A 50,315-nucleotide genomic window follows, 5' to 3' on the forward strand; every position below is an offset into this window, starting at 1 on the left:
GCTCGTACGAGCACCGCCCCCTCGGTGTTGCCGGGTCAGGCCCTTACGGGGTGACCTTGTCGATCTGCACGCTGCCGGTGCCGGCGGCGGAGCCGCGGCCGTTGAGCAGCTGGACCTGGCCGAAGAACTGACGGCCCTCGGGGGCCGCGGCGGAGACCAGGACGTTCGCCGAGACCTGCGCGGAGGCGCCGTTGGCGAGGTTGACCGCGGCGGCCTCGTCGACCTGGACGGTGCCCAGGGCGGACGAGAAGTAGACGTCGCGGTAGTCGTACGTGGTGGAGCCGGACGGGACCGCGTAGCCGATCACCTTGATGGTGTAGGTGCCGGCGGCGGGCTTGTCGATGCTCACGGACTCGTCCGAGTCGCCGTCGGCCGAGGAGGCGACCTTCACGCCGTCCTTGTAGACCTCGAGGTCGAGGTCGGCGGCGGCGTCGGAGGTGTGGTTGATGCCCACGTCCAGACGGGAGACGCCCTCACCGACGGTGACCTCGGTGGTCTTGGTCTCGCCGGCGGCGATGGTCGGCTTGTCGACCTTCGCGGAGCCGAGCGGGCCGCCCTGGAGCTTGCCGCCGGTGATGGCCGCGCCGGTGTTCTTCACGGTCCACTGGACCGGGGCCGGGGTGCCCTGCTTGACCTCGGGCAGGACCTTGACCGCCGGGTCGAAGCCCGCGCCGAGGACGGAGACGTCCAGCTTGAACGGGTTGTCCAGCAGCGGCGACGTACGGCGCGACTCGACCTCGATCTCCCAGACGCCCGGCTGCGGGTTGTCGTAGGAGCGCAGGTCGGGGCGGCACTTGTTGGCCGGGTTGTCGTAGTTCGGGTAGCACTGGGTGGTGGCGCTGTCCTCGACGCCCGTGCCGTACGGGTGGATCGAGATGAAGCGCGTCTGGCTGCCCGCGGCGAGACCGCCGAGCGCGACCTCGAGGGTCTTGGCGCCCTGCGGGACCGTCACGAAGTACGACTTGTGGCTGTTGCGCTGCACCGAGGAGGTGTCCGACAGCGAGAACGACGGCTGCGCCAGCGGGGTGGAGGCGACGACCGTGGCCAGGATCTGCTTGTCGATGCCCTCGGTGGTCGGGTCGTCGAGCTGCAGGATGCCGCTGTGGACGCCGGCCGACTTGACGTTGGCCTCGACCTTGATGGTGACGGGCTTGTTCAGCGGCAGGGTGACGTAGTCGTAGCCGCCACCGCCGACGACCTTGAAGGTGCCGTCGTTGTTGCGCCAGCTCAGGTTGTGGCGGGTGCCGTACTTCGGGCCGGTGGTGCGGGTGACGACGACGTCGTAGACCTTCTTCTGGCCGACCTTCAGGCCGCCCTCGCGGTCGTAGAGGCCGGTGCCGAAGCCCGGGGTCTTCAGGAACTGGTCGAGCGCGGTGTCGACCGGGGCCTTGACCGTGAACTCGTTGGCCTTGGCGCCGCGCTGGATCGACTCCCAGGCCTTGTTGATGTCGATGAGACCCGAGCCCTGGGCGTGCGCCGGGACGTCGTCGATCTTCTTCGCGGTGCTGGTCAGCGCCACGCGCAGGTTGGCCGGGGGCAGGGCGATCTTCGCCTGCTTGGCGGCCGAGATCAGCAGGGCGCTGGCGCCCGCCGCCTGCGGCGAGGACATCGAGGTGCCCTGGAGCATCGAGTAGCCGGCCGGCAGGTTGTAGCCCGCCTCCTTGACCGGGCCGCCGGGCAGCCAGGTCTGGGTGGTGTTGATGGCCGCGCCGGGGGCGGTGATGGTCGGCGTGAACCCGCCGTCCTCACGCGGACCGCGCGAGGAGAAGGGGAACATGTTGTACTTCTTGGTCACGCCGGAGCCGTAGTTGGCGGCCCAGGTCTCCTTGGAGACCGCGGCACCCACCGAGATGACCTTGTCGGCCAGACCGGGGTCGCCGATGGTGTTGACGCCGGGGCCCTCGTTGCCCGCCGAGATGACGAGCTGGACGCCGTAGGTGTCGATGAGGTTCTTGTACAGCTCGGAACGGGCGTTGTTGCCGTCGTTCAGCGCCGGGAGACCACCGATCGACATGTTGACGATGTCGACGCCGCGGTTGACGACGAGGTCGATCATGCCCTCGGTCAGCGCGATGTTGGTGCAGCCGCCGGACCAGGAGCAGGCGCGCGAGGAGACGATCTTCGCGCCGGGCGCCTCGCCGTTCATCTTGCCGCCGAAGAGGCTGTTGGCGGCGGTGATGCCGGCGACGTGCGTGCCGTGCTCGGACTCGATGATGCCGATGTTGACGAAGTCGGCCTTCTTGCCGACCCAGTCCCCGCCGAACGGGTCCATCGGGACGTCCTTGCGGATCTGGATCACGAAGGGGATCCGCTCGGCGACGTCGGTCGCCGGGTTGTCCGTGCCGAAGTAGCCGACCTGGTAGCCGTCCTTGTACGGCTTCATCGGCTCGTTGTTGGTGAAGTCGCCGTCCTGGTCGGTGTCCACGCGGACGGTGCCGGCGACCGGGTCGTACAGCATGCCGAACTTGTCGGTGGTGTCGCCGTCCCGGTTGACGTCGCCCTTCATGTCACCGGTGGCGGTGATCGACTCGCTGAAGCGGCTCCACTGGTAGGTGCCCTCGGGCGCCTTCCAGCTCTGGCCGCCCGCGGTGAAGGTGCCGCCGGTGGCGGTGACCGGGGTGACCTGGGGGCGCCAGGTGGCGTCGTTGTCCAGGATCGGGTCGGTCGCGGTGACCCAGTCGACGATCTTGCGCTCGCCGGTGGTGGTCTTCTGCAGCGCCGGGTGGGCGATGTCGACGCCCGAGTCCAGGATGCCGATGGTGACGCCGCGGCCGTCGGCCTGCGGGTTCTTCTGGACGAAGTCCACCGCGCCGGTCTCGAAGGACGGGTTGTACGGGTTCTTCGCCGGGGTGTTCTTGTCCGGACCGGGGTAGGTCTCGGCGGCGGTCTTCTTGCCCGAACCGTCCTTGCCCGAGTCCGGGCGCGGGTCCGGCAGCTGGATCTCCTGCTTGAGGTCCATGCCGTGCACCGACTCCAGCTTGGCGGCCGCCTTCAGCGCCGCCTCCGCCTTGTCGGTCGGGAGGGTGGCGCGGACGTAGCCGAGCTTGTCGTACGTCTGGCCCACCGAAGCACCCTGGACGGCGTGCAGCTGGTCGGAGACCTGCTTGGTCTGGCCCGGCGCGGTCGCGACCATGACGGTGACGGTCGCGTCACCCTTGGCCTTGGCCTCCTGGAGCAGTTCGGCGTCCGCCGAACCGAGCTTCTGGTCGGCCGACTTGGCCGGCGCCGGCGCCGACGGGTTGGTGTCGCCGGTCGCCGCGAAGACGGGTACGGCGCCGGTGGCGCAGAGCGCGGCCACCAGGCCCGCGGCCGCCGCGACGCGGGCCGCGCGCCGGGCGCCGGGTATGGCCCCGGTGGTGCTGGGGGATTCGAGGGTCATCAGCATCCCTGGCTAGAGATCGATACGGTCCGGATTTCGGTGCCGGATGACCGGTCAGCTTTGCGCAAGTGACAGCTGTTTGGGGAGGGTTGTCATTGACCGAGACCTGACATGGCGGACACCCGCCAGGGTGGAGTTTCCGCCATCGGGAACATGTCTGGGCAAGCCGGGGCGACTCGCACCGGTCAGGGAGTGGATTTATCGACTTACAGGCCTTGTAACGGGCGTGTGTCGGGGTCTGTTCTCGCCCCGGGTGTGACAGATTCCGTCCGTTCAGCGCTCGCGCGTGCGCGCGTAATGCCGCGAGGCCTTGGCGCGGTTGCCGCAGGCGGCCATCGAGCACCAGCGCCGGGTGCCGTTGCGCGAGGTGTCGTGGAAGTGCAGGATGCACGTCTCCGAGGCGCACTTGCGGATCCGGTCGGGCGCCGAGCCCAGCAGTTCCAGGTAGCCGCGGGCCGCCAGCCAGGCCGGTCCCCAGGCCGGGTCGTCGAACTCGGCCCGTTCGCCCGGGCCTTCGGCGGTGAGGGTGACCCGGATCCGGCCGTGCTCCAGTACGGCGTCGATCAGCTCGCGGGCGCCGGTGTCGGCCGGGTCCGCGACGGCGCGGGCGAGGGCCTCGCGCGCGGTCAGCAGGTGGACCAGGGTCGACTTGTCGGCGCGGAAGCGGTCGTCCAGTCCCGTGCTCCGCAGCCAGAGGGCCAGCCCCTCCAGTCGGCTCAGGCCGAAGGCCCCGGCGAAGAGGTCGGTCGGTACGCCCTCCGGCCTCCAGCGCGTGTTCACCAGGTCGAGGGCGAGCGGCTCCCCGGTGAGCGGACGGGGGTCCGTCGTCGGTACTGCCGTCATGTCCGCCTCCTCGCGCCGCTAACCCCTCAAGGGTACGTGACCGGTTGACGCTCGGACCTCTAACCCTTAATCTCAACTTAGAAGGTTAGAACTCCGGCGCGCCGGACATCCTCGGGGAAGGGAACCCTCATGACCACCACCGCCATCGGCACCCTCCGCACCGGGCACGTGGGCCTCAACGTCACGGACCTGGAGCGCTCGCTCGCCTTCTACCGCGACGCCCTGGGCTTCGAGCTGCTCGGTGAGGGCAAGGAGGACGGACGCCGCTTCGCCTTCCTGGGCCGGGACGGCGAACTCGTCCTCACCCTCTGGCAGCAGGCCGAGGACCCGTACGCCCCGCGGGCGGCCGGACTGCACCACCTCGCCTTCTCCGCCGGGGCGATCGAGGAGGTCCGGGCGTACGAGGAGCGGCTGCGCGGCCTGGGCGTGGCGTTCGCCTACGAGGGCGTCGTCGCCCACCGCGAGGGCGCGGCCTCCGGCGGGATCTTCTTCCACGACCCGGACGGCACCCGCCTGGAGATCTCCGTGCCGACCGGCGCCGAGGGCGCTCCCGCCCCCGTGGAGTCCGCTCCCACCTGCGGTTTCTTCTAGAAGTTCAGGAAGTGAGGGTCGTCATGGACCGGTACCACCAGGGCTCCCTGGCCATCCAGGAACGGGTCGGCGTCCGCGCGCTCGCCGAGCACGTCGGCCGCTCCATCGGCCCCGGCATCCGGGACGTGGCGGCCGCCTTCCTCGCCCTCCAGCCCCACCTCGTCGTCGGCGCCGCCGACGGCGCGGGACGGCTGTGGGCCTCGCTGCTCACCGGCCCGCCGGGCTTCGTCCGGGCCACCGGGCCGGACCGGATCGCGGTCCGGGGCGGCCTGCCGGACGGGGACCCGCTCGCCGGGGCGCTCGCCGCCGACGGCACCCGGGTCGGCACCATCGCCCTCGACCCGCGCACCCGGCGCCGGATGCGGCTCAACGGCACCCTCGCCGTGACGCCCGGCGGTTTCGCGGTGGCGGCCGAGGAGGTTTTCTCCAACTGCCCGAAGTACCTCCAGAAGCGGCAGCCGCTGGAGCTGGTGGCCGAGGGCCCCGGAACCGTACGGCGCTCCGCGGCGCTCACCCCGGACCAGGGGCGGGCCGTCCGCGCCGCCGACACCTTCTTCATCGCCACCACCGCGGAGGCGGGCGGGACCGACGCGAGCCACCGGGGCGGGATGCCCGGCTTCGTGGAGGTGCTCTCGCCCACCGAGCTGCGCTGGCCGGACTATCCGGGCAACGCCATGTTCCTGACCCTGGGCAACCTCGCCCTCGACGAGCGGGCCGGGCTCCTCTTCCCCGACTGGGAGGGCGGCGGGCTGCTCCAGCTGAGCGGGCGGGCCCGGACCGAGTTCGGCGCCGACGGGGGGCGCGGGGTCCGGTTCAGGGTGGAGGCGGTGGTGCAGAGCCTGCATCCGGGGCGGCTGCGCTGGAGCGCCCCGGAGTACTCCCCGGCGAACCCGGCCCTCCCGGCGAGCCCGGCCGGTCCGGCCGGTCCGGCCCTTCCGGGTTCCCCTCACCGGGGGAGTACGACCAGGTAGGCGGCGGGCTCGCGGTCGCAGGACGCCGTCAGGGCGGTCCGGACGACCGCGGCCTGCTGCTCGGGCCAGTCGCGCAGCTTGCGCGGGGTCAGGTAGAGGACGGTCACGCCGAGCCGCTCCAGGGTCTCCCGCTTGCGGACGGCCTCGGCGAAGTCCTCGTCCTCCCCCTGGCGCGGGGCCCGGGTGTCGATCTCGACGGCCACCGCCTGATCGGGCCAGTACGCGTCCACCCCGCCCAGGTGCGGGCCGCCGGGCAGCCGCAGGTCCACGTTCCAGACCGGCTCGGGGAGCTCGTAGCCCCGTACGAGCTGGTACAGCCGGTCCTCGGCGATGGCCCGGCCCTCGGCCAGCAGGGCCTCCACGGCGTCGATCACGTGCGGCCGGTTCAGCAGCCGGGCCACCGTCAGCTCCCGTACGACGGCGGCCGGTTCGCAGTGTCCGGCGCGGACGGCCTCGCTGAGGATGCGGCGCACCGCGGTGGCGTCGTCCAGCTGGGCGACGGCGTCGGCGACGGCCCGCGCCACCGGGGCCACGGGCACCCCGGTCAGCTCCAGCGGGCGGGGCGGGGTGTGGGTGCGCACGATGCGCACGTCGCCGGTGGAGCGCAGCCGGCGGGTGTTCGGGACCAGGACGTCGATGTGCGCGAGGGAGAGCAGGGCGGGGGTGGAGGAGAACCGGTAGAGCGCGAGCGCGGCCAGCCCGGTGATCATGGCCTCGCCGTTGCCGCGCTTGCCGGCGTACAGGAGGGCGGCGTGCAGGCGCTCCTCGCTGGTCGCGGGCCCGGCGTGCAGCAGGAACACCCCGGGCAGCACCTGCTGCCACGGCCGCCCGGCGGCCTCGGCGGCACTGACGCCGTGCTCGCGCAGCTGGGCGAGGGTCAGCACGCGGGGGCGGCTGGCGGTGAGGTGGGCGAGGGGGAGGGGTGCGTTCTGGTTCATGACGCGGTGATTCCCTCAGGCCATGGCCTTGCTAACGCCTGTTACACGTTCGTCGACAAATCCGGACAAGACGGGGCTAAAGTACGGGCGTTCGACTGCCGATGGCGCTGCCGGGCCCGGCCTTCCCGGGGGCGGTGCCCCCGGGAAGGCCCGGCGGGTTACGCGGCGTCGCGGGACTGGGCGCGCAGGGCCCGGGCCAGGTCGTCGCGGGACTCCAGCACCAGTCGCCGCAGCGCCGGGGCCGCGTCCGGACGGGCCGTCAGCCACGCGTCCGTCGCGTCCAGCGTGGCCTGCGAGTCCTGGAGCATCGGGTACAGCCCCTTCACCACGTCGATGCCGATCTGGATCGACCGCTCCGCCCAGACCCGCTCGATCACCTCGAAGTACCGCCCCGCGTAGGGCGCGAGCAGCTCCCGCTGCGAGGACTGCTGCATCCCGCTGATGGTCGCCTCGACCAGCGCGTTCGACAGCGCGTCCGACTCGACCACCACCGCCCACGCCTGGTCCTTGACCGCCGCCGACGGCCGCGCCGCCAGGCAGCGCACCTGGTGCCGCTTGCCCGAGGCGGTGTCGTCGCGGACCAGCTCGGCCGCGAGCACGGCCTCGTCCACCACGCCGTGCGCGGCCAGCGGCAGCAGGAAGTCCCAGCGCAGCTCCTGGTCCACCTCCAGCCCGTCGATCCGCGCCGAACCCTCCAGCAGCCCCAGCAGCAGCTGGAAGTCACCCTCGCTGGCCGCGCTCGCCGCGAAGAAGCGGGCCCAGGTCAGCTGGTGCTCCGAGCCCGGCTCGGCCAGCCGCAGCTCGTGCAGCGCGCCCGCCGCGAGCTCCCGGCCGCCCTGCTCGCGCCAGTCGGGCGCCGCGTAGTGGGTGACCGCGCCCAGGGCCTGCGCGTGCAGCTGCTGGAGCACGCCGACGTCGCTCTCGCGGCCCGCGTGGGCCAGCACCAGCGACAGGAAGTCCCGGGCCGGCATCAGCGCGTCCCGCGTCAGGTTCCACAGCGCCGACCAGCACAGCGCGCGGGCCAGCGGGTCGGTGAGGTCGCCCAGGTGGCCGCGGAGCGTGGCCAGGGAGGCCTCGTCGAAGCGGATCTTGCAGTACGTGAGGTCCTCGTCGTTGACCAGGACCAGGTCGGGCCGCTCCAGCCCGGCCAGTTCCCCGACCACCGTGCGCACGCCCGCCACGTCGGCCTCGGCGCGCGCGTAGCGCACCAGCGAACCGTCGGCCTCCAGCCGGTACAGGCCCACCGCGACCCGGTGCGGGCGGAGCTCGTCGCCCTCCTGGACCACGGCCAGCTCGGTCAGCCGGCCGGCCGCGTCCGTGGTGACCTGCGGGGTCAGCGCGTTGACGCCGGCCGTCTGGAGCCAGGCCCGCGACCATTCGGCCATGTCCCGCCCGGAGACCTCGCCGAGCACCGACAGCAGGTCGTCCAGGGTGGTGTTGCCGTACGCGTGCGCCTTGAAGTAGCGCCGCGCGCCGTCCAGGAACGCCTCGCGGCCCACGTACGCGACGAGCTGCTTGAGGACGGCCGCGCCCTTGGCGTAGGTGATCCCGTCGAAGTTCAGCTTGGCGTCCTCCAGGTCACGGATGTCGGCCGTGATCGGGTGGGTGGACGGCAGCTGGTCGGCCCGGTAGGCCCACGCCTTGCGGTTGTTGGCGAAGGTGACCCAGGCCTGGTCGAAGCGGGTGGCCTCGACCAGCCCGAAGGAGCCCATGAAGTCCGCGAAGGACTCCTTCAGCCACAGGTCGTCCCACCACTTCATGGTGACCAGGTCGCCGAACCACATGTGAGCCATCTCGTGCAGGATGACGTTGGCGCGCCGCTCGTAGGAGGCCTGCGTCACCTTGCCGCGGAAGATGTACTCCTCGCGGAAGGTCACCATGCCCGGGTTCTCCATGGCGCCCAGGTTGTACTCGGGCACGAAGGCCTGGTCGTACTTCCCGAAGGGGTAGGGGTAGTCGAAGATCTCGTGGAAGAGGTCGAAGCCCTGCTTGGTGACGAGGAAGACGTCGTCCGCGTCGAAGTGCCTCGCCAGCCCCTTGCGGCACATCGCGCCCAGCGGGATCGTCAGGTCGCCGCGGGTGTAGGTGTCCGTGACGTAGTGGTAGGGGCCCGCCACCACGCAGGTGATGTACGTGGAGATCGGCGCGGTCTCGGCGAAGCGCCACACCCCGCCCTCGCGGGACTCCTCCGCGCCGTTGCTCCACACCGTCCAGCCCTCGGGCGCGGTCACCTGGAACCGGTAGGGCGCCTTCAGGTCGGGCTGCTCGAAGTTCGCGTACACCCGCCGGGCGTCCGCCGGCTCGTACTGGGTGTAGAGGTAGACCTCGCCGTCCTCCGGGTCGACGAAGCGGTGCATGCCCTCGCCGGTGCGGCTGTACGCGCAGTTCGCGTCGACGACCAGGACGTTCTCGGCGGCCAGGCCGTCCAGGGCGATCCGCGCCCCGTCGAAGACGGCGGACGGGTCCAGGGCGCGGCCGTTGAGGGTGACCGCGTTCACGGAGGGGGCGATCAGGTCGGCGAACGAGGAGGCGCCCGCGGCCGCGGCGCGGAAGCGCACGGTCGTCACCGAGCGGAACGTCCGGGGGCCCTCGGCCGGTTCGGCCTCGTCCACCGCGGACCGCAGGTCGAGGACCACCTCGTACCCGTCGACGGACAGCAGCTCGGCCCGCGCGCGGGCTTCGTCGCGGGACAGATTCTCACCGGGCACGGGGCACTCCTTCGTGCGGATCTCTTCGTGCGTGATCGCTTCTTCGGTCGAATCCTCCCACGGAGGGAATGCGTGCCGTTCCGGCCCGGTTGGCCAGAAGGAACACGCTCGGAGACCCCCTATGTGATGCGAGGAGAGACATGACCGACACCCAGGTGCGCGAGAAGACCCCGGTCGACTTCTGGTTCGACCCGCTCTGCCCCTGGGCCTGGATGACCTCCCGCTGGATGCTGGAGGTCGAGAAGGTCCGTGACGTCGAGGTCCGCTGGCACGTGATGAGCCTGGCCGTGCTCAACGAGAACAAGCTCGACGAGCTCCCCGAGCGCTACCGCGAGCTCCTCGGCCCCAAGGGCTGGGCCCCGGTGCGCGTGGTGGTCGCCGCTCAGCAGAAGTTCGGTGAGGAGATCACCGGCAAGCTGTACACGGCCCTCGGCACGAAGATCCACAACGAGGACCGCGGCGCGACCCGCGAGGTCATCGCCGACGCCCTGGAGGAGGTCGGCCTGCCGGCCGAGCTGCTCGCCTACGCCGACTCCGACGAGTACGACCAGGTGCTGCGCGACTCCCACAACGACGGCATCGACCGCGTCGGCCAGGAGGTCGGCACCCCGGTGATCTCCGTACCCGGCGCCGACGGCGAGGAGGTCGCCTTCTTCGGCCCCGTCGTCACCCCGGCCCCGCGCGGCGAGGCCGCCGCCCGCCTGTGGGACGGCACCCTGCTGGTCGCCTCCACCCCGGGCTTCTACGAGATCAAGCGCACCCGCACCAAGGGCCCCAGCTTCGAGTAGTCGGTACCCCCGCACGACGCAGAAGACCCCCGTGAGTCACGTCCTCACGGGGGTCTTCCGCTCTGCACGCCCGCACGCGAAGGCTGAGAAGACGATCACGAGGCGGGCGGTCTGCGGGGTGCGGCTCAGCCCTTGGCGGGGATCAGCAGCGGGGTGTTCGCCTTGGCGTCGGCGTAGCGGCGGGCCACGTCCTGCCAGTTGACGACGTTCCACATGGCCTCGATGAAGTCCACCTTCTGGTTCTTGTACTGCAGGTAGAAGGCGTGCTCCCAGGCGTCGAAGACCAGGATCGGCGTGCTGGCCACGCCCACGTTGCCCTGGTGGTCGTAGACCTGCTCGACGACCAGGCGGCCGCTGACCGGTTCGTACGCCAGCACGCCCCAGCCGGAGCCCTGGGTCGCGGAGGACGCGAAGGTCAGCTGCTTCTTGAACTTCTCGAAGGAGCCGAAGGACTCGGTGATCGCGTCCGCGAGGTCGCCCACCCCGTCGGCCGCGGTCGGCTCGCCGCCGCCCTCACCGGTCTTCGGGCTGGCCATGTTGTGCCAGTAGATGCTGTGCAGGATGTGCCCGGAGAGATGGAACGCCAGGTTCTTCTCCAGCCCGTTGAGCGCGCCCCAGTTCTCCTTCTCCCGGGCCTCCGCCAGCTGCTCCAGCGTGGTGTTGGCGCCCGTGACGTAGGCCGCGTGGTGCTTGTCGTGGTGCAGCTCGATGATCTGCGGGTTGATCACCGGCTCGAGCGCCGCGTAGTCGTAAGGAAGCTCAGGAAGCGTGTAGATGGCCATGCGTGTATCCGGTCCCCTCGGCGTGCCAATCGCTTATTGCAATTAATGCGCAACTGCACGCTAGCAGTATCTATTCCGAGTCACACGTAAGGGTCACCTGGGTACGAAGAGAGGCGGATCCCGTGTCGCACACGGGATCCGCCTCGAAGGGGGCCGGGGAGCCGCCGGGCCGTCAGTTCCGGGCCGCCGCCCGGCGCTGCATCGCGTACCCGGTCCCGGCCAGGGCGAGCGCGAGCCCGCCGGTGAACAGCACCTGCGTACGGGTGTCCTCGCCGACGGCCATCAGCACCAGCACCCCGGCCACCCCGGCCAGCGCCACCCACGTCAGGTACGGGAAGCCCCACATCCGCACGGTCAGCTTCTCGGGCGCCTCGCGCTCCAGCCGCCGGCGCAGCACGAACTGCGAGACGGCGATGAAGCCCCAGACGATGAGGATGACCCCGCCGACCATGTTCAGCAGCCAGGCGAACAGGGTGTCCGGGTACCAGTACGACAGCAGGACCGTGACGAACCCGAACCCGGAGGAGGCCAGCACCGCGCGGCGCGGCACCCCGCCCGAGACCTTGCCCAGCGCCCTCGGCCCCTGGCCCCGGGAGACCAGGGAGTGGGCCATGCGCGAGGAGCCGTAGATGTTGGCGTTCATCGCCGACAGCAGGGCGATCAGGATGACCACGTTCATGACCTGGCCGGCCGCCGGGATGCCCAGGTGGTCCAGGGTCGCGGCGTACGGGCCCTGCCCGGTGACCGCCGGGTCGTTCCAGGGCAGCAGGGTGACGATCACCAGCATCGAGCCGACGTAGACGATCGCGATCCGCCACATGGTGGTCCGCACCGCCTTGGCCACGCCCCGCACCGGGTCGTCCGACTCCGCCGCCGCGATGGTCACCGTCTCCAGGCCGCCGTACGCGACCACCGAGGCCAGCACGCCGACGAGCAGCCCGTCGACCCCGTGGGGCAGGAACCCGCCGTCGTGCACCAGGTTCGCGGCGCCGGGGGAGGAGGTCCCGGGCAGCAGGCCCAGGACCGCCAGCACGCCCAGGCCCAGGAACAGGCCGATCGCGCCGATCTTCAGGGCGGCGAACCAGAACTCGAACTCGCCGAAGTTGCGCACCGCGCCCAGGTTGCTGCCGCAGAACAGCGCCATGAACACCAGCACCCACAGCCACGACGGGGTGCCCGGGAACCAGCCCGTCATGATGTGCGCCGCGCCGATGGCCTCGATGGCCACGCCCACGCACAGCAGGGTCCAGAACATCCAGCCGGCCGTGAACCCGGCCCAGGGGCCGATCGCCCGCTCGGCGTGCACCGAGAAGGAGCCCGACGCGGGGTTGGCCGCCGACATCTCGCCGAGCATCCGCATCACGAACATCACCAGCAGACCGGACACCGCGTACGCGAGCACGATCGAGGGCCCCGCGGCCGCGATGCCGGCGCCCGAGCCGACGAAGAGGCCGGCGCCGATGACCCCGCCGAGGGCGATCATCGAGAGGTGGCGCTGCTTGAGGCCGCCACTGAGGGGGGATCCGGGCGCGGACGGCCGCAGTTCGGGGGGCGTGATGGTGCTCTGACTCATGGGCCCAGTCTGCCGACCGTCCGTTTATCGGACATTCACTGTTCAGCATCCGGACACTCGGCTCACGCGCCGTGACCGCACCCGCGCGCAGGAAGCAGAACGGCCCGGGACGGAAGTCCCGGGCCGCTCGTCGTCCGCACCTCACTGACGGGGCATCAGCCCCGGCGCGCCCGCACCTCCCGGTACGCGGCCACCACCAGCACCACCGCCGCCGCGCCCGAGGACCACAGCAGCTGCGGCCGCGCCGAGTCGTCGAACAGCATCAGCACCAGCACCGCCGCCATCCCCAGCAGCGCCGCCCAGGTCAGGTACGGGAACAGCCACATCGGCAGCGTCAGCCGCTCCGGCATCTCCCGCTCCAGCCGGGGCCGCAGCCGCAGCTGCGACACCGCGATCAGCGCCCACACGAACAGCAGCACCGCGCCGACCGCGTTGAGCATGTAGAGGAAGACCGTGTCCGGCCACAGCAGGTTCAGCACCACCGACGCGAACCCGAACACCACCGACGCCAGCACCGCCCGCCGCGGCACCCCGCCGCCCGAGACCTTCAGCAGCCCCTTGGGCGCCTCGCCGCGCTCGGCCAGCGAGAAGATCATCCGGGAGGAGCCGTACAGGTTCGCGTTCAGCGCCGACAGCAGCGCCACGAACACCACGATGTTCATGATCTGCCCGGCCGCGGGAATCCCGATCGAGTCGAGCACGGCCACGTACGGGCTCTCGCCGGGCTTGAGCGAATCCCAAGGCAGCAGGGTCACGATCACGAGCATCGAGCCGACGTAGAAGAAGAGGATGCGCCACACCGCGCTGCGCACCGCCCGCGACACCGACCGGGCCGGGTCGTCGGACTCGGCGGCCGCGATGGTGACGACCTCCAGGCCGCCGAAGGCGAAGACGACCGCGAGCATCCCCGCGACCACCCCGCCCATCCCCTTGGGGAAGAAGCCGCCCTGCCCGCTCAGGTTGGCCAGGCCCACCGGCTCGGTGTCCGGCAGCAGGCCGAAGACCGCCAGGGTGCCCAGGACCAGGAACAGCACGATCGCGCCGACCTTCAGCGCGGCGAACCAGAACTCGAACTCGCCGAAGTTCCGCACGGCGGCCAGGTTGGTGAGGGTGAAGACCACCATGAACAGCAGCACCCACACCCACTGGTCCACCGACGGCAGCCAGCCGTGGGCGATCTTCGCGGCACCGGTCGCCTCCACCGCGAGCACCACGACCAGCAGGAACCAGTACAGCCAGCCCGCCGAGAAGCCGGCCCAGCGCCCCAGGGCCTTCTCGGCGTAGACCGAGAAGGAGCCGGAGGCGGGCATCGCCGCCGACATCTCGCCGAGGGCCCGCATCACCAGCATCGCGAGCGCGCCCGCGAGCAGGTACGAGCAGATGATCGCGGGGCCCGCGATGGAGATGCCGGCACCGGAGCCGACGAAGAGGCCGGCGCCGATGACGCCGCCGAGGCCCAGCATGGTCAGGTGGCGCTGCTTGAGACTGTGGCTCAGGGGTTCGGGAGGGAGGTCGGTCTGCTGTTCGCGCATGAGTGGATCTGTACTCTCGATCGGCCCGGCGGCTCTGGGGGCTGCGCAAGGGATTGGAGGGAACCCACAGTCTGGCTGGAGGGCGCCCGTGGGAGCAAAAAGGATGTGTCACCGGATGTTCCCCGTGATGGGGATCACTTCAGGGCGGGTGTAAGGCGTGGGCTTTGTGTGGTCCCCACCAAACCGGACAGTATGCCTTTGTCCCGGCCGACGGTGGGGCGGCGCGGCGGCGCGCACTAGCGTCACGGTGTCCCGTCGATCACCACCCCGCGGAGCCCCCTCATGAGCACTGCTTCCGTCTCCTTCCGGCCCGGCGCCGTCCTCGCCGACCTGCTGCCCGCGAGCCGCGTCCGCGACATCGCGCTCGTCGTCGGCGGAGCCGCGCTCACCGGTCTGGCCGCCCAGGTCTCCGTACCCGTTCCGGGCTCCCCGGTGCCGGTCACCGGCCAGACCTTCGCCGCCCTGCTCGTCGGCACGGCCTTCGGCGCCCGCCGCGGCTTCCTCTCGCTCGGCCTGTACGCCGCCCTCGGCGCGGCCGGCCTGCCCTGGTTCGCGGGCGGCACCTCCGGCGCGGGCGGCGCCTCCTTCGGCTACGTCCTCGGCATGCTGCTCGCCGCCACCGTCGTCGGCGCCCTCGCGCGGCGCGGCGCCGACCGCTCGGTGCTGCGCACGGCGGGCACGATGGTGCTGGGCTCGGCCGTGATCTACGCGGTGGGCGTGCCGTACCTGATGGCCGCCACCGGGATGTCGCTCACCGCGGCCCTCGCGGCGGGCCTGACCCCGTTCCTGATCGGTGACGCCCTCAAGGCGGCGCTGGCCATGGGCGCCCTGCCGGCCGCCTGGAAGCTGGCCGGCCGCCGCGGCTGACCCGTACGGAATCCACTTCCGGTGCCTGCGCAGCAGCCCCGGACCGCGAGCGGGCGGTCCGGGGCTGCTGCCGTATGCGGGGGTCCGGTCAGACCGCGTCGACCACGGCGTCGGCCACGGCCTCGGCCGCGAGCTCGCCCTTGCGACGGGCGTTGCGCACCACGCCGATCACGATCACGACGGCCGCGACGAGCAGCGAGTACAGCACCGTCTCGCGGTTGTCCTTGTCGTAGACCATGTAGCCGAGGACGAAGGTGATCATCGCGGCGGTGGCCCACGTCAGGTACGGGAACAGCCACATCTTGACGGTGACCTTCTCCGGCGCCTCGCGCATCAGGATGCCGCGCATCCGCAGCTGGGTCAGGCAGATGACCAGCCACACGAAGAGGGCGATGGCACCCGAGGAGTTCAGCAGGAAGTTGAACACCGTGTCCGGGGACGTGTAGTTGAAGTAGACGGCGATGAAGCCGAAGACCACCGAGCCCAGGATGGCGACCGTGGGCACGCCCTTCTTGCTGGTCTTCGCGAAGGCCTTGGGCGCGTCGCCGCGCTCGCCCAGCGAGAACGCCATGCGCGAGGCCGTGTACATGCCCGAGTTCAGGCAGGACAGCACGGCGGTCAGGACGATCACGTTCATGATCTGGCCGGCGTGCGCGATGCCGATCGAGTCCAGGGCGGCGACGTACGAGCCCTTCTTGACGATCGACTCGTCGTTCCAGGGCAGCAGGGTCAGCACGATGAAGATCGAGCCCAGGTAGAAGACGCCGATGCGCCAGATCACCGAGTTGGTGGCCTTGGTGACCGCGCGGCGCGGGTCCTCGGACTCGCCGGCCGCCAGGGTGACGATCTCGCTGCCCATGAAGGAGAAGACGACCATCAGCACACCGGTGAGGACCGAGCCCCAGCCGTTCGGCATGAACCCGCCGGCGTCGGTGAGGTGGGCGAAGCCCGCGCCCGGGTTGTCCGAGCCCGGCAGCACGCCGAAGACGGCGAGCATGCCGACGATCACGAAGGCGCCGATGGCGACGACCTTGATGCCGGCGAACCAGAACTCGAACTCGCCGTAGGAGGCGACGGAGCCGAGGTTGGTGGCCGTCAGGACGACCATCACGATCAGGGCCCAGCCCCACTGCGGGACGGCCGGGACCCAGCCCTCGAGGATCTTCGCGCCGGCGGTCGCCTCGACGGCGAGCACGACGACCCAGAAGAACCAGTACAGCCAGCCGATGGAGAAGCCGGCCCAGCGGCCGAGCGCCCGGTCGGCGTAGGCGGAGAAGGAGCCCGAGTTCGGGCTGGCGGCGGCCATCTCGCCGAGCATCCGCATCACGAAGACGACCATCGCACCGACGAGCAGGTACGAGATCAGGATGGCGGGGCCGGCCTTGGCGATACCGCCGCCGGAGCCGACGAACAGGCCGGCGCCGATGACACCGCCGATGGCGATCATGGAGAGGTGGCGGTTCTTGAGACCGGCCTTGAGACCGTCGGAGGGCTGGGCGGAACCGGGTTCGCCGGTCGGGTCGCCTGCCGTCTGAAGGGTCGTCGTCGTGCTCATGGACGAATCCTTAGGTTCTCGGGTGGAGAGTTCCGGCATTCAAACCCGATTTCCGGCCAGGACGGAAGACCTTCTTCCGATGGTTACCCAAGGCCCCCATCCCGGGACCAAGGTCCCGACCCCTCCCGTCTGCGTTCTTTGGGTTTACTTGAGGTTTAGAAGTGATTTATGCGACACCCCTCCGCCCTCCCTTGAGGTCACGCATGCCACACTCGACCCATGCGCGTGTATCTCGGATCCGACCATGCAGGCTTTGAGCTCAAGAACCACCTCGTGGACTGGCTCAAGAACAACGGCCACGAGCCCGTCGACTGCGGGCCCCACATCTACGACGAGGTGGACGACTACCCGCCCTTCTGCCTCCGCGCCGCCGAGCGCACCGCCGCGGACGAGGACAGCCTCGGCATCGTGATCGGCGGCTCCGGCAACGGCGAGCAGATCGCCGCCAACAAGGTCAAGGGCATCCGTGCCATCCTGGCCTGGAGCGTCCAGACGGCCGAGCTCGGCCGCGAGCACAACAACGCCAACGTCATCTCCGTCGGCGGCCGCATGCACACCCAGGACGAGGTCGTCGCCTTCATCGACGCCTTCCTGAAGACCCCGTACTCCGGGGCGGAGCGCCACACCCGCCGCATCGACATGCTCACCGCCTACGAGCAGACCGGCGAGCTCCCCCCGATCCCGGCCCACCACCCGCAGGACCAGTAGTCCCCCGCGCGCCGCCGGACGCGCCCCGTCCGGCGGCACGCTCCCCAGCTACCGCTGGGCGGTGCCCCCAGACCGAACGACGCAGGAGCACGGCGTGCCCGAGGGCCATACGATCCACCGCCTCGCCCAGGACCACACCGAGCGCTTCGCCGCCCGCACGGTCCGGGTCAGCAGCCCCCAGGGACGCTTCGCCGAGAGCGCCGCCCTCTTGGACGGGCGCGAGCTGGAGAGCGCCGAAGCCCACGGCAAGCACCTCTTCCTGGAACTCGGCGACGCCTGGATCCACATCCACCTCGGCCTCTTCGGCAAACTCGGCTTCGGCCCCGCCCCGGCCCCGCCGGCCACCGACACCGTCCGGCTGCGCCTGCTGAACGAGGACCACTACGCGGACCTGCGCGGACCCACCGCCTGCGCCCTGGTCACCGAGGCCGAGAAGAAGGCGATACACGACCGCCTGGGCCCGGACCCGCTGCGCCCGGGCGACGACCCCGCCCGCGCCTGGTCCCGCATCTCCCGCAGCCGCACGACCATCGCCGCCCTGCTGATGGACCAGAAGGTCGTCGCGGGCGTCGGCAACGTCTACCGCGCCGAGGTCCTCTTCCGGCACGGCATCGACCCCTACCGCCAGGGCAAGGACCTCACCCGCGCCGAATGGGACGCGATGTGGGCCGACCTGGCGGAACTGATGCGCGAGGGCGTCCGCCGCAACCGCATCGACACGGTCCGCGACGAACACCTCCCGGAGGCCATGGGCCGCCCGCCGCGCGTCGACGACCACGGCGGCGAGGTGTACGTCTACCGCCGCGCGACGCTCCCGTGCCACATCTGCACCACGGAGATCCGCACGGCCGACCTCGCCACCCGCAACCTCTTCTGGTGCCCCACCTGCCAGACCCGCTAGGCGGGGGCGGAGGCCGCCCCCGCCCGGCGCGCTAGAAGTTGTGCGGGAGCCACGGGGCGACGTCCCCCGCGAAGGCCCGCGAAGCCTCCCGCAGGGCCCCCGGCCGCAGCTCCCGCACGCGGCCGGCCGCCGCGAGCGAGGCCAGCGTCACCCCGCCCAGGTACACCGACCCCAGCTCCCGCGCCGACAGCGCCAGCTCGGCGGGGTCGTCACTGCGCACGCACCGCGCCCCGGAACCGTCCGCCCCGGCCGTCAGCCGCCAGCGCCCCGCGTTCCACGGGCAGAACGCGTCCTCGACCTCCAGCACCACGTCCACCGCGGCCCCGTACCCCCGCGCCTCCAGCGCCCCCGGCAGGTCCACCACCCGCAGGTACAGCGCGTCCCGCTGCTGGGCCCGGACCCGCCGGATGTCGTTGACCAGGTGCAGCAGCGGATCGTCCACCGGCCGCCGGTACGCCCGTACGCGCCAGGTCAGGTCGATCTCGAACAGGTACCGCCACAGCGCCGCGTACGCCGCCGGATCCAGCGCGTCCACCTCGCCGACCAGCACCTTGCCGTCCGACCCGGCCGGCTCCCAGTCCGGCCGCACCCGGTACCGCGCGTACCCGACGACCGCCCCGGCCGGGTCCTCCGCCACCACGCACTTCAGCGGCGACGCCCCCTCCCGGTGCGACTCCGGGTCGAGCAGCCCCAGCCGCTCCCACCCCGGCTGCCGGGCCGGCATCCCCGGCCGGCCCGCGACCAGCGCCGCGTACACCCGCTCGCAGTCGTCCAGCGCCTTCACCGGGTCCACGAGCCGCAGCCGCACCCCGTCCGTCCCCGGCGGCACGTCCAGCCGCACGCGGGTCGTGTCGACGTCCACCACCAGGTCGTAGGAGGCCGTGCCGTAGCCGAAGCGCCCGTAGATCTCCGGTTCCGAGGCCGTCAGCACCGCGACCGGCTCACCGGCCGCCCGGACGTCGTCCAGCTGGCGGCGCATCATCGAGGTCAGCACGCCCCGCCTGCGGTGCGTCGGCGCCACCCCGACCATCGTCACGCCCGCCGCCGGGACCAGCGCCCCGCCCGGCACCGACAGCCGGAAGCTGAACGCCCCGGCCGAACCGACACAGGTCCCGCCGTCCCAGACCCCCAGCGAACGGTCGAGCTCCGTCAGGGACCGGTAGAGCGTCCGCTCCTCGGGGGATTCCGGCACGCCACCGAACGCCAGTTCCAGATGGTCGTACCAGACATCCCACTCATCAGCCTGCAATACGCGCGTATCAAGAGCCATAGGGCCATCCCTACCAGGGCAATACGGCCCGGTCGAACTGTTTTCGGGCATCCGCGGGCCCGAGGTACGGGGGTACCCCTGCGCGCGCACAGCCTTGATGGATAGGGTCCCGGTGCAATGGCCGGAGCACGCGTGGAGACGCTCAGGGCCCGGGCGCGCATGCTGTCGCACCGGGCCCGCACAGCCCTGCGCAAATCCGCCGTCGACTACTTCCGCGGCGACGCGAGCGACTGGCTGGCCTTCGCGGGCCTGCTGCTGACCGTCCCCGCCATCGCCTGCGGCACCCTGCTGCTGCCCGTCTGGTTCTCGCCGTCGGCGCTCGTCCTGCCCATCGTGGCGGGCGGGCTGCTGCTGCGGCCCGCCAGCCTGCTCGGGCTGTACGCCGCCTCCGCGACCGCCCTGATCGTCGAGGCCCTCGTCCTCGGCCCGTACACCGAGGGGCCCGCCCGGGTCACCCCGGGAACGGTCCTGGTGGTCGCCGCCTGCGGATTCTTCGGCCTGATCATCGCCCAGTTCCGCAGCCGCGTCGGCGTACCGTGGCGGCGCGGCGGCACGATGCTGTTCGACCTCCGCGAGCGCATCCGGGTCCAGAGCAAGCTCCCCGCCCTGCCGCCGGCCTGGCACCGCGAGATGGCCCTGCGGCCGGCCGGCGGCCAGTCCTTCTCCGGCGACTTCGTCGTCGCCGCGCGCACCAACGGCGGGCGCACCCTGGAGGTCGTCCTCACCGACGTCTCCGGCAAGGGCATGGAAGCCGGCTCCCGGGCCCTCCTCCTCTCCGGCGCCTTCGGCGGGCTCCTCGGCGCCCTCCCGCCCCAGGACTTCCTCCCCGCCGCCAACGGCTACCTCCTGCGCCAGGACTGGGACGAGGGCTTCGCCACCTCGATCCACCTCGTCCTGGACCTGGAGACGGGCGACTACGAACTCCTCTCCGCCGGGCACCTCCCCGCCCTCCAGCTCTCCGCCGGCACCGGCCGCTGGCAGGAGAAGTCGGGCGAGGGCCCGTTGCTCGGCGTCTACGACGGCGCGGAGTTCGAACCGGCCCGGGGCAACCTGCGGCCCGGCGACGTCCTGATGCTGTTCACCGACGGCCTGGTCGAGACCGCGGACCGCGAGATCAGCGAGGGCATCGACCGCCTGACGGGCGAGGCCGACCGGTACGTCGCGGCGGGCTGGGAGGGCGCGGCGTGGCACCTGATCGAAAAGGTCGCGAAGGACGTCAACGACGACCGAGCCCTCCTCCTGATCCGCCGCGCCCCCTTCTGAACGCGCCGCACCCCTCCTCGACGCGCCGCTCGCGCGGCTCGGCGCCGGGGCGTTCCCAGGGGCAGCGCCCCTGACCCCGTACGGGCGCAGCCCGGGGAACGGGGGAAGGGCGGGGCGGGGAGACCAGTCCGCGCAGCGGGACCCGGCCGCGCCACCCCGGCCCGGCACGGCCGCGGCACCGCCCCAGCCGGCCCGCCCCGGCGAGTCAGGGCCACAGCCGAGCCGCCCCGCCGCACCGGGGCCCAGGGCCCGCCCCCCCGCCACCGGTCCGGGCCACTGCGTGGCGATTGGCACGTCCCGTCCCGCCCCCGCCACGGCTACCGTCCGCTCATGGACGCCACCCTCGCCGCCGACCTCGCCCGTCTCCCCGCCCTCCTCGACGCCACCCGCGGCGCCGCCGTCGAGGCCCTCGCCGGGCTGGACGCGCGGGCCGTCGTACCGTCGCAGGACGGGCCCCCGGCCCCCCGCCCGCTCCCCGCGCACGGCGTCGGCGCCGAGGACGCGCTCGCCGAGTTCCGGGCCCGCTGGGAGCCCCGCCTCTCCGCCTCCGCCGGCCCCCGCTACCTCGGCTTCGTCACCGGCGGCGCCACCCCCGCCGCCCTCGCCGGCGACTGGCTGACCGCCGTCCACGACCAGAACTCCAACTCCGCCATGGACGGCGCGGGCCAGCACCTCGAACGCGAGACCGTCTCCTGGCTGCGCGACCTCTTCGGGCTGGGCCCCGCCCACACCGGCACCTTCGTCAGCGGCGCCACCCAGTCCAACACCGTCGGCCTCGCCATCGCCCGCGAGTGGCTCGGCGAGCGCCTCGGCGTCTCCCCGGCCCGGGACGGCGTCGCCGCGCTCGGCCCCGTCCGCGTCCTGTCCGGCGCCCCGCACTCCTCCGTCGCCAAGGCCCTGTCCGTCCTCGGCCTCGGCCGCGCCGCCCTCGTCCCGGTGCCCACCCTGCCCGGCCGCGAGGCCGTCGACCCCGCCGCCCTGGACCGCGCCCTCGCCGACACCCCGGGCCCGGCCGTCGTCGTCGCCAACGCCGGCACCGTCAACACCGTCGACTTCGACGACCTGCGGGCCGTCGCCGCCCTCAAGGACCGCCACGACTTCTGGCTGCACACCGACGCCGCCTTCGGCGCCTTCGCCGCCCTCTCCCCGGAACACGCCCACCTCACCGAGGGCCTCGACGCCTCCGACTCCGTCTGCGTCGACCTGCACAAGTGGCTCAACGTCCCCTACGACAGCGCCGTCCAGTTCACCCGCCGCCGCGACCTCCAGGCCCGCGTGTTCGCCAACGCCGCCGCCTACCTCGGTCCCCTGGGCGCCGACCCCGACCTGGTCCACCTCACCCCGGAGAACTCCCACCGGCTGCGGGCCCTGGCCGCCTGGTTCACTCTGCGCGCCTACGGCCGCGCGGGCCACCGGGAGATCGTCGAACGCGACACCGCCTGCGCCCGCGCCCTCGGGGAGCTCCTGGAGGCGGACCCGGCCCTGCGGCTGCTGGCCCCCGTACGCCTCAATGTCGTCTGCTTCACCCTCGCCGAGGACCCCACCCCGGAACGGCTGGCCGCCCTCCGCGAGGCCGTCGCCGCCGAGGTCTTCGTGACCCCCACCGTCTTCGGGGGAACGCCCGCCCTGCGCGCGGCGTTCTCCAACTGGCGTACGAAACCCGCCGATGTGCGCCGGGCCGCCGAGGCCCTCCGCGCCGCAGCAAAGGAGATCGCATGACCGACCGCTCCCTCACCCTCACCGAGGTCGAGGCCCTGGCCCGCTCCGCGCACGAGGGCCAGACCGACAAGGCAGGCCGCCCCTACGCCGAGCACCTCGCGGCCGTGGCCGAGGGCGTCCGCCTGCGCGGCGGCACTGCCGCCCAGCAGGCCGCCGCCTGGCTGCACGACTCCGTGGAGGACGACGCGCTCAGCGCCGGGCAGCTCGCGGCGGCCGCCCTCCCGCAGGAGGTCAAGGACATGGTCATGGCGCTCACCAAGCGCGCCGGAGAACCGGTCGAGGAGTACACGGCCCGCATCCTCGCCACCCCCGGGGCCGTCCTCGTCAAGGAGGCCGACCTCGCGCACAACGCGGACCCCGTACGCCTCTCCGTGCTGGACGCCCCCACCCGCGACCGGCTGACCGCCAAGTACGCCCGCGTCCGCTCCCTCCTCGGCATCACCGCCCCGTGACCCCGAAATATGCCCGGTTCGTATCCACTTGGCCGGAAAGACGTGTTGTCGATTCGTCACGGGGCGGATAGGAGGGCCCGGTTGGTGGGAGGATGGTCCATGTGGGGGTGCGCACGGGAGTGACCCCCGGGCCGGCCAGGGGACGACCGAAGGTGTGATCAGAAGTGGCCATTTCGCTGTCAGTCGTGGTTCTGTTGGCGATCATCCTGGTGATCCTGATCCGCGGCAAGCACATGAAGGCGGGCCCGGCGATCGTCGCCGTCCTCTTCGGGTTCTTCCTGGCGTCCAGCTCCATCGCCCCGGACGTCAACCGCTTCCTGAACTCCCTCGCGGACACCATCGCCGGCATCAAGCTCTGAGGATTCCGAAGGCGAGGGTTCCGAAGGCGCCGCACCAACGCGTCAGGGCCGGGTCGAGGAGGTCCTCGACCCGGCCCTGGGCCGTTCAGAGCGGGTGACGGGAATCGAACCCGCGTAGCTAGTTTGGAAGACTAGGGCTCTACCATTGAGCTACACCCGCACTACACGCGCCGCAGGTCCGTGGGACCGCGGCACGGACAGCATCCTAGCGGGTCGCGCAGGGGGAGTGCACACCGCTTTCGAGCGCCGTGTCCCCGGACGCGCAGCGCGCGCGTACGCCCGGCGGGAAAACCGGGGGCGCCGGAGCGTCTTCGGGCATGTACCCTACGTGTCGCACCGACGGGGTGTGGCGCAGCTTGGTAGCGCGTCCGCTTTGGGAGCGGAAGGTCGTCGGTTCGAATCCGGCCACCCCGACCACCAGCAGTGTCCCCACGAAGATCGCGTTGTGGGCTGATTGCCGCTTGCGGTTACTATGCAAGCTGCGTGCCCGTGTGTCTGATGTACCGGGCCGAATCCGCCGAGGCCGCTGAATCGCAGCGATCCGGCAGAACCCCCAGCAGTCAGCCACAAGGAGACCGAACCGTGAAGAGCGCCGTGGAGACCCTGAACCCGACTCGGGTTCGGCTCACTGTCGAGGTGCCCTTCGAGGAGCTCAAGGACAGCCTCGACGCGGCGTACAAGAAGATCAACCAGCAGGTCACGGTGAAGGGCTTCCGCAAGGGCAAGATCCCGAACCGGGTCATCGACCAGCGCTTCGGCCGCGGTGCGGTGCTGGAGGAGGCCGTCAACGACGCCCTCCCGAAGTTCTACACCGAGGCCGTCAACGAGGCCGACCTGAACCCGCTGGGCCAGCCCGAGGTCGACATCACCGAGCTGAAGGACGGCGAGCTGCTGGCCTTCACCGCCGAGGTGGACGTCCGCCCCGAGATCGAGATCCCGGACTACTCCGGCATCGAGGTCGAGGTCGACGCGGTCGAGGTCTCGGACGAGGACGTCGAGAAGTCCGTCGAGCAGCTGCGCAGCCGCTTCGCGTCCACCAAGGACGTCGAGCGCGCCGCCGCCGAGGGTGACGTCGTCACCATCGACCTCGAGGCCAAGGTCGACGGCGAGGTCCTCGAGGACGGCGTCGCCAGCGACGTCTCCTACACCATCGGCTCGGGCGAGCTCCTCGACGGCATCGACGAGGCCGTCAAGGGCCTCGAGGCCGGCGGCGAGGCCACCTTCACCTCGCAGCTGAAGGGCGGCTCCGCCGAGGGCAAGGACGCCGAGGTCACCGTCAAGGTCACCAAGGTCTCCGCCCGCGAGCTGCCGGAGCTGGACGACGAGTTCGCCCAGATGGCGAGCGAGTTCGACACCCTCGACGAGCTGAAGGCCGACAGCCGCAAGCGCCTCGAGAACATGAAGCAGTACGACCAGGCCACGCAGGCCCAGGAGCGCGTCCTGGAGAAGCTGCTGGAGCTCGTCGAGGTCCCGATCCCCGAGAAGCTCCTCGCGGACGAGGTCCAGACCCGCAAGCACAACCTGGAGCACCACCAGCTCGGCCAGATGGGCCTGAACCTCGAGAAGTTCCTCGAGATCCAGGGCAAGACGGTCGAGGAGTTCGACGCCGAGACCTCCGAGCAGGCCGTCAAGGGCATCAAGACCCAGTTCGTCCTCGACGCGCTGGTCAACAAGGAGAAGCTGGGCGTCAACCAGGAGGAGCTCACCGAGCACCTCATGCGCCGCGCGCAGTCCTCGGGCATGTCCCCCGACCAGTTCGCCCAGGCCGTCGTCGAGGGCGGCCAGGTCCCGATGCTGGTCGGCGAGGTCGCCCGCGGCAAGGCCCTCGCGGTCGTCGTCGAGGCCGCCAAGGTCGTCGACACCAAGGGTGAGGTCGTCGACCTCTCCGACGACGAGGACGAGGTCGAGACGGCCGCCGAGGTCGTCGAGGCCGCTGTCGAGGGTGACGACGAGGCCAAGGCCGACGAGGCCAAGTAACACCTCGGGCGACGCCCGCTGAGCAGTACCGCGAAGGGCCCGTACGCAGCCGCGTACGGGCCCTTCCGCGCCCGCTCGGCGGGCCCTCGGGACCTTGCGCTCCGAGCGAACAGTTCGGGAAGCGGGATGGCGTTGTCCGACCTGCGCGTTAGGGTCCATGAATACGAGGGCACGGGACTACCCGGAGCCGGCGGGGCATCGCACCACCGACCGGTCCGCGCCCCAGAACGAGACGCTGAGACGGCATGTGGCCGTCGGAGACGAGCAGGTGGATACGTGACGAATCTGAAGCCTTACGCCGCGGGTGAGCCGTCCATCGGTGGCGGCCTCGGCGACCATGTCTACAACCGGCTGCTCGGCGAGCGCATCATCTTCCTCGGCCAGCAGGTCGACGACGAGATCGCCAACAAGATCACCGCGCAGCTCCTCCTCCTGGCCGCGGACCCGGAGAAGGACATCTACCTGTACATCAACAGCCCCGGCGGCTCGGTGACGGCCGGCATGGCGATCTACGACACCATGCAGTTCATCCCGAACGACGTCGTCACCATCGGCATGGGCATGGCCGCCTCCATGGGCCAGTTCCTGCTCACCGGCGGCACCCCGGGCAAGCGCTTCGCGCTCCCGAACACCGACATCCTGATGCACCAGGGCTCCGCCGGCATCGGCGGCACCGCGTCGGACATCAAGATCCAGGCCCAGTACCTGCTGCGCACCAAGCAGCGCATGGCCGAGATCACCGCCCACCACTCGGGCCAGACCGTCGAGGCGATCATCCGCGACGGCGACCGCGACCGCTGGTTCACCGCCGAGGAGGCCAAGGAGTACGGCCTCATCGACGACATCATCGCGGCCGCGTCCCTCGCTCCGGGCGGCGGCGGCACCGGGGCCTGACCGCCCCGGGCCCGGCGTACGGCGTCCGTACGCCCGCAGGCCCGCTCCAGGCAACCCCAGCCCGCAGAACGCCACCAGGATGGTGAACACCCAGATGCAGAACAACTTCTCCGCGAGCGGCCTCTACTCCGGCCCGCAGGTGGACAACCGCTACGTCGTCCCGCGCTTCGTGGAGCGCACCTCGCAGGGCGTGCGCGAGTACGACCCGTACGCGAAGCTCTTCGAGGAGCGCGTGATCTTCCTCGGCGTGCAGATCGACGACGCCTCCGCCAACGACGTCATGGCGCAGCTGCTGTGCCTGGAGTCGATGGACCCGGACCGCGACATCTCGATCTACATCAACAGCCCGGGCGGCTCCTTCACGGCGCTGACGGCCATCTACGACACGATGCAGTTCGTGAAGCCCGACATCCAGACGGTCTGCATGGGCCAGGCGGCCTCCGCCGCCGCGGTCCTGCTCGCCGCCGGTACCCCGGGCAAGCGCATGGCCCTCCCGAACGCCCGCGTGCTGATCCACCAGCCGTCGGGTGGCACCGGCCGCGAGCAGCTCTCCGACCTGGAGATCGCGGCCAACGAGATCCTGCGCATGCGCGACCAGCTGGAGACCATGCTGGCCAAGCACTCGACCACGCCGATCGAGAAGATCCGCGACGACATCGAGCGCGACAAGATCCTCACGGCCGAGGACGCGCTGGCCTACGGTCTGATCGACCAGATCGTCTCGACCCGCAAGATGAACGCGGCCTGATCCTTGCCGTCAGTTGACGCGGCCGCACCGCAGGATTCTGCGCTGTGAACCGCGTCAAGGGGGCCCCGTACGGGGCCCCCGGCAAGGTACCGTCGGATATGAGGCACCAGGAGCGCTGAACCAAGCGTCTCCCAGGCGAAGGGGAAGCACCTCGTGGCACGCATCGGTGACGGCGGCGACCTGCTCAAGTGCTCGTTCTGCGGGAAGAGCCAGAAGCAGGTGAAGAAGCTCATCGCAGGACCCGGTGTGTACATCTGCGACGAGTGCATCGACCTCTGCAACGAGATCATCGAAGAGGAGCTCGCGGAGACCTCCGAGGTCCGGTGGGAGGAACTCCCCAAGCCCCGTGAGATCTACGAGTTCCTGGAGAGCTACGTCGTCGGCCAGGAGCCGGCGAAGAAGGCGCTCTCGGTAGCGGTCTACAACCACTACAAGCGCGTCCAGGCCGGCGAGAACGGCGGCGCGCAGGGCCGTGACGACGCGATCGAGCTCGCGAAGTCCAACATCCTGCTGCTGGGCCCCACGGGCTCCGGCAAGACCCTGCTGGCCCAGACGCTGGCCCGCATGCTGAACGTCCCGTTCGCCATCGCCGACGCGACGGCGCTGACGGAGGCCGGCTACGTCGGCGAGGACGTGGAGAACATCCTCCTCAAGCTGATCCAGGCGGCCGACTACGACGTCAAGAAGGCCGAGACCGGGATCATCTACATCGACGAGATCGACAAGGTCGCCCGCAAGAGCGAGAACCCGTCGATCACGCGCGACGTCTCGGGCGAAGGCGTGCAGCAGGCCCTTCTGAAGATCCTGGAGGGCACGACGGCGTCGGTCCCGCCGCAGGGCGGCCGCAAGCACCCGCACCAGGAGTTCATCCAGATCGACACGACGAACGTGCTCTTCATCGTGGGCGGCGCCTTCGCCGGCCTGGAGAAGATCATCGAGTCGCGCGCGGGCGCCAAGGGCATCGGCTTCGGGGCGACGATCCGCTCGAAGCGGGAGATCGAGGCGAGCGACCAGTTCCAGGAGGTCATGCCGGAGGACCTGGTGAAGTTCGGGATGATCCCGGAGTTCATCGGTCGTCTGCCCGTCATCACCTCGGTCCACAACCTGGACCGCGAAGCCCTCCTCCAGATCCTGGTCGAGCCGCGCAACGCGCTGGTGAAGCAGTACCAGCGCCTCTTCGAACTCGACGGTGTGGAACTGGACTTCGAGCGCGAGGCCCTGGAGGCCATCGCCGACCAGGCCATCCTCCGCCAGACGGGCGCGCGCGGCCTGCGCGCCATCATGGAGGAGGTCCTGATGTCGGTGATGTACGAGGTCCCGTCCCGCAAGGACGTGGCCCGCGTGGTCATCACGGCGGACGTGGTCCGCTCCAACGTCAACCCCACCCTGGTCCCCCGCATCGTCCCGAAGGACCAGGGCCCGCACGAGAAGTCGGCGTAGCCGCCTGGTCGTTGCGCATGTGGAAGGGGCGCCCCGGAGATCCGGGGCGCCCCTTCCGCATGTGCGTTCCGCGGTGGTTACTTCTTCACGCGGGCGGTGTTGTAGAGCTTCGCGGCGAGGTCCGCGTCCTGCTCCAGGGTGTAGCCCGGCTTGCCCGCCATGATGGAGGCCGCGTCCGACGCAGTGACGACGGCAAGCGTGCTGTAGTCGCCCCAGATGCAGAGGGGCGCCGCGAATTCCTTGATCCCCTTGGTCGCCGTCGGGTCCTTCGGGATGTACTTGATTTCCTGGCACTTGAGCACAGCGCCCTTGAAACCGGACGGGGTGATCGACTTGGGGCTGCCGACGAGCTCGACCGTCGCCTTGTCGTTCTTCTGCGTGGCGTTCGCCTTGAACAGGGCGAAGTAGCCGTCCACCGACTTCTCAGGGTCCGCGATGTCACCGTAGAGACCGCTGAAGGTGAGGCCCTTGGTGGTCAGTGGGTTCTTGGGGTCGCCGGACTTGTAGCTCATACCCACCTGGGTGGGGTTCTTGATGCCTGCGGCCTCGGCTTCCTGCTTGTCCTTGTCGCTGATGGGCTGCTCTTTGTAGTCGGGGTTCTTCTGGAACTCACCCACCGAATCCGGGGCCACCAGCTTGTACCCCTTCGTCGCGTCCGAGACCGAGCCGCCCGCGCCGCCGCCGAGGAACCACCAGCCCGCGCCGCCGATGACGGCCACGACTGCGATCACCGCGATGATCGGGCCCGCCTTCGACTTCTTCGGCGGGGTCGGCGGGGGCATGTAGCCCTGCTGCGGGGGCTGCTGCTGGTAGCCGTACGCGGGCTGCGGCGGGGGCGGGGGCGGGTAGCCGCCCTGCTGGGGGTAGGCCGGCGGCGGGGGCGGGGCCTGCTGGGGGTAGCCGTAGCCCGGCTGCTGGGGCTGCTGGCCGTACGGGTTCGGCGGCGGCGGGGGCTGCTGCCCGTAGGGGCCCGGCTGCTGCGGCTGCTGGCCGTACGGCCCTGGCTGGTTGTAACTCATCCCGAGTCCCCCTGTGAGGTTCCTTATCCGTTTCACACATCCTGGCGGAAGGTCTGGGCGGCGGGGGCAGCGGGGTCCGGGCCGTTACCGAATCACGACCGCCCCGGTACTTCCATCGCCGCCCGCAGGGCGCGGGTCTGCGCCGCCAGTGCGTCGAGCGCGGGCGGCTTGTTCTCCACGGGAACGGTGACCGTGACCAGCGAGCTGTGGTCGGCCCACATGCACATCGTCAGCTGCTCCGCCCCGACGGGCACGGTGCCGCAGCGCATCGCGCCGCCCGCCGGGGTGCCGGAGTCCTGGGTGACGGCCCCGTTGACGCCCATGTCGTGCAGGCCGCGGGTGAGCACCGCCCCGGGGTCGTCGTCCGTGAAGGTCCCGGCGGCGCCGCTGACCACCAGCTGCGCGGTGCCGGAGCCGTCGGCGTAGACCACGGCCACGGGGGTGGTGCCCGGCTTGGGGGCGCCCTGCCCCTGCTTGATCGCGTCCACCCGCGGCCCGGACTCCTGCAACGCCAGCCCCTGGAAGGAGGCGGGCGGGACCAGCTTGTACCGGCCGGCGTCCTCGGGGCCGCCGAGGGCCGCGTTCACGGCCCACTTGCCGAGGAACGCCCCTGCCGCGAGACCCAGTACGGTTCCGGCCGCGCCGAGGACGCGCTTGCGCTTGCGCCGCGCGGGCGATATCGGCTGGTAGGGGAAGGGGGCGGGCGGGGTGATCTCGTTCATGGGCGCATGAGACGTCCCCGGACCGGCCGAGGTCAACGGGGGACGGCCCGGTGGAATGGATTCGTGACGCGGGCGGGGCCCGCCGTATCCTGTGCCCCGTGACCGAGAACACGCAGACACCCAGTGCCCCCAACTCCGAACTGCCGACCCAGTACGCGCCGGCCGAGGTAGAGGGGAAGCTCTACGAGCGCTGGGTAGAGCGTGGCTACTTCACGGCCGACGCCGCGAGCGAGAAGCCCGCGTACACCATCGTCATCCCGCCGCCGAACGTCACCGGCTCGCTCCACCTGGGCCACGCCTTCCAGCACACGCTGATGGACGCCCTGACCCGCCGCAAGCGGATGCAGGGCTTCGAGTCGCTGTGGCTGCCGGGCATGGACCACGCCGGTATCGCCACCCAGAACAAGGTCGAGCAGCAGCTCGCCGAGGAGGGCAAGTCCCGCCACGACCTGGGCCGCGAGGAGTTCGTCGAGCGCGTCTGGCAGTGGAAGGAAGAGTACGGCGGCAAGATCCTCGGCCAGATGCGCCGCCTCGGCGACGGCGTCGACTGGTCGCGCGAGCGCTTCACCATGGACGAGGGCCTGTCCAAGGCCGTCCAGACCATCTTCAAGAAGCTCTACGACGACGAGCTGATCTACCGCGCCGAGCGCATCATCAACTGGTGCCCCCGCTGCCTCACGGCCATCTCCGACATCGAGGTGGAGTACCAGGAGGACGCCGGCGAGCTCGTCTCCATCAAGTACGGGGAGGGCGAGGACACCCTCGTCGTCGCCACCACCCGCGCCGAGACGATGCTCGGTGACACGGCCATCGCCGTCCACCCGGACGACGAGCGCTACAAGCACCTGGTCGGCAAGCTCATCAAGCTGCCGCTCACGGACCGCTCGATCCCGGTCGTCGCGGACGCGCACGTCGACCCCGAGTTCGGCACCGGCTGCGTCAAGGTGACCCCGGCGCACGACCCGAACGACTTCGCCATCGGACAGCGCCACGGCCTGCCCAACATGACGATCATGGACGAGCACGGTGTCATCACCGTCCACGGCCCCTTCCTCGGCCTGGACCGGTTCGAGGCCCGGTCCGCGGTCGTCGGCGCCCTGCGCGAGCAGGGCCGGATCGTCGCCGAGAAGCGTCCGTACCTGCACTCCGTCGGGCACTGCTCGCGCTGCAGCACGACCATCGAGCCGCGCCTGTCCCTCCAGTGGTGGGTCAAGGTCGAGACCCTCGCGAAGAACGCCGGTGACGCGGTCCGCGACGGCCGGGTCACGATCCACCCGCAGGAGATGGAGCGGCGCTACTTCGACTGGGTCGACAACCTCAACGACTGGTGCATCTCGCGCCAGCTGTGGTGGGGCCACCGCATCCCGGTCTGGTACGGCCCGGACGGCGAGGTCGTCTGCGTCGGTCCCGACGAGCAGCCGCCGACGGGCGAGGGCTGGACGCAGGACACCGACGTCCTCGACACCTGGTTCTCCTCCGGCCTGTGGCCCTTCTCCACCCTCGGCTGGCCGGAGAAGACCCCGGACCTGGCGAAGTTCTACTCCACCGACGTCCTGCTCACCGGCCACGACATCATCTTCTTCTGGGTCGCCCGGATGATGATGTTCGGCCTGTACGCGATGGACGGCGAGGTCCCGTTCAAGACCATCGCCCTGACCGGCCTGGTCCGCGACGAGCGCGGCAAGAAGATGTCGAAGTCCTTCGGCAACGTCGTCGACCCGCTGGACTGGATGGACAAGTACGGCTCCGACGCCGTCCGCTTCACCCTGGCCAAGGGCGCCAACCCGGGCACCGACGTGCCGATCGGCGAGGACTGGGTCCAGGCCTCCCGCAACTTCGCCAACAAGATCTGGAACGCCACCCGCTTCGCGCTGATGAACGGCGCGACGATCGAGGGCGAGCTGCCGCCGGTCGAGAAGATGTCGGCGACCGACCGCTGGATCCTGTCGCGCCTGAACAAGACGGTCGCGCAGGTCGACGCGTACTACGAGGACTTCCAGTTCTCGAAGCTCAGCGAGGCCCTGTACCACTTCGCGTGGGACGAGGTCTTCGACTGGTACGTCGAGCTGTCGAAGACGACCTTCTTCGCGGGCGGCGAGGGCGCACAGGTCTCCGGCCGGGTCCTCGGCGAGGTCCTGGACACCACCCTGCGCCTGCTGCACCCGGTCGTCCCGTTCGTCACCGAGACGCTGTGGACCACCCTCACCGGCGGCGAGTCCCTCGTGGTCGCCGACTGGCCCAAGGACAGTGGCTTCCGCGACGAGGCCGCCGAGAAGGAGATCGAGAACCTCCAGGCCGTCGTCACCGAGGTCCGCCGGTTCCGCGCCGACCAGGGCCTGCAGCCGGGCCAGAAGGTCCCGGCCCGCCTGGACCTGGCCGGTACCCCGCTCGCCGCGCACGAGGGCGCGATCCGCCAGCTGCTGCGCCTCCAGCCGGAGGGCGAGGGCTTCAGCGCCACCGCCACCCTGCCGGTCGCCGGTGCCACGGTCGCCCTCGACCTGTCCGGCACCATCGACGTGGCCGCCGAGCGCAAGCGCCTCTCCAAGGACCTCGGCGCCGCCGAGAAGGAGAAGCAGCAGGCCGAGGCGAAGCTCGGGAACGAGGCCTTCCTGGCGAAGGCCCCCGACAACGTCGTGGACAAGATCAAGGGCCGGCTGGCCAAGGCCGAGGCGGACATCGCCCGGATCCAGGCCCAGCTGGACGCCCTGCCGGCCGCCTAGTCGGCGGGTAGGCGGGAGGAAGGCCCCCCGCGCGGTCGCAGCGACCGCGCGGGGGGCCTTTCGTATGGCCGTACCGGGCCCTTCGCCCCGGAACGCAGTGCCGTTTATCACTTGATATGTCCGAATGGCTGAGCCGATCCCGGCCACGGACCACGCATCATGGGGGCATGCACCTGAAGCCCTCCGTCCCGGTACTCCACCGGGCCGTGGCCTCCGGGCGCCGGCTCGCCGAGGGCTGGGGCGCCTCGCCCCGGGCGCAGGACGCCCTCACGGCGCTGAGCTGCCTGGGCCTGATGGCACTGGACCTGCCGGGCCTGGCCGCCGCCGACAACTCCCTCAACGGCTGGCAGGCCGCCCTGGTGCTCACTGCCGGCTGTACGACCCTGCTGGTACGGCGCCGGATGCCCTGGGCGGCGTACCTCACCGCGCTGCTGTTCATCGGCTGGCTGCACGAGCTGACGCTGATCCAGTTCGCCCTGTACTCCGTCGGCCGCCACCGGGGCCGGCGGGCCGCGGTCCTGGCCACCGCCGGCTACGTCGCCTTCGCGCTCGCCGTGTTCTGCCTGCCGGGCTGGCCCGAGCCCAAGGCGGCGACCCTCAGCGCCTTCCTCAGCCTGGTCGTGCCCATCGGGGTGCTCGCCTCCGCCGTCGGCGTCGCCGCCTACCGGCACGACCTGGTGCGGGAGCTGGAGGCCCGGCGGGCCGAGGCGGCCGTGCTGCACGCGGTCCAGCAGGAGCGGACCTCCGTCGCCCGCGACGTCCACGACTTCGTCGGCCGCGAGCTGACCCTGCTGACGGTGCGCTCCGAGGTGCTGTCGATGCGGGCGCGGGAGACCCCGTACGCGAAGGACTTCGAGGAGCTGTCCGACACCGCCCGCCGGGCCCACCTGGTGCTGAACGAGATCATCGTGCAGCGCGGCGAGCGGGCCGCGACCCCGGGCGTGGAGGGGCTGGCGGCGCTGGCGCAGGAGAGCGGGCGGGCCGGCTCGCCGGTCCGGCTGACGATCGACCCCCAGGCGTACGCGCTGTCGCCGCTGCGGCAGGCGGCGGTCTACCGGGTCGTCCAGGAGTGCCTGACGAACGCCGCCAAGCACGCGCAGGGGGAGACCATCGAGGTGGCGATCCGCGCGGACGGCCCGCACCTGAGGATCGCCGTCAGCAACGCCCTCCCGGCCCGCACCCCCGGCCGGGCGCCGGTCTCGGCGGGCTCGGGGACGGCGAGCATGGCCGAGCGCGTCCGCAGCCTGGGCGGCACGCTGACGGCCAGCCGGGGCGAGGAGGCCTACGAGGTCGTCGCGACCCTGCCGCGCGGCTGACCCCCCGGGGCCCCGGGGTCCGGGCCGTCCCGTCAGGCCTTCGCCGGGGACAGCAGCGAGCCCAGGGTGTCCAGGTCCTCCACGCAGCGCCCCGACCCGAGGGCCACGCAGTCCAGGGGCGCGTCGGCGACGAACACCGGGATGCCCGTCGCGGAGGCCATCCGCAGGTCCAGGCCGGGCAGCAGCGCACCGCCGCCGGTGAGGACGATGCCGTGCTCCATGACGTCCCCGGACAGCTCGGGCGGGCACTCCTCCAGGGTGGCGCGGACGGCGGCGATGATCGCCTCGACCGGCTCGTCCAGCGCGGCCCGCACGTCGGCCGCGGTCAGCTCCAGGGTCTTGGGCATGCCGCCGACCCGCTCGCGGCCGCGCACGGTGAAGGTGCGGGTCTCCAGCTCGGGCCGCTCGGGCACCGGCCAGGCCGAGCCGATGGCGATCTTGACGTCCTCGGCGGTGCGCTCGCCGATGAGCAGGGAGTGCTCCTTGCGCACGTGGTCCGTGATCGCGGTGTCGAGCCGGTCCCCGCCGATCCGCAGGGACTGCGAGGTGACGATCCCGCCGAGGGAGATGACGGCCACCTCGGAGGTGCCGCCGCCGATGTCCACGACCATCGAGCCGCGCGCCTCGGCCACCGGCAGTCCGGCGCCGATCGCGGCCGCCATCGGCTCCTCGATCAGGTGGACGGACCGGGCGCCGGCCCGGGTGGAGGCGTGCACGATGGCCCGCCGCTCGACCGGGGTGACCCCGGACGGCACGCAGATCACCATCCGGGTGCGGGGGCGCCGGCCGGGGACCGCCTTGCGGACGAAGTGCCGGATCATCTCCTCGGCCGCCTCGTAGTCGCAGATCACCCCGTCCTTGAGGGGGCGGATCGCGGTGATGGAGCCCGGGGTGCGGCCGATGGTCTCCTTGGCCTCCGTGCCGACGGCGAGCGCGGTGGTCGTGCCCGCCTTGACCGCGACCACGGACGGCTCATTGAGGACGATCCCGTGTCCGCGGGCGTAGACGAGGGTGTTCGCGGTCCCCAGGTCTATGCCTATGTCACGGCTGGAGGCGGTCTTGTCGGTACTGGCCTGCGGCATTTGTTCCCCAATCTCCCGTCCGCAAGGCTTGCATAACGATCCGGTCGCTTTCGCCGCCGAAGGTCCCGAAACGGCCGGGCCGAAAGTCCCCGGGGCCCGCGTCCGTAGACTGGGGCTGTGAGTGAGCAGCAGCCCGAGGGCCAGGACCGCGACCGCGACGGCACGTTCGACGAGTTCGACCAGATAGTGGCGGAAGAAGCCGACCGAGACCCCGACCTGGCGGTGATCGAGGCCGGCAGCCGTACCCTGCGCGCCCAGGCCGGCCCGCCCTCGGGCGACCCGGTGCCCGCCCGCCCGGAGGACCCCGAGGTGGCCAAGGCGCTGCTGGAGGTGGAGCAGGAGCTGTCCACCCGCTGGGGCGAGACCAAGCTGGACCCGTCCGTCAGCCGCATCGAGGCGCTGATGGACGTCCTGGGCCAGCCCCAGCGCGCCTACCCGACCATCCACGTCACCGGTACGAACGGCAAGACCAGCACGGCCCGCATGATCGAGGCCCTGCTGAACGCCTTCGAGCTGCGCACCGGCCGCTACACCAGCCCGCACGTCCAGTCCGTCACGGAGCGGATCAGCCTGGACGGGGCGCCGATCAGCGCCGAGCGCTTCGTCGAGACCTACCACGACATCAAGCCGTACGTGGAGATGGTCGACGCCGCCGAGGACTTCCGGCTGTCCTTCTTCGAGGTCCTCACCGGCATGGCGTACGCGGCCTTCGCGGACGCGCCCGTGGACGCGGCCGTGATCGAGGTCGGCATGGGCGGCACCTGGGACGCCACCAACGTCATCGACGCCTCGGTCGCCGTGATCACCCCGATCAGCCTGGACCACACCGACCGGCTGGGCTCCACGCCCGGCGAGATCGCGGGGGAGAAGGGCGGAGTCATCAAGCAGGACGCCACCGTGATCCTCGCGCAGCAGCCGGTGGACGCCGCGCAGGTGCTGCTGAAGCGGGCCGTCGAGGTCGACGCGACCGTGGCCCGTGAGGGCATGGAGTTCGGCGTGGTCTCCCGCGAGGTGGCGGTCGGCGGCCAGATGCTCACCCTGCGCGGGATGGGCGGCGAGTACGACAACATCTTCCTGCCGCTGTACGGCGCCCACATGGCGCACAACGCGGCGGTCGCGCTGGCCGCCGTCGAGGCCTTCTTCGGCGTCGGCGGGCAGCAGGCGCGCGAGCTGGACGCCGACACGGTGCGCCAGGCCTTCGCCTCGGTGACCTCGCCGGGCCGCATGGAGGTCGTGCGCCGCAGCCCGACGGTGATCCTGGACGCCGCGCACAACCCGGCCGGCGCGCAGGTCACCGCGGAGGCCGTGACCGAGGCCTTCGGCTTCAGCCGGCTGATCGGTGTGGTGGCCGCGAGCGAGGGCAAGGACGTCAAGGGCGTCTTCGAGGCCTTCGAGCCGATCTTCGCGGAGGTCGTGGTCACCGAGAACACCAGCCACCGGGCCATGGGCGCGGACGAGCTGGCCGCCGTCGCGGTCGAGGTCTTCGGCCCCGACCGGGTGCAGGTGGAGCCGCGGCTGGACGACGCCCTGGAGGCGGCCGTCACGCTGGCGGAGGAAGAGGCCGAATACGGAGGGGCCGGGGTCCTCGTGACCGGTTCCGTGATCACGGTGGGCGAGGCCCGCCTGCTGTTCAAGAGGGGCTGAGGGATCGATGCGCACGCTCTGCGCGAGCACGCTGATCGGTGAATTCTTCGTCGTCGGCTTCGCGGGCCTGGTGGCCATGAAGAACCCGGACCTGACCCAGGCCGAGGTGTGGACGGTCTGCGGCGTGACGATGCTGCTGTCGGTGCTGCTGTGCGGGATGCTCTCGCGCCGGGGCGCGGTGGAGCTCGGCTGGGCGCTGCAGATCGGCCTGATCGCGAGCGGTTTCGTGGTCCCGACGATGTTCTTCCTGGGCGCGGTCTTCGCGGCCCTGTGGTGGTGCTCGGTGCACTACGGCCGGCGGATCGACGCGATCAAGGCGAGCTGGGCGGCTCGGCAGGCCGAGGCTGACGCTGCGTGACGGGTCACCGTACCGGCCCTGTAGATTCGCCCTACCGCACCCGTATGCCGCAAGGAGTTGGAACATGACCCAGCGCACGCTCGTCATCCTCAAGCCGGACGCCGTCCGCCGTGGCCTGATCGGCGAGATCATCGGCCGGATCGAGCGGAAGGCCGGCTGGACCGTTCCGGCGCTGGAGCTGCGCACGCTGGACCAGGAGACCCTGGAGACCCACTACGGCGAGCACAAGGGCAAGGTCTTCTACGAGCCCCTCATGGGCTTCATGGCGAGCGGCCCGGTCGTCGTCCTCGTGGTCGAAGGGGAACGCGTGATCGAGGGTGTCCGCCAGCTGGCCGGACCCACCGACCCGATCGCCGCGGCGCCCGGCTCCATCCGGGGCGACTTCGGGTCCATCACCCGGGAGAACCTGATCCACGCCTCGGATTCCGAGGAGTCCGCGGAGCGCGAGCTGAAGCTGTTCTTCCCCGCTCTCTGACCTGTCGCGAGCATTCCTTTCTGACGCGACATCAGCCGAATAGCGCTCATGACCTGGGGCGACCGAAGTAATTTCGGTCGCCCTTCGGTATTGCGGGCGCCGTCCGGGAACGCATGGACAGGACACGACGTCACCACTAAGGGGGCGGGTATCCGTTCCGGCGGGATTGCCGGAGTCCCGTCGCGCGATGTCCGTACCTGCGGCACTACGATGGGGCCTCCACCCACACACCCACCTCGCCGACCTGACAGCAGCCGCTATCAACTGGAAGGCCAGACGCTCCTCATGGGGAACAAGGGGAACAACATGTCGTTCATCGGCCGTGACATGGCGATCGACCTCGGGACCGCCAACACGCTGGTGTACGTGAGGGGCCGGGGAATCGTCCTGAACGAGCCGTCCGTGGTCGCCATCAACACGAACACCGGCGGCATCCTGGCGGTCGGCTCCGAGGCGAAGAAGATGATCGGGCGCACGCCCGGCAACATCGTCGCCGTACGCCCCCTCAAGGACGGCGTGATCGCCGACTTCGAGATCACCGAGCGGATGCTCCGGTACTTCATCCTCAAGATCCACAAGCGTCGCTACCTGGCGCGCCCGCGCGTGGTGGTCTGCGTGCCCTCCGGCATCACCGGAGTGGAGCGCCGCGCCGTCATCGAGGCGTCCACGCAGGCCGGCGCCCGCCAGGTGCACATCATCGAGGAGCCCATGGCCGCCGCCATCGGCTCGGGCCTGCCCGTCCACGAGGCCACCGGCAACATGGTCGTGGACATCGGCGGCGGCACCACCGAGGTCGCCGTCATCTCCCTCGGCGGAATCGTCACGGCGCAGTCCATCCGGGTGGCCGGCGACGAGCTGGACAACGCGATCATCCAGCACATCAAGAAGGAGTACTCGCTCCTCCTCGGCGAGCGCACCGCCGAACAGATCAAGATCACCATCGGGTCGGCGTACGACCTCGACAAGGACGAGCACACCGAGATCCGCGGCCGCGACCTGGTCTCGGGCCTGCCCAAGACCGTGGTCATCTCCGCGGCCGAGGTGCGCAAGGCCATCGAGGAGCCCGTCAACGCCATCGTCGACGCGGTCAAGACCACCCTGGACAAGTGCCCGCCGGAGCTCTCCGGCGACATCATGGACCGCGGCATCGTGCTCACCGGCGGCGGCGCCCTGCTGCGCGGCCTCGACGAGCGGCTGCGCCGCGAGACCGGCATGCCGATCCACATCGCCGAGGACCCCCTCGACTCCGTGGCCCTCGGCTCCGGCAAGTGCGTCGAGGAGTTCGAGGCCCTCCAGCAGGTCCTGGACGCCCAGCCCCGGCGGTGATCAAACCCCCGTAACGGGGCATGCGGAACACAAGGATCCGCCGTACGGGTGCTGCCGCGCCCGTGCGGCGGATCGTTGATATACAGGCACAGTCCGGTGCCGCACCGGCCCCGCCGGAACGGTTCCGCCGCACGAGTTTCTACGAGGAAGGCACGGCCGCCGCACGTGAGGGACACACGAGAGAGCCGGCTGCTCCTGGTACTGCTGATCGCCATCGCGTTCGCGCTGATCACGGTGGACATCAGAGCGGGAGAGGCTTCGCCGGTCGACGGCGCCCGGCGGGCCGCCGCCGCCGTCTTCGGCCCCGTCGAGGAGGGCGTCGCGACCGCCGTGGACCCGGTCGCCAACGCCATAGGGGCCGTCCGCGACTCCGACAAGCGCCACAACCGGATCACGGACCTGGAACGCGAGAACACCGCCCTGAAGCTCAAGCTGGGCAGTGACGACCGGACCCGCAGCCGCGTCCACGAGCTGGACGAGATGCTCAAGCGGGCCGGCGCCGGGCAGTACGGCATCAAGGGCGCCGAGGTCATCGGGATAGGAGCGGCCCAGGGCTTCTCCTGGACCGTCACCATCGACGCCGGCAGCAAGGACGGCATCGAGCGCGACATGACCGTCCTCAACGGGGACGGACTCGTCGGCCGCGTCGCCACCGTCGGCCCCGACACCTCCACCGTCGTCCTCGCCAACGACCCCGGCTTCACCGTCGGCACCCGGCTGGAGAAGACCGGCGAACTGGGCTTCGCCACCGGCCAGGGCGACCGCGCCCTCTCCGTCCAGATGCTCAACGGCCGCGCCAAGATCAACCCCGGCGACCGGCTCGTCACCTTCGGCTCCCGCGCCAACAAGCCCTTCGTCCCGGGGGTCCCGATCGGCGAGGTCGTCAAGGTCGACCCCTCCCGCGGCGACCTGACCCGCACCGTCTGGGTCCGCCCCTTCGTCGGCTTCTCCCGCCTCGACATCGTCGGCGTCGTCGTGATGCCCCCGCGCGAGGACCCCCGCGACTCCGTCCTGCCGCCCAAGCCCGAGCCGCCCAAGCCCATCCCGACGGTCACCGTCACGGTCACCCCGTCCCCCTCCGCCAGCGTCTCCGGCAAGCCGGCCGACGAGTAGGAGCTGACCGCCATGCGCATCAACCGGATCCTGCTCGCGGGCTCGCTCGTCTCCGTCGCCCTCGTCATCCAGGTCACCGTCCTCGGCCGGCTCCAGCTGCCCGGAGCCGTCCCCGACCTGGTCCTGCTGACCGTCGTCGCCCTCGCCCTGGTCTACGGGCACGTCAGCGGAGCCCTCATCGGCTTCACCGCCGGCCTGCTCACCGACCTCGCCCCGCCCGCCGACCACGCCGCCGGACGGTACGCCCTCGTCCTGTGCCTCGTCGGCTACCTCGTGGGCCTCGTCCGCCCCGACAACGGCCGCTTCCGCTCCGCCTGGGGGCCGATGCTCACCGTCGTGGCCGCCGCGATCGGCTCCACCCTCCTCTACGCGGGCGTCGGCGCCCTCGTCGGCGACACCGCCGCCCGCCACGTGGGCCTGGTCGGACTGCTGTTCACCGCGACCCTCTACGACCTGCTGCTCGCCCCGTTCACGGTGCCGTTCATCATGGCCCTCGCCCGCAAGGCGGAGAACGACCCGATGGCCGTCGAGGCCAACGGCGGGCCCCCGCAGGGCAAGGACGTCGCCTCCGGCTGGCTGGCCGGCGGCACCGGGCTGCGCATCGGCAGCCAGCGCGGCGGCCTGCGGATGATGACCGCGCGCGGCCGCGCCAACCGGGCCGGCCGCATAAAGGGCGTCAAAGGTGTCAAGGGCGTGAAGAGCGTCAGGAAGCTGTGACGGGGGAGCACCAGTGACCAACATTCCGGAGACCGGCCGCACCCCACGGGTGCAGATCCGGCTCGTCATCCTCCAGGTGCTCGTCTTCTCGCTGCTGCTCACCCTCTTCGGGCGGCTGTGGTACCTGCAGATCCGCAACGGCAAGGAATACTCCGACGAGGCCAAGAACAACCACGTCCAGCAGGTCGTCCAGCCCGCCGTCCGCGGCTCCATCCTCGACGCCCGCGGCATCCCCCTCGCCGACAACGAGACCCGCCTCGTCGTCTCCGCCAGCCGCACCGAGCTGATGAAGATAAAGGACAAGGGCAAGGACGTACTGACCCGCCTCGCCGGGGTGCTGGACATGAAGCCGCAGGACGTCATGGACAAGGTCCGGCTCTGCGACTCCAAGACCCCCCAGCCCTGCTGGAACGGTTCCCCCTACCAGCCGATCCCGGTCACCCTCGAGGCCACCACCCAGCAGGCCCTGCAGATCCGCGAACGCCCCGAGGACTTCCCCGGCATCACCGCCGAACCCACCGCCGTACGCCGCTACCCGGGCCCCGGCGGCTCCAACACCGGCCAGGTCCTCGGCTACCTCTCCCCGGTCACCGACGACGAGATCGTCAAGGCCAAGAACACCAACTCGCCGTTCCTGCGCTCCGACCAGGTCGGCCGCTTCGGCATCGAACGCACCTACGACAAGCAGCTGCGCGGCAAGTCCGGCGTCACCCGCTACGAGGTCGACAACCTCGGCCGCGTCATCGGCCAGGCCGAGAACGACCCCGCCGTGCCCGGCGCCAACCTCGTCACCAGCATCGACGCCCGCGTCCAGGGCGTCGCCGAGTACGAGCTCAACGCCGCCATGGTCGAGGCCCGCAAGCAGATCGACCGCAACACCGGCGTCCCCTACAAGGCCGACGCGGGTGCCGTCGTCGTCCTCGAATCCAAGACCGGCCGGGTCGTCGCCATGGCCTCGAACCCCACCTACGACCCCAATGTCTGGGTCGGCGGGATCTCCGGCAAGGACTACGCCAAGCTCACCGCCAAGGAGTCCAACGTCCCGCTGATGAACCGGGCGATCCAGGGCCAGGCCGCCCCCGGCTCCATCTTCAAGGTCATCCCCACCACCGCCGCCGTCAACGCCGGATACCCGTTCGACGGCAGCTACCCCTGCCCCAGCTCGTACTCCATCGGCGGCCAGGTCTTCAAGAACTTCGAGTCCCAGGGCCACGGCAACATCACCCTCGGCCAGGCCCTGGAAGTCTCCTGCGACACCGTCTTCTACGCCCTCGGCCACCAGCAGTGGCTCAAGGACGGCGGCCTGCACCCCATCAAGAACCCGGCGCAGATCTTCTACAAGACCGCCCACCAGTTCGGCCTCGGCGCCGAGACCCACGTCGACCTCCCCGGCGAGGAGAAGGGCCGCGTCCCCGACCGCGAGTGGAAGCAGCGGTTCTGGGAGGCCAACAAGGACCAGTGGTGCAAGACCGGCAAGAAGGGCGGCACCTACGTGGAGCTGCTCTCCTACGAGAACTGCCTCGAAGGCAACCTCATGCGCGCCGGTGACGCCGTCAACTACTCCATCGGCCAGGGCGACACCCTCGTGACCCCCATCCAGATGGCCACCATCTACGCCGCCATCTCCAACGGCGGCACCCTGTGGAACCCGACCATCGGCAAGGCGGTCGTCAGCGCCGACGGCAAGAAGGTCGAGGAGATCAAGCCGCAGGCCCACGGCAAGCTGCCCATGGACGAGAAGACCAGGCAGCAGATAAGCGAGGCACTGGAGGGCGTCGCCACCCGCGGCACCGCCGCCTGGCGCTTCGGCGGCTGGCCGCAGAAGCAGATCCCCATGCACGCCAAGACCGGCACCGCCGAGGTCTACGGCAAGCAGACCACCTCCTGGTTCGCCACCTACACCGACGACTACACCATCGTCATGACCATCTCCCAGGGCGGCACCGGCTCCGGCGCCTCCGGCCCCGCCGTGCGCAACATCTACAACGCCATCTACGGCCTCGACATGTCCGGCAAGCAGGACCTCTCCAAGGCCCTGCTCCCCAAGCCCGAGGCCGGCCTGCCCGCCATCCAGCCGGACGGCTCCATCGACGCCCCCGAGATCAGGCCGTACGTGCCGCCGTCCCCCGAGGACGTACCGCCCGCCCTCGCCGGCCCGCCGGCCCCGCCCGCGCACAAGCAGGACTGAGGCCCGATGCAGACCGCCAACAAGTTCTCCGTCTCCCGGTACGCGCCCGAGCGCGGAGCCGTGGCCAAGCTGACCGCGAGGGACTCCGTCCTGCGCCGGCTCGACTGGCCGATACTGCTGTCCGCGCTCGCCCTGTCCTTCCTCGGCGCGCTGCTGGTGTGGTCGGCCACCCGCAACCGCACCACCCTCAACCAGGGCGACCCGTACTACTTCCTGACCCGGCACGCCATGAACACCGGCATCGGGCTCGTGCTGATGATCGGCACCGTCTGGCTGGGCCACCGCACCTTGCGCGGAGCCGTGCCGATCCTCTACGGGCTCTCCCTGGTGCTCGTCCTGGCGGTGCTCACCCCGCTCGGCTCGACCATCAACGGCGCCCACGCCTGGATCGTCATCGGCGGCGGCTTCTCGCTCCAGCCCGGCGAGTTCGTCAAGATCACCATCATCCTGGGCATGGCCATGCTGCTCGCCGCCCGGGTGGACGCCGGCGACCTCGAACACCCCGACCACCGCACGGTGGTCAAGGCCCTGTGCCTGGCCGCCGCCCCCATGGGCATCGTCATGCTGATGCCCGACCTCGGCTCCGTCATGGTCATGGTCGTCATCGTGCTCGGCGTCTTGCTCGCCTCCGGCGCCTCCAACCGCTGGGTCGTCGGCCTGCTCGCCTCCGGCGCCGCCGGAGCCGTCCTGATCTGGCAGCTCGGCGTCCTCGACGAGTACCAGATCAACCGCTTCGCCGCCTTCGCCAACCCCGAGCTCGACCCCGCCGGCGTCGGCTACAACACCAACCAGGCGCGCATCGCCATCGGCTCCGGCGGCCTCCTCGGCTCCGGCCTCTTCAAGGGCTCCCAGACCACCGGCCAGTTCGTCCCCGAGCAGCAGACCGACTTCGTCTTCACCGTCGCGGGCGAGGAGCTCGGCTTCGTCGGCGCCGGACTGATCCTGGTCCTGCTCGGCGTCATCCTCTGGCGGGCCTGCGTGATCGCCCGCGAGACCACCGAGCTGTACGGGACCATCGTCTGCGCCGGGATCATCGCCTGGTTCGCCTTCCAGGCCTTCGAGAACATCGGCATGACCCTCGGCATCATGCCCGTCGCCGGCCTGCCGCTGCCCTTCGTCTCCTACGGAGGCTCCTCGATGTTCGCCGTCTGGGTGGCCGTCGGGCTGCTCCAGTCGATAAGGGTGCAGCGCCCGATGTCGGCCTGAACGGGGCGCCGCGCCGGCCGCTTCACGCCGCCGTGCGCAGCGCCCTGCCACCGCCCCGGATCAGGACTAGATTCGATCCATGGCGGACACCCAGCGCGAGATCGAGCGGAAATTCGAGTTCACCGGGGGTCAGGGGAGCGGCGGGAGTTCCGGGAGCCGCGGCGAGCGGGCCCGGCAGGGCGGCAAGACGGCCGGGAAGACGGCCGGGAAGACGGCCGGGGACGCGGCCGGGAAGGCGACCGCGGAGGCGGCCGGGAAGGCGACCGCGGAGGCGCCCGGCAAGAAGGGCGGGGCCGGCCGGCCGCGGCTGCCCGACCTCACCGGGACCGCCGGCATCGCCTCCGTCCACGACCGCGGCACCGCCCGCCTCGACGCCGTCTACTACGACACCCCCGGCCTGGCCCTCGCCGCCGACGGCCTGACCCTGCGCCGCCGCACCGGCGGCGAGGACGCCGGCTGGCACCTCAAACTCCCCGTCGCCCCCGGCACCCGCGACGAGGTCCACGCCCCCCTCTCCGACACCCTCCCGCCGGACCTCGCCGCCCTCGCCCGCTCCCGCACCCGCCGCTCCGGCCTCGAACCCCAGGTCCGCCTCAGCTCCGAACGCCACACCCGCGACCTCCTCGCCGCCGACGGCACCCTCCTCGCCCGGCTGTGCACCGACACCGTCCGCGCCGAACGCGGACCGGCCGCCACCGCCTGGACCGAGGTCGAGGTGGAACTCGCCGACGGCGCCGACCCCGCCCTCCTCGACGCCGTCACCGACCGCTTCGCCGAGGCCGGCCTGCGCGTCAGCGACGCCCCCTCCAAGCTCGCCCGCGCCCTCACCGCCACCGGCGCCCCGCCCCCCGCCCGCCCCGGCCACGACCCCGCCGACCGGACGGCGGGCGCGCACGTCCTGGCGTACGTGCGTCGGCAGCGGGACGCCCTCGTCGCCCAGGACCCCGCCGTCCGCCGCGACCTGCCCGACTCCGTCCACCGGATGCGCGTCGCCACCCGCCGGCTGCGCAGCACCCTCGCCACCCACCGCAAGGTCCTCGACCGCGCCGCCACCGACCCCGTCCGCGACGAGCTGCGCTGGCTCGGCGCCGAACTCGGCGCCGACCGCGACCGCGAAGTACTCCTCGAACTGCTGCGCGCCCGGCTCGGGGAACTCCCTCCCGGCCTGCGCCTGGGCCCCGTCCGCGACCGGCTGCGCGCCTGGAACGCCCTGCGCCGCAAGCGCACCCGCCGCCGCGCGGTCGCCGCCCTCGACAGCGACCGCTACCTGGCCCTCCTGGACTCCGTCGACGCCCTCCTCGCCCACCCGCCCCTGCGCCCCGCCGCCGCCCGCCCCGCGACCCGGCAGCTGTCCAAGGCAGTCCTGCGCGACTGGGACCGCCTCGCCGACCGCGTCGGCGCCGCCCTCGCCCTCGACCCGGGCGAGGAGCGCGACCGCGCCCTCCACGAGGCCCGCAAGGCCGCCAAGCGCGCCCGCTACGCCGCCGAGGCGGCCGCCCCCGCCCTCGGCGGACCCGCCCGCAAGCTGGCCAAGGCCGCCAAGAAGGTCCAGGGCCTGCTCGGCGACCACCAGGACGGGGTCGTGGCCCGCGAGGCCCTGCTCGGCCTCGGCGCCCAGGCGGCCGACGCGGGGGAGTCCGCGTTCACCTGGGGGCTGCTCCACGGCCGCGAGGAAGGCCGGTCCGCCCGCCTGGAACAGCGGCTTCCGGCCATCTGGGCCAAGGCCGCCCGCCGGAGGTCGAAGACCGCCCTGAAATGATCACGTGGAGAAGGGCGGCCGGGCCTCAAGGTACGCTAGAGAGTCGCCCCCTGCCCGCTTCACGAAAGTCGCGTGATGTCCGAGTCGGTCTTCCCACAGCTCGAAGCTCTGCTCCCGCATGTGCAGAAGCCCATCCAGTACGTCGGCGGTGAACTGAACTCCACCGTCAAGGACTGGGACGCGTGTGACGTCCGCTGGGCGCTCATGTACCCGGACGCGTACGAGGTGGGTCTGCCCAACCAGGGCGTCATGATCCTCTACGAGGTACTGAACGAGCGCGAGGGCGTCCTGGCCGAGCGCACCTACTCGGTGTGGCCCGACCTGGAAGCCCTGATGCGCGAGCACCAGGTGCCGCAGTTCACCGTCGACAGCCACCGCCCGGTCTCGGCCTTCGACGTGTTCGGCCTGTCCTTCTCCACGGAGCTGGGCTACACGAACATGCTCACGGCCCTGGACCTCGCGGGCATCCCGCTGGAGGCGAAGGACCGTACGGTCGACCACCCCATCGTCCTCGCGGGCGGCCACGCGGCCTTCAACCCCGAGCCGATCGCGGACTTCATCGACGCGGCGATCATCGGCGACGGCGAGCAGGCCGTCCTCGACATGACCGAGATCATCCGCACCTGGAAGGCCGAGGGCCGTCCGGGCGGGCGCGAGGAGGTCCTCCTGCGCCTCGCGAAGACCGGCAGCGTCTACATCCCGGGCTTCTACGACGTGGAGTACCTGGAGGACGGCCGCATCGGCCGTGTCGTGCCCAACCGCTCCGGCGTTCCGTGGCGCGTCTCCAAGCACACGGTCATGGACCTCGACGAGTGGCCCTACCCCAAGCAGCCGCTGGTCCCGCTCGCCGAGACGGTCCACGAGCGGATGTCCGTCGAGATCTTCCGCGGCTGCACCCGCGGCTGCCGTTTCTGCCAGGCCGGCATGATCACGCGCCCCGTGCGGGAGCGAAGCATCACCGGCATCGGCGAGATGGTCGAGAAGGGCCTGAAGGCCACCGGCTTCGAAGAGGTCGGCCTGCTCTCCCTCTCCTCCGCGGACCACACCGAGATCGCGGACATCGCCAAGGGCCTCGCGGACCGCTACACGGACGACAAGATCGGCCTCTCGCTGCCCTCGACCCGCGTGGACGCGTTCAACGTGGACCTGGCCAACGAGCTGACCCGCAACGGGCGCCGCTCCGGTCTGACCTTCGCCCCCGAGGGCGGCTCCGAGCGCATGCGCAAGGTCATCAACAAGATGGTCTCGGAAGAGGACCTGATCCGCACCGTCGCCACCGCCTACGGCAACGGCTGGCGCCAGGTGAAGCTGTACTTCATGTGCGGCCTGCCGACGGAGACCGACGAGGACGTCCTGCAGATCGCCGACATGGCGATCAACGTCATCGCCAAGGGCCGCGAGGTCTCGGGCCAGAACGACATCCGCTGCACGGTGTCGATCGGCGGTTTCGTCCCCAAGCCGCACACCCCGTTCCAGTGGGCCCCGCAGCTCTCCGCCGAGGAGACCGACGCCCGCCTGACCAAGCTGCGCGACAAGATCCGCGGCGACAAGAAGTACGGCCGCTCCATCGGCTTCCGCTACCACGACGGCAAGCCGGGCATCGTCGAGGGCCTGCTCTCGCGCGGTGACCGCCGCATCGGCGACGTGATCCGCGCGGTCTACGAGGACGGCGGCCGCTTCGACGGCTGGCGCGAGCACTTCTCGTACGACCGCTGGATGCAGGCGGCGGAGAAGGCCCTGCCCGCCCACGGCGTGGACGTGGCCTGGTACACCACCCGCGAGCGCACCTACGAGGAGGTGCTCCCCTGGGACCACCTCGACTCCGGCCTCGACAAGGACTGGCTGTGGGAGGACTGGCAGGACGCCCTCGACGAGACCGAGGTCGAGGACTGCCGCTGGACCCCGTGCTTCGACTGCGGCGTGTGCCCGCAGATGGACACCCAGATCCAGATCGGCCCCACCGGCAAGAAGCTGCTGCCGCTGTCGGTCGTGAAGTGACCTGAGCCGCTCGGGACATGCCCCCCACCGGGAACGGTGGGGGGCATGTCCGTCTCCGGGCCGGGCCGGGCCGGGATCGATCGGCTGAATCTGCGGGGCCCCGCGCAACGGAGCGGGGCGTTCTGCTGTCCTTAGCGGCATGGAGAACGAGAGGCCGCAGGCCGCGCAGGGTGGGGACGGGTGTCTGGCCGGGATCGTCAGGGTGCCCGTGAAGGTCGTGGCCGTGCTGGTGGTGCTGCCCGTGCGGATGGTGTGGGACCTGCTCGTGTTCTGCGCGCGGGCCGCCGGACGGCACGTGCTCGCCCCGCTGGGCAACGCCCTCGGGTGGGGGCTCGTGCGGCTCTGGCGGTACCTGCTCAAGCCGCTCGCCCTCGTCCTCTTCTACTGGCCCTGGGTGGGGCTGTGGCGGTACGTCGCCGCGCCCGTCGGGAGCGCGGTGTACCGGTACCTGCTGCGGCCCGTCGGGCTGGCGGCCGCCTGGGTGGTGCTGGCGTTCGGGCGGTACGTGCTCGCGCCCGTGGGCGCCGGCCTCGGATGGGTGCTGCGTGACCTCGTCGCCCCGCCGCTGACCTGGCTCTACCGCCAGGTGCTCACCCCGCTCGGACACGGGGTGCGGTGGCTGGTGCGGGGGGTCTGCCTGCTGGTGTTCGTCTGGCCCTGGGTGGGGCTGTGGCGGTACGCCGTCCTGCCGCTCGGGCGCGGGACGGCCTGGGTGGTGGTCCACGGGATCGTGCCGCCCCTCGTCTTCCTCGTCCGCGAGGTCCTCGCGCCCGCCTGGCACCTCGCCGGCCGGATCACCCGGGCCCTCGGACGCGGCCTGCGGTGGCTGTGGCGCGGCTGCGTCGCCCGCCCGCTCGCCTGGGCCAACCGCCACGTGGCCACCCCCGTCGGGCGCGCGCTGCGCCAGGTGTGGCGGGCCGCCCGCACCGCGGTGGGGGAGGCCCGGGCCGAGGTGCGGCGGGCGATCTTCGGCACGGGCGCCCCCACCCGGTAGCCGGGGGAGGCCCGCCCGGGAACCGGCGAGGTCACGGGCGCGTACTCTGGGTAGTACGACAGCCGCCGACGCGGCACCCGCTGCCGAGATCTCCCCGCCCCGCCGGCGGGGGTGAGCCGGACGGGTCGACAGACCTCAGGGCGGCGCGCGAGCCGCGACGCCCCGCACAAGGAGAAGAACCACTGGGCAAGCGACAGCCCGAAGGCCCGCCCCCCGCACCGGTGGTGCAGCGCATCCGACTGCGCTACACCAAGCGTGGCCGCCTCCGGTTCACCAGCCACCGAGACTTCCAGCGCGCCTTCGAGCGCGCCCTGCGCCGCGCCGAGGTACCCATGGCGTACTCGGCCGGCTTCACCCCCCACCCCCGCGTCTCGTACGCGAACGCCGCGCCGACCGGCACCGGCAGCGAGGCGGAGTACCTGGAGATCGCCCTCGCCGCGCCCCGCGACCCCGAGACGCTGCGCAAGCTGCTCGACGAGTCGATGCCGCTCGGCCTCGACATCGTCGACGCCGTCGAGGCCCGCACCTCCGGGCTCGCGGACCGGCTGACGGCCTCGATCTGGGAGCTGCGCCTGGAGGGCGTCGAGCCCGCCGAGGCCCAGCGCGCGGTGGAGGCGTTCCTCGCCGCCGAGACGGTCGAGGTGCAGCGCCGGACCAAGAACGGGATGCGCACGTTCGACACCCGCGGCGCGGTCGTGAGCCTCGAGGCGCTTCCTGCCCAGGTTGATAGGCCTCTGGACAATGCCTGTGCGATACTGCGGCTGGTTGTTCGGCATTTGACACCTGCCGTGCGACCCGACGACGTCCTGTCCGGTCTTCACGCTGTGGCCGACCTGGCGCCGCCGGTCCCCGCTGCGGTGACCAGGCTGGCGCAGGGGCTCTTCGACGAGGAGTCCGGCACGGTGACCGACCCGCTCGCGCCCGACCGCGAGGCCGACACGGCCGCCCCACCCACGGCCGCCGTGGACGCCGACGCGAAGGCGCCGGAAGGTCCCGCCGCGTAGGGATCGTCGTCGTCGCGCCGCCCTGGAACTCGGGAGCCACCTGGGTCGGGCAGCGCACTGACCTGAAGACTTCCGCCAGGCCGTACGGACAAGACGTACGGAACCGGCGGCCATGGACTACAGCTCCCGTGTGGCGAACGCGCCCCGGAGGCCGGCTCCGCGTTCTTCGCGCGGAGCCGTGCCGGACCGGACGTCAGCCGCGGCGCCCGGGAGCGTGACGGGAGAACCGCCCGCATGCTCGAGAACGAGAACGAGAACACCCCCGCCGCCGGTAACGGCAGCCCCAGCGACAACCTGCCCCCGCGCAGGCGCCGCCGCGCGGCTTCCCGGCCGGCCGGTCCGCCCGGCGGCGCCGCCGAGGCGCCCGCCGCCGAGACCGCGGCCGCTCCTGAGCCCGCCGTCGCGGAGGAGGCCCC

Annotated in this window: 41 protein-coding genes and 2 tRNA genes; 30 read left to right on the forward strand and 13 right to left on the reverse strand. The window is 71.4% G+C overall.

Translation table 11 applies throughout. The features are described from left to right. Window positions 1-43: 43 nt before the first annotated feature. Together ACFVXK_RS10570 and ACFVXK_RS10575 are read right to left on the reverse strand one after the other, a co-directional pair. Window positions 44-3,379 carry a S8 family serine peptidase gene (locus ACFVXK_RS10570; RefSeq protein ID WP_389611120.1) on the reverse strand — a complete coding sequence of 1,112 codons (3,336 nt, stop codon included), beginning with the start codon at window positions 3,377-3,379 and terminating at the stop codon, window positions 44-46. A gap of 273 nt (window positions 3,380-3,652) precedes the next feature. After that, window positions 3,653-4,222, reverse strand: coding sequence for a CGNR zinc finger domain-containing protein (locus ACFVXK_RS10575; RefSeq protein WP_389611121.1), 570 nt, complete (start codon window positions 4,220-4,222; stop codon window positions 3,653-3,655). A gap of 129 nt (window positions 4,223-4,351) precedes the next feature. On the opposite strand from ACFVXK_RS10575, the gene ACFVXK_RS10580 reads away from it, so the two are divergent. Continuing rightward, on the forward strand, window positions 4,352-4,813 hold the full coding sequence (locus ACFVXK_RS10580; protein ID WP_389611122.1) for a VOC family protein: 462 nt from the start codon (window positions 4,352-4,354) through the stop codon (window positions 4,811-4,813). 23 nt (window positions 4,814-4,836) lie between these two features. After that, window positions 4,837-5,784: a pyridoxamine 5'-phosphate oxidase family protein gene (locus tag ACFVXK_RS10585; protein WP_389611123.1), complete on the forward strand. Its 948-nt coding sequence runs from the start codon at window positions 4,837-4,839 to the stop codon at window positions 5,782-5,784. Here the strand turns inward: ACFVXK_RS10585 and ACFVXK_RS10590 are convergent. Together ACFVXK_RS10590 and pepN are read right to left on the reverse strand one after the other, a co-directional pair. Further along, a complete protein-coding gene (locus ACFVXK_RS10590) occupies window positions 5,760-6,722 on the reverse strand; it encodes a hypothetical protein (RefSeq protein ID WP_389611124.1) in 963 nt (320 codons plus the stop codon). The two genes, ACFVXK_RS10585 and ACFVXK_RS10590, sit on opposite strands and share 25 nt — an antisense overlap. A 158-nt stretch (window positions 6,723-6,880) precedes the next feature. Further along, window positions 6,881-9,430, reverse strand: coding sequence for an aminopeptidase N (gene pepN / locus ACFVXK_RS10595; RefSeq protein ID WP_389611125.1), 2,550 nt, complete (start codon window positions 9,428-9,430; stop codon window positions 6,881-6,883). Between the two features lie 140 nt (window positions 9,431-9,570). On the opposite strand from pepN, the gene ACFVXK_RS10600 reads away from it, so the two are divergent. Further along, window positions 9,571-10,218, forward strand: coding sequence for a DsbA family protein (locus ACFVXK_RS10600; RefSeq protein ID WP_389611126.1), 648 nt, complete (start codon window positions 9,571-9,573; stop codon window positions 10,216-10,218). 125 nt (window positions 10,219-10,343) lie between these two features. On the opposite strand, the gene ACFVXK_RS10605 is transcribed toward ACFVXK_RS10600, so the two are convergent. The 3 genes from ACFVXK_RS10605 to ACFVXK_RS10615 form a co-directional block, all read right to left on the reverse strand. Then, window positions 10,344-11,000, reverse strand: a complete 657-nt coding sequence (locus tag ACFVXK_RS10605) for a superoxide dismutase (RefSeq protein ID WP_389611127.1) — start codon at window positions 10,998-11,000, stop codon at window positions 10,344-10,346. Between the two features lie 172 nt (window positions 11,001-11,172). Further along, window positions 11,173-12,573: an amino acid permease gene (locus tag ACFVXK_RS10610; protein WP_389611128.1), complete on the reverse strand. Its 1,401-nt coding sequence runs from the start codon at window positions 12,571-12,573 to the stop codon at window positions 11,173-11,175. A gap of 155 nt (window positions 12,574-12,728) precedes the next feature. Beyond that, window positions 12,729-14,105 carry an amino acid permease gene (locus ACFVXK_RS10615; protein ID WP_389611129.1) on the reverse strand — a complete coding sequence of 459 codons (1,377 nt, stop codon included), beginning with the start codon at window positions 14,103-14,105 and terminating at the stop codon, window positions 12,729-12,731. 282 nt (window positions 14,106-14,387) lie between these two features. Between ACFVXK_RS10615 and ACFVXK_RS10620 the strand changes: the two genes are divergently transcribed. Next, window positions 14,388-14,972 (forward strand): biotin transporter BioY, encoded by a 585-nt coding sequence (locus ACFVXK_RS10620; protein ID WP_389611130.1) that lies wholly within the window; start codon window positions 14,388-14,390, stop codon window positions 14,970-14,972. Window positions 14,973-15,060: 88 nt separating this feature from the next. Here the strand turns inward: ACFVXK_RS10620 and ACFVXK_RS10625 are convergent, their stop codons facing one another. Continuing rightward, window positions 15,061-16,527 carry an amino acid permease gene (locus ACFVXK_RS10625; protein ID WP_389611131.1) on the reverse strand — a complete coding sequence of 489 codons (1,467 nt, stop codon included), beginning with the start codon at window positions 16,525-16,527 and terminating at the stop codon, window positions 15,061-15,063. A gap of 219 nt (window positions 16,528-16,746) precedes the next feature. On the opposite strand from ACFVXK_RS10625, the gene ACFVXK_RS10630 reads away from it, so the two are divergent. Both ACFVXK_RS10630 and ACFVXK_RS10635 read left to right on the forward strand, forming a co-directional pair. Beyond that, a complete protein-coding gene (locus tag ACFVXK_RS10630) occupies window positions 16,747-17,235 on the forward strand; it encodes a ribose-5-phosphate isomerase (RefSeq protein ID WP_266839030.1) in 489 nt (162 codons plus the stop codon). A 94-nt stretch (window positions 17,236-17,329) separates the two neighbouring features. Beyond that, entirely contained in the window at window positions 17,330-18,136 is an 807-nt protein-coding gene (locus ACFVXK_RS10635; protein ID WP_389611132.1) for an Fpg/Nei family DNA glycosylase, read from the forward strand. 31 nt (window positions 18,137-18,167) lie between these two features. On the opposite strand, the gene ACFVXK_RS10640 is transcribed toward ACFVXK_RS10635, so the two are convergent. Continuing rightward, entirely contained in the window at window positions 18,168-19,406 is a 1,239-nt protein-coding gene (locus tag ACFVXK_RS10640; RefSeq protein ID WP_389611133.1) for a GNAT family N-acetyltransferase, read from the reverse strand. A 117-nt stretch (window positions 19,407-19,523) separates the two neighbouring features. On the opposite strand from ACFVXK_RS10640, the gene ACFVXK_RS10645 reads away from it, so the two are divergent. From ACFVXK_RS10645 to ACFVXK_RS10660, 4 genes are all read left to right on the forward strand, one after another. Then, entirely contained in the window at window positions 19,524-20,669 is a 1,146-nt protein-coding gene (locus ACFVXK_RS10645) for a PP2C family protein-serine/threonine phosphatase (RefSeq protein ID WP_358896069.1), read from the forward strand. A 330-nt stretch (window positions 20,670-20,999) separates the two neighbouring features. After that, window positions 21,000-22,388 (forward strand): pyridoxal phosphate-dependent decarboxylase family protein, encoded by a 1,389-nt coding sequence (locus ACFVXK_RS10650; RefSeq protein ID WP_389611134.1) that lies wholly within the window; start codon window positions 21,000-21,002, stop codon window positions 22,386-22,388. Then, window positions 22,385-22,840, forward strand: a complete 456-nt coding sequence (locus ACFVXK_RS10655) for an HD domain-containing protein (RefSeq protein ID WP_389611135.1) — start codon at window positions 22,385-22,387, stop codon at window positions 22,838-22,840. Before ACFVXK_RS10650 ends, ACFVXK_RS10655 begins: the two co-directional genes overlap by 4 nt. 164 nt (window positions 22,841-23,004) lie before the next feature. Then, window positions 23,005-23,199, forward strand: a complete 195-nt coding sequence (locus ACFVXK_RS10660; RefSeq protein WP_079426944.1) for a hypothetical protein — start codon at window positions 23,005-23,007, stop codon at window positions 23,197-23,199. Between the two features lie 89 nt (window positions 23,200-23,288). Here the strand turns inward: ACFVXK_RS10660 and ACFVXK_RS10665 are convergent. After that, window positions 23,289-23,359 (reverse strand) — tRNA-Gly (locus ACFVXK_RS10665). 180 nt (window positions 23,360-23,539) lie between these two features. On the opposite strand from ACFVXK_RS10665, the gene ACFVXK_RS10670 reads away from it, so the two are divergent. The 5 genes from ACFVXK_RS10670 to clpX all read left to right on the forward strand — a co-directional run bounded on the left by ACFVXK_RS10670 (window position 23,540) and on the right by clpX (window position 28,258). Further along, window positions 23,540-23,616: transfer RNA gene (locus ACFVXK_RS10670), tRNA-Pro, on the forward strand. A gap of 165 nt (window positions 23,617-23,781) precedes the next feature. Next, the gene (gene tig, locus ACFVXK_RS10675) at window positions 23,782-25,176 is read left to right on the forward strand and encodes a trigger factor (RefSeq protein ID WP_389611136.1); all 1,395 of its coding nucleotides are present in this window, start codon (window positions 23,782-23,784) and stop codon (window positions 25,174-25,176) included. Between the two features lie 276 nt (window positions 25,177-25,452). Next, the gene (locus tag ACFVXK_RS10680) at window positions 25,453-26,070 is read left to right on the forward strand and encodes an ATP-dependent Clp protease proteolytic subunit (RefSeq protein ID WP_365145081.1); all 618 of its coding nucleotides are present in this window, start codon (window positions 25,453-25,455) and stop codon (window positions 26,068-26,070) included. Between the two features lie 79 nt (window positions 26,071-26,149). Then, window positions 26,150-26,818 carry an ATP-dependent Clp protease proteolytic subunit gene (locus ACFVXK_RS10685; protein WP_045947945.1) on the forward strand — a complete coding sequence of 223 codons (669 nt, stop codon included), beginning with the start codon at window positions 26,150-26,152 and terminating at the stop codon, window positions 26,816-26,818. Between the two features lie 153 nt (window positions 26,819-26,971). After that, on the forward strand, window positions 26,972-28,258 hold the full coding sequence (gene clpX / locus ACFVXK_RS10690; protein ID WP_007264060.1) for an ATP-dependent Clp protease ATP-binding subunit ClpX: 1,287 nt from the start codon (window positions 26,972-26,974) through the stop codon (window positions 28,256-28,258). Between the two features lie 77 nt (window positions 28,259-28,335). On the opposite strand, the gene ACFVXK_RS10695 is transcribed toward clpX, so the two are convergent. Next, window positions 28,336-29,277, reverse strand: a complete 942-nt coding sequence (locus ACFVXK_RS10695) for a hypothetical protein (protein WP_389611137.1) — start codon at window positions 29,275-29,277, stop codon at window positions 28,336-28,338. A 92-nt stretch (window positions 29,278-29,369) separates the two neighbouring features. After that, window positions 29,370-29,999 carry a hypothetical protein gene (locus tag ACFVXK_RS10700; RefSeq protein WP_389611138.1) on the reverse strand — a complete coding sequence of 210 codons (630 nt, stop codon included), beginning with the start codon at window positions 29,997-29,999 and terminating at the stop codon, window positions 29,370-29,372. Window positions 30,000-30,097: 98 nt separating this feature from the next. On the opposite strand from ACFVXK_RS10700, the gene ACFVXK_RS10705 reads away from it, so the two are divergent. Together ACFVXK_RS10705 and ACFVXK_RS10710 are read left to right on the forward strand one after the other, a co-directional pair. Further along, a complete protein-coding gene (locus tag ACFVXK_RS10705; protein ID WP_389611139.1) occupies window positions 30,098-32,719 on the forward strand; it encodes a valine--tRNA ligase in 2,622 nt (873 codons plus the stop codon). A gap of 167 nt (window positions 32,720-32,886) precedes the next feature. Continuing rightward, the gene (locus tag ACFVXK_RS10710; protein ID WP_389611140.1) at window positions 32,887-34,035 is read left to right on the forward strand and encodes a sensor histidine kinase; all 1,149 of its coding nucleotides are present in this window, start codon (window positions 32,887-32,889) and stop codon (window positions 34,033-34,035) included. Between the two features lie 32 nt (window positions 34,036-34,067). On the opposite strand, the gene ACFVXK_RS10715 is transcribed toward ACFVXK_RS10710, so the two are convergent. Then, complete coding sequence (locus ACFVXK_RS10715; protein WP_389611141.1) at window positions 34,068-35,117, reverse strand: rod shape-determining protein; 1,050 nt, start codon at window positions 35,115-35,117, stop codon at window positions 34,068-34,070. A 117-nt stretch (window positions 35,118-35,234) separates the two neighbouring features. Here ACFVXK_RS10715 and ACFVXK_RS10720 point away from each other — a divergent pair, with 117 nt between their 5' ends. The 13 genes from ACFVXK_RS10720 to ACFVXK_RS10780 all read left to right on the forward strand — a co-directional run. Continuing rightward, window positions 35,235-36,761 (forward strand): bifunctional folylpolyglutamate synthase/dihydrofolate synthase, encoded by a 1,527-nt coding sequence (locus ACFVXK_RS10720; protein WP_389611142.1) that lies wholly within the window; start codon window positions 35,235-35,237, stop codon window positions 36,759-36,761. Between the two features lie 7 nt (window positions 36,762-36,768). After that, window positions 36,769-37,119 carry a DUF4233 domain-containing protein gene (locus tag ACFVXK_RS10725; protein ID WP_389611143.1) on the forward strand — a complete coding sequence of 117 codons (351 nt, stop codon included), beginning with the start codon at window positions 36,769-36,771 and terminating at the stop codon, window positions 37,117-37,119. Window positions 37,120-37,183: 64 nt separating this feature from the next. After that, window positions 37,184-37,594: a nucleoside-diphosphate kinase gene (gene ndk / locus ACFVXK_RS10730; RefSeq protein ID WP_389611144.1), complete on the forward strand. Its 411-nt coding sequence runs from the start codon at window positions 37,184-37,186 to the stop codon at window positions 37,592-37,594. A gap of 306 nt (window positions 37,595-37,900) precedes the next feature. Continuing rightward, a complete protein-coding gene (locus ACFVXK_RS10735; RefSeq protein WP_008738981.1) occupies window positions 37,901-38,920 on the forward strand; it encodes a rod shape-determining protein in 1,020 nt (339 codons plus the stop codon). Window positions 38,921-39,085: 165 nt separating this feature from the next. Next, window positions 39,086-40,033 (forward strand): rod shape-determining protein MreC, encoded by a 948-nt coding sequence (mreC, locus tag ACFVXK_RS10740; RefSeq protein WP_389611145.1) that lies wholly within the window; start codon window positions 39,086-39,088, stop codon window positions 40,031-40,033. A 12-nt stretch (window positions 40,034-40,045) separates the two neighbouring features. Then, window positions 40,046-40,750, forward strand: a complete 705-nt coding sequence (mreD, locus tag ACFVXK_RS10745; protein ID WP_389611146.1) for a rod shape-determining protein MreD — start codon at window positions 40,046-40,048, stop codon at window positions 40,748-40,750. A 13-nt stretch (window positions 40,751-40,763) separates the two neighbouring features. Further along, entirely contained in the window at window positions 40,764-42,938 is a 2,175-nt protein-coding gene (gene mrdA, locus ACFVXK_RS10750; RefSeq protein WP_389611147.1) for a penicillin-binding protein 2, read from the forward strand. A 6-nt stretch (window positions 42,939-42,944) separates the two neighbouring features. Further along, window positions 42,945-44,144: a rod shape-determining protein RodA gene (gene rodA, locus ACFVXK_RS10755; RefSeq protein WP_389611148.1), complete on the forward strand. Its 1,200-nt coding sequence runs from the start codon at window positions 42,945-42,947 to the stop codon at window positions 44,142-44,144. Window positions 44,145-44,223: 79 nt separating this feature from the next. Continuing rightward, window positions 44,224-45,903, forward strand: a complete 1,680-nt coding sequence (locus ACFVXK_RS10760; RefSeq protein WP_389611149.1) for a CHAD domain-containing protein — start codon at window positions 44,224-44,226, stop codon at window positions 45,901-45,903. Between the two features lie 72 nt (window positions 45,904-45,975). Further along, window positions 45,976-47,901: a TIGR03960 family B12-binding radical SAM protein gene (locus ACFVXK_RS10765; RefSeq protein WP_389611150.1), complete on the forward strand. Its 1,926-nt coding sequence runs from the start codon at window positions 45,976-45,978 to the stop codon at window positions 47,899-47,901. Window positions 47,902-48,040: 139 nt separating this feature from the next. Continuing rightward, window positions 48,041-48,895: a hypothetical protein gene (locus tag ACFVXK_RS10770; RefSeq protein ID WP_389611151.1), complete on the forward strand. Its 855-nt coding sequence runs from the start codon at window positions 48,041-48,043 to the stop codon at window positions 48,893-48,895. Window positions 48,896-49,119: 224 nt separating this feature from the next. Further along, complete coding sequence (locus tag ACFVXK_RS10775) at window positions 49,120-49,899, forward strand: TIGR03936 family radical SAM-associated protein (protein ID WP_389611153.1); 780 nt, start codon at window positions 49,120-49,122, stop codon at window positions 49,897-49,899. Window positions 49,900-50,133: 234 nt separating this feature from the next. After that, window positions 50,134-50,315 (forward strand): hypothetical protein (locus ACFVXK_RS10780; protein ID WP_389611152.1); only part of this gene is annotated, 182 nt, incomplete at its 3' end.

It is taken from the genome of Streptomyces sp. NPDC058157, assembly GCF_042884105.1.
Lineage (GTDB): Bacteria > Actinomycetota > Actinomycetes > Streptomycetales > Streptomycetaceae > Streptomyces.

Excerpts from the sequence above, each read along its gene's own strand:
- ACFVXK_RS10625 (WP_389611131.1), bottom strand. The coding sequence starts at position 16,527 with ATGAGCACGACGACGACCCTTCAGACGGCAGGCGACCCGACCGGCGAA.
- ACFVXK_RS10725 (WP_389611143.1), top strand. The coding sequence starts at position 36,769 with ATGCGCACGCTCTGCGCGAGCACGCTGATCGGTGAATTCTTCGTCGTC.
- ACFVXK_RS10570 (WP_389611120.1), bottom strand. The coding sequence starts at position 3,379 with ATGACCCTCGAATCCCCCAGCACCACCGGGGCCATACCCGGCGCCCGG.
- ACFVXK_RS10615 (WP_389611129.1), bottom strand. The coding sequence starts at position 14,105 with ATGCGCGAACAGCAGACCGACCTCCCTCCCGAACCCCTGAGCCACAGT.
- ACFVXK_RS10685 (WP_045947945.1), top strand. The coding sequence starts at position 26,150 with ATGGTGAACACCCAGATGCAGAACAACTTCTCCGCGAGCGGCCTCTAC.
- ACFVXK_RS10655 (WP_389611135.1), top strand. The coding sequence starts at position 22,385 with ATGACCGACCGCTCCCTCACCCTCACCGAGGTCGAGGCCCTGGCCCGC.
- ACFVXK_RS10585 (WP_389611123.1), top strand. The coding sequence starts at position 4,837 with ATGGACCGGTACCACCAGGGCTCCCTGGCCATCCAGGAACGGGTCGGC.
- ACFVXK_RS10715 (WP_389611141.1), bottom strand. The coding sequence starts at position 35,117 with ATGCCGCAGGCCAGTACCGACAAGACCGCCTCCAGCCGTGACATAGGC.
- ACFVXK_RS10575 (WP_389611121.1), bottom strand. The coding sequence starts at position 4,222 with ATGACGGCAGTACCGACGACGGACCCCCGTCCGCTCACCGGGGAGCCG.
- ACFVXK_RS10610 (WP_389611128.1), bottom strand. The coding sequence starts at position 12,573 with ATGAGTCAGAGCACCATCACGCCCCCCGAACTGCGGCCGTCCGCGCCC.
- ACFVXK_RS10770 (WP_389611151.1), top strand. The coding sequence starts at position 48,041 with ATGGAGAACGAGAGGCCGCAGGCCGCGCAGGGTGGGGACGGGTGTCTG.
- ACFVXK_RS10630 (WP_266839030.1), top strand. The coding sequence starts at position 16,747 with ATGCGCGTGTATCTCGGATCCGACCATGCAGGCTTTGAGCTCAAGAAC.
- ACFVXK_RS10580 (WP_389611122.1), top strand. The coding sequence starts at position 4,352 with ATGACCACCACCGCCATCGGCACCCTCCGCACCGGGCACGTGGGCCTC.
- ACFVXK_RS10695 (WP_389611137.1), bottom strand. The coding sequence starts at position 29,277 with ATGAGTTACAACCAGCCAGGGCCGTACGGCCAGCAGCCGCAGCAGCCG.
- ACFVXK_RS10710 (WP_389611140.1), top strand. The coding sequence starts at position 32,887 with ATGCACCTGAAGCCCTCCGTCCCGGTACTCCACCGGGCCGTGGCCTCC.
- rodA (WP_389611148.1), top strand. The coding sequence starts at position 42,945 with ATGCAGACCGCCAACAAGTTCTCCGTCTCCCGGTACGCGCCCGAGCGC.
- ACFVXK_RS10700 (WP_389611138.1), bottom strand. The coding sequence starts at position 29,999 with ATGAACGAGATCACCCCGCCCGCCCCCTTCCCCTACCAGCCGATATCG.
- mreD (WP_389611146.1), top strand. The coding sequence starts at position 40,046 with ATGCGCATCAACCGGATCCTGCTCGCGGGCTCGCTCGTCTCCGTCGCC.
- ACFVXK_RS10645 (WP_358896069.1), top strand. The coding sequence starts at position 19,524 with ATGGCCGGAGCACGCGTGGAGACGCTCAGGGCCCGGGCGCGCATGCTG.
- ACFVXK_RS10735 (WP_008738981.1), top strand. The coding sequence starts at position 37,901 with ATGTCGTTCATCGGCCGTGACATGGCGATCGACCTCGGGACCGCCAAC.
- ACFVXK_RS10620 (WP_389611130.1), top strand. The coding sequence starts at position 14,388 with ATGAGCACTGCTTCCGTCTCCTTCCGGCCCGGCGCCGTCCTCGCCGAC.
- ACFVXK_RS10650 (WP_389611134.1), top strand. The coding sequence starts at position 21,000 with ATGGACGCCACCCTCGCCGCCGACCTCGCCCGTCTCCCCGCCCTCCTC.
- ndk (WP_389611144.1), top strand. The coding sequence starts at position 37,184 with ATGACCCAGCGCACGCTCGTCATCCTCAAGCCGGACGCCGTCCGCCGT.
- ACFVXK_RS10605 (WP_389611127.1), bottom strand. The coding sequence starts at position 11,000 with ATGGCCATCTACACGCTTCCTGAGCTTCCTTACGACTACGCGGCGCTC.
- ACFVXK_RS10590 (WP_389611124.1), bottom strand. The coding sequence starts at position 6,722 with ATGAACCAGAACGCACCCCTCCCCCTCGCCCACCTCACCGCCAGCCGC.
- ACFVXK_RS10600 (WP_389611126.1), top strand. The coding sequence starts at position 9,571 with ATGACCGACACCCAGGTGCGCGAGAAGACCCCGGTCGACTTCTGGTTC.
- ACFVXK_RS10760 (WP_389611149.1), top strand. The coding sequence starts at position 44,224 with ATGGCGGACACCCAGCGCGAGATCGAGCGGAAATTCGAGTTCACCGGG.
- ACFVXK_RS10640 (WP_389611133.1), bottom strand. The coding sequence starts at position 19,406 with ATGGCTCTTGATACGCGCGTATTGCAGGCTGATGAGTGGGATGTCTGG.